The 57,671-nt window shown below is 47.1% G+C and carries 57 protein-coding genes and 1 riboswitch (1 of these 58 running past the window's edge); of the genes, 26 read left to right on the forward strand and 31 right to left on the reverse strand.

The annotated features are described in order from the left end of the window. Positions 1–265: 265 nt before the first annotated feature. Positions 266–1,996: a helix-turn-helix domain-containing protein gene (locus H9L42_RS13240; protein ID WP_187303886.1), complete on the reverse strand. Its 1,731-nt coding sequence runs from the start codon at positions 1,994–1,996 to the stop codon at positions 266–268. Positions 1,997–2,193: 197 nt separating this feature from the next. Here H9L42_RS13240 and H9L42_RS13245 point away from each other — a divergent pair, with 197 nt between their 5' ends. After that, a complete protein-coding gene (locus H9L42_RS13245) occupies positions 2,194–3,630 on the forward strand; it encodes a DUF6273 domain-containing protein (RefSeq protein WP_187303887.1) in 1,437 nt (478 codons plus the stop codon). A 200-nt stretch (positions 3,631–3,830) separates the two neighbouring features. Here the strand turns inward: H9L42_RS13245 and H9L42_RS13250 are convergent, their stop codons facing one another. The 4 genes from H9L42_RS13250 to H9L42_RS13265 all read right to left on the reverse strand — a co-directional run bounded on the left by H9L42_RS13250 (position 3,831) and on the right by H9L42_RS13265 (position 6,648). Then, positions 3,831–3,998, reverse strand: a complete 168-nt coding sequence (locus tag H9L42_RS13250; protein WP_465270668.1) for a homoserine O-acetyltransferase/O-succinyltransferase family protein — start codon at positions 3,996–3,998, stop codon at positions 3,831–3,833. A 1-nt stretch (position 3,999) separates the two neighbouring features. Further along, a complete protein-coding gene (locus tag H9L42_RS13255) occupies positions 4,000–4,362 on the reverse strand; it encodes an MFS transporter (protein ID WP_187303888.1) in 363 nt (120 codons plus the stop codon). A 772-nt stretch (positions 4,363–5,134) separates the two neighbouring features. Next, positions 5,135–5,752 carry a class I SAM-dependent methyltransferase gene (locus H9L42_RS13260; protein WP_187303889.1) on the reverse strand — a complete coding sequence of 206 codons (618 nt, stop codon included), beginning with the start codon at positions 5,750–5,752 and terminating at the stop codon, positions 5,135–5,137. Between the two features lie 95 nt (positions 5,753–5,847). Next, complete coding sequence (locus H9L42_RS13265; RefSeq protein WP_187303890.1) at positions 5,848–6,648, reverse strand: helix-turn-helix domain-containing protein; 801 nt, start codon at positions 6,646–6,648, stop codon at positions 5,848–5,850. Between the two features lie 338 nt (positions 6,649–6,986). Here H9L42_RS13265 and H9L42_RS13270 point away from each other — a divergent pair, with 338 nt between their 5' ends. The 6 genes from H9L42_RS13270 to H9L42_RS13295 all read left to right on the forward strand — a co-directional run bounded on the left by H9L42_RS13270 (position 6,987) and on the right by H9L42_RS13295 (position 11,570). Beyond that, positions 6,987–7,400: a cysteine-rich VLP domain-containing protein gene (locus H9L42_RS13270; protein WP_187303891.1), complete on the forward strand. Its 414-nt coding sequence runs from the start codon at positions 6,987–6,989 to the stop codon at positions 7,398–7,400. Between the two features lie 111 nt (positions 7,401–7,511). Beyond that, positions 7,512–7,907 (forward strand): replication initiator protein A, encoded by a 396-nt coding sequence (locus tag H9L42_RS13275; RefSeq protein WP_187303892.1) that lies wholly within the window; start codon positions 7,512–7,514, stop codon positions 7,905–7,907. A 178-nt stretch (positions 7,908–8,085) separates the two neighbouring features. Then, positions 8,086–9,030 (forward strand): MobV family relaxase, encoded by a 945-nt coding sequence (gene mobV / locus H9L42_RS13280; protein WP_187303893.1) that lies wholly within the window; start codon positions 8,086–8,088, stop codon positions 9,028–9,030. A gap of 72 nt (positions 9,031–9,102) precedes the next feature. After that, a complete protein-coding gene (locus H9L42_RS13285; RefSeq protein ID WP_187303894.1) occupies positions 9,103–9,297 on the forward strand; it encodes a hypothetical protein in 195 nt (64 codons plus the stop codon). A gap of 145 nt (positions 9,298–9,442) precedes the next feature. After that, complete coding sequence (locus H9L42_RS13290) at positions 9,443–11,020, forward strand: recombinase family protein (RefSeq protein ID WP_207734985.1); 1,578 nt, start codon at positions 9,443–9,445, stop codon at positions 11,018–11,020. Positions 11,021–11,156: 136 nt separating this feature from the next. Then, complete coding sequence (locus tag H9L42_RS13295) at positions 11,157–11,570, forward strand: hypothetical protein (RefSeq protein ID WP_187303896.1); 414 nt, start codon at positions 11,157–11,159, stop codon at positions 11,568–11,570. Between the two features lie 68 nt (positions 11,571–11,638). Here H9L42_RS13295 and H9L42_RS13300 read toward each other — a convergent pair whose 3' ends face one another. Then, positions 11,639–13,555 (reverse strand): heavy metal translocating P-type ATPase, encoded by a 1,917-nt coding sequence (locus H9L42_RS13300; protein ID WP_207734982.1) that lies wholly within the window; start codon positions 13,553–13,555, stop codon positions 11,639–11,641. A gap of 175 nt (positions 13,556–13,730) precedes the next feature. Between H9L42_RS13300 and H9L42_RS13305 the strand changes: the two genes are divergently transcribed. Continuing rightward, complete coding sequence (locus H9L42_RS13305) at positions 13,731–14,297, forward strand: TetR/AcrR family transcriptional regulator (RefSeq protein WP_187303897.1); 567 nt, start codon at positions 13,731–13,733, stop codon at positions 14,295–14,297. 70 nt (positions 14,298–14,367) lie between these two features. Continuing rightward, positions 14,368–15,159 carry a zinc transporter ZupT gene (gene zupT, locus H9L42_RS13310; RefSeq protein WP_187303898.1) on the forward strand — a complete coding sequence of 264 codons (792 nt, stop codon included), beginning with the start codon at positions 14,368–14,370 and terminating at the stop codon, positions 15,157–15,159. A gap of 11 nt (positions 15,160–15,170) precedes the next feature. Here zupT and H9L42_RS13315 read toward each other — a convergent pair whose 3' ends face one another. Both H9L42_RS13315 and H9L42_RS13320 read right to left on the reverse strand, forming a co-directional pair. Next, positions 15,171–15,758: an ANTAR domain-containing response regulator gene (locus H9L42_RS13315; RefSeq protein ID WP_187303899.1), complete on the reverse strand. Its 588-nt coding sequence runs from the start codon at positions 15,756–15,758 to the stop codon at positions 15,171–15,173. A gap of 33 nt (positions 15,759–15,791) precedes the next feature. After that, positions 15,792–16,985 carry a glutamine synthetase family protein gene (locus tag H9L42_RS13320; RefSeq protein ID WP_187303900.1) on the reverse strand — a complete coding sequence of 398 codons (1,194 nt, stop codon included), beginning with the start codon at positions 16,983–16,985 and terminating at the stop codon, positions 15,792–15,794. A 259-nt stretch (positions 16,986–17,244) separates the two neighbouring features. Between H9L42_RS13320 and H9L42_RS13325 the strand changes: the two genes are divergently transcribed. The 3 genes from H9L42_RS13325 (at position 17,245) to H9L42_RS13335 (ending at position 21,437) form a co-directional block, all read left to right on the forward strand. After that, entirely contained in the window at positions 17,245–19,341 is a 2,097-nt protein-coding gene (locus tag H9L42_RS13325) for a glutamine synthetase III family protein (RefSeq protein ID WP_187303901.1), read from the forward strand. A 36-nt stretch (positions 19,342–19,377) separates the two neighbouring features. After that, positions 19,378–20,958 (forward strand): asparagine synthase B, encoded by a 1,581-nt coding sequence (asnB, locus tag H9L42_RS13330; RefSeq protein ID WP_187303902.1) that lies wholly within the window; start codon positions 19,378–19,380, stop codon positions 20,956–20,958. 131 nt (positions 20,959–21,089) lie between these two features. Then, positions 21,090–21,437 (forward strand): hypothetical protein, encoded by a 348-nt coding sequence (locus H9L42_RS13335; RefSeq protein WP_187303903.1) that lies wholly within the window; start codon positions 21,090–21,092, stop codon positions 21,435–21,437. A 46-nt stretch (positions 21,438–21,483) separates the two neighbouring features. Here the strand turns inward: H9L42_RS13335 and H9L42_RS13340 are convergent, their stop codons facing one another. Then, positions 21,484–21,666, reverse strand: a complete 183-nt coding sequence (locus H9L42_RS13340; RefSeq protein ID WP_187303904.1) for a hypothetical protein — start codon at positions 21,664–21,666, stop codon at positions 21,484–21,486. A gap of 407 nt (positions 21,667–22,073) precedes the next feature. On the opposite strand from H9L42_RS13340, the gene H9L42_RS13345 reads away from it, so the two are divergent. Then, entirely contained in the window at positions 22,074–22,364 is a 291-nt protein-coding gene (locus H9L42_RS13345; protein WP_187303905.1) for a DUF4491 family protein, read from the forward strand. 134 nt (positions 22,365–22,498) lie between these two features. Beyond that, entirely contained in the window at positions 22,499–23,128 is a 630-nt protein-coding gene (locus H9L42_RS13350; RefSeq protein WP_187303906.1) for a CatB-related O-acetyltransferase, read from the forward strand. A 263-nt stretch (positions 23,129–23,391) separates the two neighbouring features. Here the strand turns inward: H9L42_RS13350 and H9L42_RS13355 are convergent, their stop codons facing one another. Both H9L42_RS13355 and H9L42_RS13360 read right to left on the reverse strand, forming a co-directional pair. After that, the gene (locus H9L42_RS13355) at positions 23,392–25,749 is read right to left on the reverse strand and encodes a sensor histidine kinase (RefSeq protein WP_187303907.1); all 2,358 of its coding nucleotides are present in this window, start codon (positions 25,747–25,749) and stop codon (positions 23,392–23,394) included. Continuing rightward, entirely contained in the window at positions 25,742–26,419 is a 678-nt protein-coding gene (locus tag H9L42_RS13360; RefSeq protein ID WP_207734983.1) for a response regulator, read from the reverse strand. The genes H9L42_RS13355 and H9L42_RS13360 overlap by 8 nt, the downstream gene beginning before the upstream one ends. A gap of 406 nt (positions 26,420–26,825) precedes the next feature. Between H9L42_RS13360 and H9L42_RS13365 the strand changes: the two genes are divergently transcribed. Together H9L42_RS13365 and H9L42_RS13370 are read left to right on the forward strand one after the other, a co-directional pair. Further along, a complete protein-coding gene (locus H9L42_RS13365) occupies positions 26,826–27,215 on the forward strand; it encodes an Abi family protein (protein ID WP_187303908.1) in 390 nt (129 codons plus the stop codon). Between the two features lie 95 nt (positions 27,216–27,310). Then, a complete protein-coding gene (locus tag H9L42_RS13370) occupies positions 27,311–27,760 on the forward strand; it encodes a hypothetical protein (protein ID WP_187303909.1) in 450 nt (149 codons plus the stop codon). A gap of 61 nt (positions 27,761–27,821) precedes the next feature. Here H9L42_RS13370 and H9L42_RS13375 read toward each other — a convergent pair whose 3' ends face one another. Both H9L42_RS13375 and metK read right to left on the reverse strand, forming a co-directional pair. Next, complete coding sequence (locus H9L42_RS13375) at positions 27,822–29,141, reverse strand: aspartate kinase (protein WP_187303910.1); 1,320 nt, start codon at positions 29,139–29,141, stop codon at positions 27,822–27,824. An 86-nt stretch (positions 29,142–29,227) separates the two neighbouring features. After that, a complete protein-coding gene (metK, locus tag H9L42_RS13380; protein ID WP_187303911.1) occupies positions 29,228–30,412 on the reverse strand; it encodes a methionine adenosyltransferase in 1,185 nt (394 codons plus the stop codon). Positions 30,413–30,492: 80 nt separating this feature from the next. After that, a riboswitch (SAM riboswitch) is annotated at positions 30,493–30,607 on the reverse strand. 158 nt (positions 30,608–30,765) lie between these two features. Between metK and H9L42_RS13385 the strand changes: the two genes are divergently transcribed. After that, the gene (locus H9L42_RS13385; protein WP_187303912.1) at positions 30,766–31,941 is read left to right on the forward strand and encodes a hypothetical protein; all 1,176 of its coding nucleotides are present in this window, start codon (positions 30,766–30,768) and stop codon (positions 31,939–31,941) included. Here H9L42_RS13385 and H9L42_RS13390 read toward each other — a convergent pair. Beyond that, the gene (locus H9L42_RS13390) at positions 31,925–33,007 is read right to left on the reverse strand and encodes a serine hydrolase domain-containing protein (protein ID WP_187303913.1); all 1,083 of its coding nucleotides are present in this window, start codon (positions 33,005–33,007) and stop codon (positions 31,925–31,927) included. The two genes, H9L42_RS13385 and H9L42_RS13390, sit on opposite strands and share 17 nt — an antisense overlap. A gap of 72 nt (positions 33,008–33,079) precedes the next feature. Between H9L42_RS13390 and H9L42_RS13395 the strand changes: the two genes are divergently transcribed. Next, positions 33,080–34,207: an aldo/keto reductase gene (locus tag H9L42_RS13395; RefSeq protein WP_187303914.1), complete on the forward strand. Its 1,128-nt coding sequence runs from the start codon at positions 33,080–33,082 to the stop codon at positions 34,205–34,207. A gap of 4 nt (positions 34,208–34,211) precedes the next feature. Here the strand turns inward: H9L42_RS13395 and H9L42_RS13400 are convergent, their stop codons facing one another. From H9L42_RS13400 to H9L42_RS13415, 4 genes are all read right to left on the reverse strand, one after another. Next, complete coding sequence (locus tag H9L42_RS13400; protein ID WP_187303915.1) at positions 34,212–34,733, reverse strand: CHAP domain-containing protein; 522 nt, start codon at positions 34,731–34,733, stop codon at positions 34,212–34,214. A 135-nt stretch (positions 34,734–34,868) separates the two neighbouring features. Continuing rightward, complete coding sequence (locus H9L42_RS13405) at positions 34,869–36,155, reverse strand: saccharopine dehydrogenase family protein (RefSeq protein WP_187303916.1); 1,287 nt, start codon at positions 36,153–36,155, stop codon at positions 34,869–34,871. Between the two features lie 119 nt (positions 36,156–36,274). Next, the gene (locus H9L42_RS13410) at positions 36,275–37,810 is read right to left on the reverse strand and encodes a helix-turn-helix domain-containing protein (protein WP_187303917.1); all 1,536 of its coding nucleotides are present in this window, start codon (positions 37,808–37,810) and stop codon (positions 36,275–36,277) included. 29 nt (positions 37,811–37,839) lie between these two features. Continuing rightward, positions 37,840–38,598 (reverse strand): N-acetylmuramoyl-L-alanine amidase, encoded by a 759-nt coding sequence (locus H9L42_RS13415; protein ID WP_187303918.1) that lies wholly within the window; start codon positions 38,596–38,598, stop codon positions 37,840–37,842. A 78-nt stretch (positions 38,599–38,676) separates the two neighbouring features. On the opposite strand from H9L42_RS13415, the gene H9L42_RS13420 reads away from it, so the two are divergent. Then, positions 38,677–40,005: an alanyl-tRNA editing protein gene (locus H9L42_RS13420; protein WP_346726323.1), complete on the forward strand. Its 1,329-nt coding sequence runs from the start codon at positions 38,677–38,679 to the stop codon at positions 40,003–40,005. 62 nt (positions 40,006–40,067) lie between these two features. Here H9L42_RS13420 and H9L42_RS17195 read toward each other — a convergent pair whose 3' ends face one another. The 7 genes from H9L42_RS17195 to H9L42_RS13450 form a co-directional block, all read right to left on the reverse strand. After that, entirely contained in the window at positions 40,068–41,348 is a 1,281-nt protein-coding gene (locus H9L42_RS17195; RefSeq protein ID WP_187303920.1) for a 3D domain-containing protein, read from the reverse strand. Positions 41,349–41,370: 22 nt separating this feature from the next. Then, entirely contained in the window at positions 41,371–42,333 is a 963-nt protein-coding gene (locus H9L42_RS17200) for a 3D domain-containing protein (RefSeq protein WP_187303921.1), read from the reverse strand. A 243-nt stretch (positions 42,334–42,576) separates the two neighbouring features. Continuing rightward, positions 42,577–44,022 carry a lipopolysaccharide biosynthesis protein gene (locus H9L42_RS13435; RefSeq protein WP_187303922.1) on the reverse strand — a complete coding sequence of 482 codons (1,446 nt, stop codon included), beginning with the start codon at positions 44,020–44,022 and terminating at the stop codon, positions 42,577–42,579. A 12-nt stretch (positions 44,023–44,034) separates the two neighbouring features. Continuing rightward, positions 44,035–44,451, reverse strand: coding sequence for a hypothetical protein (locus H9L42_RS13440; protein ID WP_187303923.1), 417 nt, complete (start codon positions 44,449–44,451; stop codon positions 44,035–44,037). Positions 44,452–44,491: 40 nt separating this feature from the next. Then, entirely contained in the window at positions 44,492–44,716 is a 225-nt protein-coding gene (locus H9L42_RS17080; protein WP_346726325.1) for a 4Fe-4S dicluster domain-containing protein, read from the reverse strand. Then, complete coding sequence (locus tag H9L42_RS13445; protein ID WP_243235789.1) at positions 44,665–45,042, reverse strand: EFR1 family ferrodoxin; 378 nt, start codon at positions 45,040–45,042, stop codon at positions 44,665–44,667. The genes H9L42_RS17080 and H9L42_RS13445 overlap by 52 nt, the downstream gene beginning before the upstream one ends. A 27-nt stretch (positions 45,043–45,069) precedes the next feature. Further along, on the reverse strand, positions 45,070–45,303 hold the full coding sequence (locus H9L42_RS13450; protein ID WP_187303924.1) for a flavodoxin: 234 nt from the start codon (positions 45,301–45,303) through the stop codon (positions 45,070–45,072). A 149-nt stretch (positions 45,304–45,452) separates the two neighbouring features. Here H9L42_RS13450 and H9L42_RS13455 point away from each other — a divergent pair, with 149 nt between their 5' ends. The 4 genes from H9L42_RS13455 to H9L42_RS13470 all read left to right on the forward strand — a co-directional run bounded on the left by H9L42_RS13455 (position 45,453) and on the right by H9L42_RS13470 (position 47,646). Next, the gene (locus H9L42_RS13455) at positions 45,453–46,031 is read left to right on the forward strand and encodes a TetR/AcrR family transcriptional regulator (RefSeq protein WP_187303925.1); all 579 of its coding nucleotides are present in this window, start codon (positions 45,453–45,455) and stop codon (positions 46,029–46,031) included. A gap of 1 nt (position 46,032) precedes the next feature. After that, entirely contained in the window at positions 46,033–46,704 is a 672-nt protein-coding gene (locus H9L42_RS13460) for a MerR family DNA-binding transcriptional regulator (protein WP_187303926.1), read from the forward strand. A 265-nt stretch (positions 46,705–46,969) separates the two neighbouring features. Further along, the gene (locus tag H9L42_RS13465) at positions 46,970–47,323 is read left to right on the forward strand and encodes a DMT family transporter (protein WP_187303927.1); all 354 of its coding nucleotides are present in this window, start codon (positions 46,970–46,972) and stop codon (positions 47,321–47,323) included. A 2-nt stretch (positions 47,324–47,325) separates the two neighbouring features. Further along, positions 47,326–47,646: a DMT family transporter gene (locus H9L42_RS13470; RefSeq protein WP_187303928.1), complete on the forward strand. Its 321-nt coding sequence runs from the start codon at positions 47,326–47,328 to the stop codon at positions 47,644–47,646. Between the two features lie 59 nt (positions 47,647–47,705). On the opposite strand, the gene H9L42_RS13475 is transcribed toward H9L42_RS13470, so the two are convergent. The 4 genes from H9L42_RS13475 to H9L42_RS13490 all read right to left on the reverse strand — a co-directional run bounded on the left by H9L42_RS13475 (position 47,706) and on the right by H9L42_RS13490 (position 51,042). Continuing rightward, positions 47,706–48,245 carry a methylated-DNA--[protein]-cysteine S-methyltransferase gene (locus H9L42_RS13475; RefSeq protein ID WP_187303929.1) on the reverse strand — a complete coding sequence of 180 codons (540 nt, stop codon included), beginning with the start codon at positions 48,243–48,245 and terminating at the stop codon, positions 47,706–47,708. Between the two features lie 441 nt (positions 48,246–48,686). After that, positions 48,687–49,385 (reverse strand): carboxymuconolactone decarboxylase family protein, encoded by a 699-nt coding sequence (locus H9L42_RS13480; RefSeq protein ID WP_187303930.1) that lies wholly within the window; start codon positions 49,383–49,385, stop codon positions 48,687–48,689. A 59-nt stretch (positions 49,386–49,444) separates the two neighbouring features. Continuing rightward, positions 49,445–49,810 carry a hypothetical protein gene (locus H9L42_RS13485; protein ID WP_187303931.1) on the reverse strand — a complete coding sequence of 122 codons (366 nt, stop codon included), beginning with the start codon at positions 49,808–49,810 and terminating at the stop codon, positions 49,445–49,447. 290 nt (positions 49,811–50,100) lie between these two features. Further along, positions 50,101–51,042, reverse strand: a complete 942-nt coding sequence (locus H9L42_RS13490) for an MBL fold metallo-hydrolase (RefSeq protein ID WP_346726324.1) — start codon at positions 51,040–51,042, stop codon at positions 50,101–50,103. A 647-nt stretch (positions 51,043–51,689) separates the two neighbouring features. Here H9L42_RS13490 and H9L42_RS13495 point away from each other — a divergent pair. Beyond that, positions 51,690–52,346 carry an ATP-binding protein gene (locus tag H9L42_RS13495; RefSeq protein ID WP_187303932.1) on the forward strand — a complete coding sequence of 219 codons (657 nt, stop codon included), beginning with the start codon at positions 51,690–51,692 and terminating at the stop codon, positions 52,344–52,346. 696 nt (positions 52,347–53,042) lie between these two features. On the opposite strand, the gene H9L42_RS13500 is transcribed toward H9L42_RS13495, so the two are convergent. Together H9L42_RS13500 and H9L42_RS13505 are read right to left on the reverse strand one after the other, a co-directional pair. Next, the gene (locus H9L42_RS13500; RefSeq protein WP_187303933.1) at positions 53,043–53,198 is read right to left on the reverse strand and encodes a hypothetical protein; all 156 of its coding nucleotides are present in this window, start codon (positions 53,196–53,198) and stop codon (positions 53,043–53,045) included. 200 nt (positions 53,199–53,398) lie between these two features. Continuing rightward, complete coding sequence (locus H9L42_RS13505; RefSeq protein WP_187303934.1) at positions 53,399–56,800, reverse strand: autotransporter outer membrane beta-barrel domain-containing protein; 3,402 nt, start codon at positions 56,798–56,800, stop codon at positions 53,399–53,401. Between the two features lie 227 nt (positions 56,801–57,027). Between H9L42_RS13505 and H9L42_RS13510 the strand changes: the two genes are divergently transcribed. Continuing rightward, positions 57,028–57,318 (forward strand): transposase, encoded by a 291-nt coding sequence (locus H9L42_RS13510; protein ID WP_187303935.1) that lies wholly within the window; start codon positions 57,028–57,030, stop codon positions 57,316–57,318. After that, on the forward strand, positions 57,315–57,671 hold the 5' portion of the coding sequence (locus tag H9L42_RS13515; protein WP_187303936.1) for an IS3 family transposase. It continues 540 nt past the right edge of the window; only the first 357 of its 897 coding nucleotides appear in the window; it begins with the start codon at positions 57,315–57,317; its stop codon lies off the right edge, out of view. The genes H9L42_RS13510 and H9L42_RS13515 overlap by 4 nt, the downstream gene beginning before the upstream one ends.

The following is a 57,671-nucleotide window of genomic DNA, read 5'->3' on the forward strand; positions in this document are numbered from 1 at the left end:
GGACAGACTTCGAATTCATATCAAAATCAACGATGCGAAGCATTATCAGATCGACCAAACAGTTAGACAGCACAATTAAGAAAAAATAGCACATATCGATGCAAAACACAAAAGCTTGCTAACCCAGTATTTCCAAGGGATAACAAGCTTTTTTATCTAATTAACTGTCAAAGATGGGGATATATACCACAGCGCGCGACAGCCTGTCAACAAATCCAGACATCCACCACAATCTTTTCACTCTTTGTCATCTCTTTGAAAGCAGTTATTTTTCTATTACTGGAACAATCATATTTTCAATAGCATTTCTGAGCTTTGGGTGACGGATGATAAAATGAATCGCAGGCGATTTTCCTTTGGATACCATTACCCATTCCCCCTCGTGAATGACAATTTGTATATTCCTGAAGGCATTTGTATTTGTCAACTTTACAGAATAATTCTCATGAGTATCAGCAAATTTCTTTGTCTGTGATAAATGTTCGGTATAATCCTCATAGGTATATGCGAGGTCTTTTTCGTAAAACAAACCGGACAGGCTCAAAACAGGCGGGAACTGTGAAAACTCCTCTTTCGTAAGCGACGGTATTTCATCCTCAACTGCACTGTGGGAAAGGATCGTTTCAAAATAATTTCTCTGAACCGACGCATATTCAAGAATCTGCTGTTTTTCTGTCTCTGGGATAAAATGAGCCTGCAAAAAGGATATCAGATATTCCTCACTCATAGTATAAAGAGGCGGCGCAGCCAGAATGGAACGGCGATTGCCCTGCGACTTGATATCGGCAAGCAAGAACGCCTTTAACTCATTGTGTGTATCCTCACGATAAATATCCATTAAAGGCAACGCTTTTTTCAGCAAATTATTTGCCAGCTTTTTATAAAAAGCAACCTCGTCCTTTTGCTTGGTCAAATAATATTTCCCGTTTGCGTGACAGCCGGAAATCGCTTCGCCCGTCAGTGCGGCGCTGCCCGAAACCTTTAGCAAGTGCATAAACACATTATTCTGCGCGCCCTTAAGATAATACGGTGAAATCTGTCCCGTCATATACATCGGAATCCAGCTTTCAAGCCCTAACATTATATCATTAAAAGAACGGTCGATATGATGTATCTGATTAAGGTGCAGTCCCTTTTTCAACATCATTGCCATTCCGAACATCCACCGTTTCGGAAAGTCCGGGTCTTTTGCCATTTCCTCCATCGGCATATCGCTATACATAATGACGGATTCAGAGGATTTGGACAATACGGTGGCTTTCAGAAAATCAAGCTCGCTATCCATCATTTGCTTTAAACCGAAATAGCTTTTGGATGTCGGAAGCTGAAATGGAACGCTCGGCACTTTTAATTCGTCAAAATGAATTGCTCTTATGTATTCATTCAAATCAAAGGAATCAAGCTTTTGTAAAAAATCAAAAGTATAATCCTTGGATACATGAACTCCGCTTGTCAGCCATTCGGAAAGTTTTTTATGATATATGGATTCATCGGCAATATCTTTCGGAGAACAGCCAATCAGTTCTGCAACAACAGACAATTCGTTTTCGTTCGTATAACGACGCACAATAAATCGTAAAATATCCGCAGCAAACTTCTGCGGGTCAGCCGGCTGACGCTGACCGTTTCGGATACGGGAAATATGAGACGCGTCATAATTTATACTTTTGGAAAGCTCCGAAACACTAACCGACAATACGGAGATCAGTGTGTTAAAATTGTTTCTCAACTTTTCATAATCAAAATTTTGTCTATTGGTACAAAACGGTAATAATTCATTTTCAAGTAAATCCGTGGAAAATCCGTCAATATTCCTTTTCTCCGCAAGTTTGATCATCCCATTTATCAAGTTTGCAAGCTGTTCGCTGTCCGGAATTCTTTCGCCGCTGCGGTAACGGGAAAGTGTTGCGGCGGAAAGTCCGGAGCTTTCCGCCAAATCCTTTGCGGTACAATCCAAACGGATGATACATTCGTTTAATTTATCCTTAAAATCCATCTTTGTCACCTCATTTGTATTCAACTATATAAACAGTCTAACGAAAAATGGTAATAAATCAATAAAAAACCAACGGGATTTCCGCGTTGACAATGGCAAATGCAGAAACAATCTTTCGTTCATTGTTTGAGTTGATTATACTAAAGTCAAAGTAAATTTTAAAGAACATTGAAAATCTTACAGAGGAGGAAACGAAAATGGAAAGACAAAAGAAAGGGAAGCGTTTGATTTCATTAACCGTGTGTCTTCTGATGGTGGCAACATTGATGCTTCCGATGAACGTATCAAGAGCCAGTGCAACAACATTACAGAATCCAAGAACCGCATCGGACGGAGTGGTTACCTGGGACTGCGTATACTTCGGACATTATCCGCAAAGTTCCGATGGAAAGGGCGGATTCAAAAACGACCCGATCAGATGGCGGGTTTTGTGGGTACAGGGAAATGAAGCCTTCTTGTTCGCAGATAAAATTCTGGATATAGGTATTCCATACAATCAGGATAAAACCTTTCCGGATCTGACTTGGAAAACCTGCACCATACGAAGCTGGCTGAATGGATATGGAGGTAACTCCAATCTGAATGAAGCCGACTATACTTCAGACAACTTTATCAACCGCGCCTTTACAGCCAATGAACAGATTGCAATTCTGCAAAAGACAATTGAAAACGCAGATAATCCAGGATATCACAGCGTAGGCGGGAATCCAACTTCAGACAAGTTATTTCTCCCATCCATTGGAGAAATGAAAACCACGTATTATGGATTTTCGGCGGACTATTATAGCAGTGATAGTAGAGAAACGGTGATGACAGCATACACAGCGCATAAAAGCGAAGCGCTATTCGGCCCAAGCGAAAGTAACAGTAACGGATACTGGCTGCGTTCGCCGGGTTCCGTCAGTGATAAGGCCGCAAGCATCAACCTCGCGGGTTTAATCAACCTGAATGGCAGTTGGGCCACCCATAATTATGACGGCTTGCGACCGGCTTTGTATTTAAATCTGAACTCGGATCTCTGGTCCTATGCCGGAGTAGCAACTTCGAGGGATCATTGGGATCAGCCGACCCCAACACCCTCAGAACCGACAGCGCCTATCACAAAAGTTTCACAGACCATTACAGCAAAATCCTTCACGAAAACTTACGGCAATAAGGCATTTAGCCTGGGAGCGAAAGCCAAAACAAAACTGTCCTATCAATCCAGCAACACGAAAGTGGCAACAGTCAGCAGCACCGGAAATGTTACCCTGAAAGGACCGGGAAAGGCAACTATTACCATCACCGCTGCGGCCACCAGCCAGTATAACAGTGCGACCAAGAAGATCACCATCACGGTAAAGCCAAAGAAAGCAGTGCTGAAAAAAGCAAAATCCACGAAAAAACGCACGCTCAAAGTGATGTGGAAGCGGGATACAAAAGCGACAGGCTATCAGGTTGTGATTGCTCAGAATAAAAATTTCAAAAAAGGCAAGAAGACTGCTCTGATTAAGAAGAACAAGACCACTTCCAAGACCTTCAAGAAGCTGAAGAGCAGGAAGAACTATTACTATAAAGTACGGGCATACAAGCAGGTTGGCAACACTAAGATTTATGGAGCCTACAGCAAGGCGAAACAGATTAAAGTAAGATAAGTATCGTTAAGGTTATTCAATTTTTCAAGAAAATACAATGTAAAAAATGAGGCTGTTGTATTGACGAATTTTGATCGTTAATGCGACAGCCTTTTACTTTTTTTACGTTGACTTGGTACGCCATTTCAGGTGGATTTTACATCAACCCACGATAATTTGTGATATTTTATAAAGCCAGTATATATTGAAAATCAGCATTTTTACCGTATCTGGCGAATATCATAAGGCGTGTTCTGATAAACATAGTAATTGAGCCAGTTTGAAAACAGCAGGTTGGCGTGAGCACGCCACCGGAAAAGGATCTCCTGTTCCGGATCATCATCTTTGAAATAATTGGCCGGCACCTGAATGTCCATTCCCTTTTTCACATCACGGAAATATTCTCCAGCCGGAAGACTGAATCACCGCATTCAGCACAGGAAGCAGGATTAGTCCTCCCAGACCGCTTCCGATAAAGGTAAACCCCCTGACCGTACCTCTGATTTTCCCTCCGAACCAGTTGTTGATAATGATCGACACCGGAAGAACCGTACAATTTGAGAATCCCACCCCCAGCAATACGGCACCGACATAAAACCAGGAAATACTTCCCGCATTGGCAAGGATAACATATCCTGCCACTGAGCAAAGGGCAGAGATCACCATAATCAGCTTGATATTTCCCTGCGCCATGCGCTTTCCAAAATACGCGGTTACGATTACGCTGCAGACCGTGAGAATTGTCTGATACATGACAAACTGCGCCCGATCCACCATTTCAAACTGGGAGATTGGACTTTCCCAAAGTTAAAGATACCACATCAATCCCACGCTGACTTTTGCTCAACTGATACAGCCGGAGGGCTGGATAACAAGAAAAGGCGGTATGCGCCCCGTGGAGGGGGTAGCGTACCGCCTTTTCTTGTGGGGGTTTCCAAAGGGGGCAACGCCCCCATTTGGCACACGACTTTGCAAAGCAAAGTGTAGTGTGTTATACGCTCTGTCGGCGTTGCCGTGAAAATGCCGTTGCCGCCGGGGAGGGCAAGGGCATTTGAAGCGGCAGGAAAACAGGGCTGTGCTTGCGTGGCGTGGAGCCGCAAGCGCAGGTCTGGTTTCATCGGCAGACAGGGCGTATATGAAAGCCCCGTCCCTCGTCCTACGCTCCAACTTGTGGACAAAGTGTCCCGAAGTTGTGACCACACTCCCGGAAAAGTAGCAGGACAGCGGGCAACTGTCAAGGCTGAAATGAACGGATTTACACCCGGCCTTGACCGCCGCCCGCCGTCCCGCTAAATGGGTGGACAAGGCGGCCAATCCCCCAAAGTGCTTGGCCGCCTCTTTCTGATTTTGGAGCGTTTCTTTTCTAAAAATTGAAATGGGCGGGAAGCCATTTTAGGGCTTTCCCGCCTTGATTGCCCATCAGCAAAGACAGGCGGGACTGTCAACGGCGGCGCATGAAATGCGCCGTTCATCTTGACCGTTGACTGCCTCGGCAGGCTTTGCTATTGAGAAAACAATAGTTATCTTACATCTTATCTTTTTTACAAACTACGCAGAGCCAGCCTTTTTTATTTTTGTGTATTTTTATGTCTGTAAAACCAGCACCCTCTAAAGATTTTTTTACTTGTTCAGAATTGTATATTTTCATTCCTTGTATAATCTTAGTCCACTTTTCTTCTTTGGAATTTTCACCATTTGATTCGTTGCAAATCATAAAAGTTCCGCTGCCTTTCAAAACTCGATATACTTGCTTAAATGCCTCATTAATATCAGACCAAAAATATATTGTTTCAAACGCAGTAATTATATCAAAAGTTTCATTTCCGAAAGGAAGTTTCATTACATTACCTTGCAAGATTTCGCAACGCTTATTTTCTATTTCTTCCTTATTGATTTTTTGGGATTTTATTACACTAATTTCTGAATAATCAATACCAGTCACTTTGCCGTATGGAGTTTTTGCCAATAGCCTTTTTACATTTGCTCCACCGCCACACCCAATATCCAGACATATGTAATTATTTCTAATTTCTATATGCGTAAATCCCCATTCAGCCATAGATGAATGTCCCGTATTCATCATATTAACCATAATTTTGCCGCCAATCCCTTTGGGCTTACAAGTATTTTGAAAAAAAGACATGCATAATGCTCCTTTCGTGGTTAGCTTTAACTAACTGCATTATATCACATTTTCTTTTTGCGGACAACGAGAATTTTATTTTCTTTTTTTTATGATTACTTTCCCACCTGCTCAATCATCTTCTTCGCTAACTGCTGGAACAGGTCGGCAGTTTCGTTGTCCATCGGCGCAAGCTGTCCGATCTGTCCGGCAACCATCGCCGCTACATCGTCAATGGAAAGCGGGTTTTGTTTCTGCTCCGCCAGTGCGTCCTGCATGGCTTGGAACATAGCGGCGGTCACAGCTTCTCCCGGCTGTTCCCCGTTGTCAATGTCTTTCTTAATATCCCGCAGGATAGTGAGGAACACATTTTTGATTTTCTCAATCTCCGCTTCATGTTCCCCCATCTTTTGGGCGTTCAAAAGCTGTAAATCCTGCTTTGCTTCCGCCCGGTGTTCCGGGTGTTCTTTCATCAGGTCGGACAGGGAAGCCGTTGCTATCTCGATAAGCTGGTTTCGTGCCATTATCCCCTTTGCCGCCGTGTCCTGAAAATAAATCCGTATCAAATCTATCAGCTTGGGAAAATTCCTGTGTTCCAACAGGCGGTTGAGAATTTGCACATCAACAGCACCCGTCACAAGCCCCCTCACGGCTCCCTCGGACAAGCCTAATTCAGAAATATCGTAGCTTTTACGGACGCTCACGGTGGACAAGCCCAGTATGTAGTCTGTCGATACCTTAAATTCCTTTGCCACACCCATGAGAATATCACTGCTGACCGTTCTCGTTTCGCCGTTGACAATGCGGCTCAACTGGGAAGCGGAAACGCCTATCTTCTCCGCAAGCTCCTTTTGTGTGATGTGGTTCCCGTTGCATAAATCGGAAATCCGCTGTCCGGGTGTTCCGGGTAAAGCCATAGATACGCACCTCCTCCGCATACTTCCATTATACAGAATGATTGCAAAAATGCAATTTCCAAAGTGTAAACTTCATCAAAATGCAATTCTCGCAAAATTCCGGGGATTGCATTTTTTTCGTGTAGACTTAGGGTAGTTCATCGATGGACAGCACCTTGAAAACAGAATGACCGTCCGAAAAGGAATACCCCGGCTGGGGAAGCACCGCAAGGAGCCGGACTTCGGGACAAAATGTCCCGAAGTTGCGGGGAGCGTGCCAACGCCGGAACACGCCGCAGAAATGGGGCAGGAAACCTTTTCGGGGAGAACGGCAACGGAAAGCAAAATGGAGGGAACGCATGAGAGATAACCCCTATAAAGACTTGCCGCCACTGGAACGCAGGCCGGACGGTTCCCTTTACCGCATGACACCGGCGCAGAGAAAACAGGCGGCCAGCCTGATACGCCGGGAGTGCAGTTGCTGTGAGGACGGCAACTGCATTGTCCTTGATGATGGGGACACCTGCACCTGCCCGCAGACGATTTCTTTCTCGGTCTGCTGTAAGTGGTTCCGCTGGGCGGTCTTGCCGCTGGACGGGACGCTGGAAGCGGAAATTTTCCGGGATAAGGACTTGAAACGCTGTGCGGTCTGCGGCGGTGTGTTCGTCCCCAAATCCAACCGGGCAAAATACTGCCCCGGCTGTGCCGCCAGAGTTCACAGGCGGCAGAAAACCGAAAGTGAACGGAAAAGGAGGTCTGCTGTGGACAGTTAGGAGCGAAAAAAGCCTTGATTTATCAGGCTTTGCAAGCCCCAAACCGGGGCAGGTGGTATAAAGTATCGCCCGCCCCGGAAAACGGGCTTCTAACCGTCCACAAAACGAACTATGACAAATACCATCTATATCCACCAGCCGGAAAAGGCGTTCAGCTTCACCCGGCTCCCGAATTTTCTCTTTGAAGCCCCCACATTCAAGCCCCTGTCCAACGAGGCAAAGGTTCTGTACGCCTTTATCCTGCACCGGACAGAGTTATCCCGCAAGAATGAGTGGGCGGATGACTGCGGACGGATTTTCCTGTATTACCCTATCTGTGAAGTGGTTGACCTGCTCCACTGTGGGCGGCAGAAAGCGGTGAACACCCTGCGGGAACTGCAATACGCCGGACTGGTGGAGATCCAGAAGCAGGGCTGTGGAAAACCCAACCGCATTTTCCCAAAATCCTATGAAGCGGTTCCAAACACCGACTTCAAGAAATCCCGTTCTGGTACGCCGGAGGACTGAAAACCGTACTCATGAAGTACGGAAACCGCCCCCTTGAAGTACGAAAACCGGACGGTATATAGAAATACAAAGATTAAAATGATCTATTTATATCCATTCCTATCGTATCAGAGATAATTCCGGCGGGATTTTCCCTGTGGAAAACCCCGGATAGGAAAGGAATGGGGAAAGGAGCAGAATGGCACAACACGCAATTTTACGGTTTGAGAAGCACAAGGGCAACCCGGCAAGGCCGCTGGAAGCCCATCACGAAAGACAGAAAGAACAATACGCCAGCAACCCCGACATTGACACAAGCCGGAGCAAATACAACTTCCATATCGTCAAGCCGGAGGGACGCTATTACCACTTCATTCAGAGCCGGATTGAGCAGGCCGGGTGCCGAACCCGCAAGGACAGCACCCGGTTTGTCGATACGCTGATAACCGCCAGTCCGGAGTTTTTCAAGGGGAAATCCCCAAAGGAGATACAGGCGTTCTTCCAAAGGGCGGCGGACTTCCTTATTGGACGGGTAGGACGGGAAAATATCGTGTCGGCGGTGGTACACATGGACGAGAAAACGCCCCACCTGCATTTGACCTTTGTTCCGCTGACAAGGGACAACCGCCTGTGTGCAAAGGAGATTATCGGCAACCGGGCAAACCTGACGAAGTGGCAGGACGATTTTCACGCCTATATGGTAGAGAAATATCCCGACTTGGAGCGTGGGGAAAGTGCCAGCAAGACAGGCCGGAAGCATATCCCCACCCGGCTTTTCAAACAGGCGGTTTCCCTCTCCAAACAGGCCAGAGCCATTGAAGCCGCCCTTGACGGCATTAACCCGCTGAACGCCGGAAAGAAAAAAGAGGAAGCCCTCTCCATACTGAAAAAGTGGTTCCCGCAGATGGAGAATTTCTCCGGGCAACTGAAAAAGTACAAGGTCACAATCAATGACCTGTTAGCGGAAAATGAAAAGCTGGAAGCAAGGGCAAAGGCCAGTGAAAAAGGCAAGATGAAAGATACGATGGAACGGGCAAAGCTGAAAAGCGAATTGGACAATTTACAGCGGCTGGTTGACCGTATCCCGCCGGATATACTGGCGGAGCTGAAACGGCAGCAGCGGCACACGGTAAAGGAAAGGTGATAGATATAAGCAGAAATTTTCGCCGCCTCTGTGCGGCATTGTACCTTGAAAACTGAATATGGAGGACACTGGATGGCAAAAAGCGAAAGCGATATTTTTACACCCCGGACAGGGCAGGTCATACAAGCAGAGAACGGCACGCAGTATTTTGTATGTGGGAACAACCGTATAAAAATCTCCGAACACTTCGCCGCAGGCGGGAAGCCCCTCGGTGATCTGATTGTAGATGTGGTGCGGTATACCGCAGAAAAAGCCGCTTCAACCTGATAGCCCATCATTGATAACACGCCCACGCTTATGATATAATTGCCATAGAGCAAAAGTATTGTAAGCGTGGGTTGTTTCTTTAGAAGGAGGATTTTTAACGGTGAAACAACCTTACAATACTACGATTTACAACACGGCGCTTTATATGAGATTGAGCCGGGACGATGAACTGCAAGGAGAAAGCGGGAGTATTCAGACACAACGCATGATGCTCCGGCAATATGCCGCCGAGCATGGCCTGAATGTCATAGATGAATATATCGACGATGGATGGTCTGGAACGAACTTTGACAGGCCGGATTTTCAGAGAATGATTGATGACATTGAGGACGGGAAAATCAACTGCGTTGTTACGAAGGATTTATCCCGCTTAGGCAGAAACTACATTCTGACCGGCCAGTACACGGAAATCTACTTTCCCAGCAAAGGCGTTCGCTATATCGCTGTCAATGACAATGTGGACACCATCAACGGAGAAAATGAGCTTGCCCCATTCCTCAACATTTTGAATGAAATGCACGCCCGCCAGACCAGCAAAAAGGTAAAAGCGGCCATGCGGACACGGTTTGCAAATGGCGCACACTATGGAGCCTATGCCCCGCTGGGCTATGTAAAAGACCCAGATAAAAAAGGCCATCTTTTGATTGACCCGGAAACAAGGTGGATTATCGAAAAGATTTTTGACCTTGCCGTTCATGGCCGGGGAGCCGCCAGCATTACACGGATTTTGGTCGAAGAAAAAGTACCTACTCTCGGCTGGCTGAATTTCCAGAGATACGGCACTTTCGCAAATATCTATGCCGGAGCGCCGGAGGAAAAAGCCTATGCGTGGACGATAGCGCAGGTAAAAAGTATTCTGAAAGAGGAAACCTATATCGGACACAGCGTCCACAATAAGCAGACCAACATTTCATTCAAAAACAAGAAGAAAGTACGCAAGCCAAAAGAGGAATGGTATCGTGTGGAGAACACCCACGAAGCGATTATTTCCGAAGATGTGTTCCGTCAAGTACAGGAGCAGATTTGCAACAGGCGCAGACGGCAGAAGAATGGCACAACACAGGTATTTTCCGGGCTGGTAAAATGTGCGGACTGCGGCTGGTCGCTGGCCTATGGTGTGAACAGTCAAAACAAAAATCCCTATGCCCACTACCATTGTAGCAAGTACGGGCAAGGATTGCACCAGTGCTCCATGCACTATATCCGCTATGATGTGCTTTACGCCTATGTCCTTTCCCGTCTGCAATACTGGTCTGTGCTGGCACAGCAGGACGGAGACAAACTTCTGAAACGGCTACTTAACGCCAGCGACAAGGAACGCAATACTGCAAGGAAGCGGCAGACAGCCGAACTGAAAAAGGCGGAAAAGCGCAAAGCAGAAGTAGACACCCTGTTTGCAAAAATGTATGAGGACTGGTCTGCCGGACGCATCACAGAATACAATTTCAATATGCTGTCCGAAAAGTATCAGGGCGAACAGCGAGAATTGGACGCAAAAATTGAACGGCTTCACGAAGCGATGGAGGCCGCCGCCCAGACAGCGGTTGACGCTGAAAAGTGGATAGGTCTGATGAAACAGTATGTCAATCCCACAGAATTGACGGCTGAACTTCTGAATACGCTGATTGAAAAAATCCTTGTCCATGAAGCGGTCAAAAGTGAGGACGGAAGCCGGGAACAGGAGGTAGAAATCTTCTACCGCTTTATCGGCAAAATCGAATGACACATCTTGAGATACCCAACAATATCTTTAACTAAGGGAAACGGGCAGGAATTATCCAGACATTCAACTGATCGTTTCCATATCTGACGTATTGGATCTTTCGCTGGATACTTTACTGAGAGAGGAGAGTGATATTGTGCAGGAAATCGCAAACGATACGCGAATACGAAAATCCCAAACCAGAAAAATACGTGTGCTGAAAGTTCTGATCCTGCTCTGCTGGCTGGTATGTATATTGGGAGTTTCTAAAGGTCTTGAATATCAGGACCTATCTTCTCCGGAGCAGATTGTTTCGATAAAAGCTTCTGAAGGAAAACTGGAGATCGTAACGGATCTTCCTTTTTATCGGAGTCTATCCGGCGACTATATGTCCGGAAATGCTGCAGAAGTCAACGATACCATGGAACTATCTCTGGTCACTAGGATAGATCTGTCTATGAAAAATGAGGAAACCATTCAGATCGATATTCGCGATCTGGGAAATGGGGCAGAATTGAAAAAAGTAAACATCGTCGATGAAAAAGGAATTGTAAAAACGGTTTACCTGTAGCGGGTATACGCAATTCAAGTAAATTCAGCAACGGTGTGCACCTGCCGCTATTAGCAGCCGGCAGCGCCTCATTCCTCAAAGTTCCGATCGTACAAAAGCGCTCCGTTCAGCACCACCAGCACGGAACCGGCGTTATGAACCAGGGCTCCGGTCACCGGATTCAGCAGCCCCAGCACCGACAATCCGACCGCGATGGCGTTAATGCACATGGAAGCCGCGATGTTCCCTCTTATCGTATTCAGGGCAGATCGGGAAAGACGGGTGAGATACGGAATTCTCGACAGTTCTTCGCTCACAAGCGCGATGTCCGCCGCCTCCACCGCGATGTCACTTCCCATGCTTCCCATTGCGGCCCCTACATAAGCGGTTTTCAGAGCCGGCGCATCGTTCACTCCGTCTCCGATCATGCAGACCATCTTTCCTTCCGCCTGCAGCCGCGTAATTTCCGCTACCTTGTCTCCCGGAAGCAGCTGCGCGCGAATATTGGAGATCCCCGCCTGCTCCGCCAGGTAACAGGCGGTCCGCTGGCTGTCTCCTGTCAGCAGACAGGTTCCGGCTCCCAGCTCTGAAAGCTTCTGTATCATAGCCTTCGCGTCCGGCCGAAGGGTATCTGACAGTCCGATCAGTCCTATACAGACGCCCTCTTCCCCAATGAGGATGCAGGCCTTCCCCTGCCGCTGAAGCTTTGCCAGTTGTTTTTCCGCCAATTCATTCAGCGCGATTCCGTTTTCCTTCAGATACCGGCTGCTACCGCAGAACACATTTTTTCCGGCCACTTCCGCCCGGACGCCCTTTCCCGGAACCATATGAAACGTCTCTGCCCGCGGCAGATTCTGACAGGCCACCCCCGATTCGGCAGCAAAGGCGACAATCGCTTTTCCGAGGGGATGTTCACTCCTGGATTCCACCGCGGCCGCCAGTTCCAGCAGACGCTCCCGATTCCTATCATCCCCATGCGGCTCCAGAACAATAACATCACTGACTTTTGGCGCGCCAAAGGTCAGCGTTCCCGTCTTGTCAAAGGCAATGGTGTCCACCTTGCCCATCTTCTCCAGCGCCTCACCGGATTTGATAATCACACCGTGTTTTGCCGCCTGACCGATGGCCGCCATGACCGAAACCGGCGTTGCCAGAGCCAGGGCACAGGGGCAGAACACCACCAGTACCGTCACGCCCCGGGTCAGAGCAGCCGTCAAATCGACTCCCAGCAGCCAGTTGATAACAGCCGCCGCCACTGCGATAAACAAAGCGATGGGCACCAGCCACACAGACCATTTGTCCGCGGTTCGCTGAACCGGAGCCTTCTTTTCCTCCGCTTCCTCTACCAGCCGTATCAGCTTTTGCAGGGACGAGTCTGCCCCCACTTTGGTCGCCCGGATGTCGACAGCGCCAAAACAGTTGAGGGTTCCGCAGTAGACCTCATCTCCCGCTTCTTTATCTGCCGGCAGGGATTCACCCGTCATGACTGACTGATCAACAGAGGTCTGCCCTTCCACAATTACACCGTCAACCGGGATTTTTTCGCCGGGAAGAATTCGCAATAGATCCCCTTCCTGAATCTGCTCCGCGGGGATCTTCTCTTCCCGAACCACTCCGTTCTCCGCTGTCAGACGGCGTCCTTCCTGAGGCGCCAGGGCAATCAGCTGTGACAGCCCCTTTTTCGCCCGTGCTACAGTCCTATCCTCCAAAATCGCGCCGATTGCCATAATAAACGCGACTTCCCCCGCCGCAAAAAGTTCTCCAATGCTCAGGGACGCTACCATGGCCATAGAGATCAACAGCGCTGACGAAATCCATTTTTCGAAAAACAAACGGGTCAGAGCCAGATACAGCAGAGGGTATCCGGACAACACCACCGTAATCCAGGCGGGATCCAAAATCGGATTAACGTCCGCCAGCAGCATCACAAGACTTGCCGCCAGGCAGACTCCCGACACTGCCGTCATTTTCACTCCCGCAAAAAAATCACTGATTCTTTTCAGCATATACCGGTCCTCCCTCTTGCGATTTTTTCTAAAATAGAATACAATTTGTATATTATCAAACATTTTGTTCGATAATATTATAAAGGATCTGTAGAAAACCGGGCAAGAAACAATCCCTCCGGAATGTTCAATACGAAACAATTCGGCGGATTTGTCCGAAAAAAGGAGGACCCTCATGGACAGACGGCAACAGAAAACACGGGACGCGATATTCCGCGCGTTTACCGAATTGTTATCAAAGAAAAGCTATACGAAAATTACGGTACAGGAAATCATTAACGAAGCTAATATCGGAAGAAGCACCTTTTACGCCCATTTCGAAACCAGGGACGAACTGCTGAAAGAGCTTTGCACGGATCTGTTTACCCACGTTTTTTCACAGACACTTTCCAGCGAACATACCCATGACTTTTCCGCTTCCGCGGGCGATCCCGGAGCTATGATCGTGCATATCCTCTATCACCTGCGAGATAACCGTAAAAACATCGTCAGCCTGCTCTCCTGTGAAAGCAGCGAGCTGTTTTTATCTTATTTCAAGCAGTACCTGCGCGAATTCGTCACCGCTCACCTGCTTGCGGAACTGGGCCAAAGCAGCGGGACCATTCCGGAAGAATTTCTGATCAATCATATTACCTGCAGCTTTATCGGAATGGTCGAATGGTGGGTGCGGCAGGATTTAAAACAATCGCCGGAGGAGCTGGCCGGATATTTCGAGCAGGTGATCCTGCCCGTCATACATTGACAGCAGTTCCGGACAATGATATGGTATACATAGAGTTAGTTATATCTAACTCCCTAAAAGGAGGATTACTATGAACTCAATTTTACTCGCGTTTCTTCTGACCCTGCTGGCTGGCCTCAGCACAGGAATCGGAAGCGGTATCGCGTTTTTAACCAAACATACAAACCGAAAATTTCTTTCCGTCAGTCTGGGATTTTCCGCAGGTGTCATGGTATACGTTTCCATGATCGAAATTTTTGTAAAAGCCCAGGATTCTCTGACTTCCGATCTGGGAGAAAAAATGGGGAACTGGATTACCGTCCTGTCTTTTTTTGGCGGAATGCTGCTCATCGCCCTCATTGACAAGCTGATCCCTTCCGAACAAAATCCCCATGAAGTAAAGTCGGTGGAAGAAGAAAGCAGAAAGCCGAAAAACCTTATGCGCATGGGAGTATTCACCGCCTTTGCCATTGCCCTTCACAATTTTCCGGAAGGGCTCGCTACCTTTGTCTCGGCCCTGCAGGATCCCGGCGTGGCAATTCCCATTGTCTGCGCCATCGCCATCCACAATATCCCGGAGGGGATCGCGGTTTCCGTACCCATCTATCACGCTACCGGTTCGAGAATCAAAGCCTTCCGCTACTCGTTCCTTTCCGGACTGGCAGAGCCGATAGGCGCTCTGGTGGGCTGGCTGGTACTGATGCCCTTTATGAACGACGTTATCTTCGGCGTAATTTTCGCGGGGGTCGCCGGAATCATGGTTTTCATTTCCTTTGATGAGCTGCTGCCTGCTGCCCGGGAATACGGCGAGCACCATCTTTCTATCTACGGTCTGATCTCCGGCATGGCGGTCATGGCCGTCAGTCTGCTGCTTTTCTTGTAAAAACAAGGGATTTAATTTTCATAAGTCCGGATAATCGTTTCCGCCACTTCGCTTCGCTTTGTGCAGCTGTCCATAGCGGACTTCTCAATATACCGGTGCGCCTGCGCCTCGCTCATATTCAGATGCTCCATCAGAACCAGCTTGGCCCGGTTTACAAGACGGATTTCTTCCATTTTCCGCTGGAGAGAGGAAGCCTCTTTTTCCAGCGCTCCCACTTTCCTGCGCATAGCGGCCAGCAGTCCGACAGCCTGGGAAGCCAGCACCCGGTTTACCGGTTTGGACAGCACTAAAACGCCGAATTTTCCCGCCTTTTCCGAAACCGGCCCGAAGAACTCCGATCGCACCAGCATCAGAACTCCCATATTGTGAGTATCTGCCGCCTGGATCGCGAACTGCGTTCCAAATTCATCTTTCAGCGGGGCGTTGATAATAAGGACGTCAACCGGCGATCGGAGAATGGTCCGTTTCGCCTCGCCGATTGAGGACACCGAGCCGATGGGTGAAAAAGAGGCGGACGGAAGAAGATCCCGCAGCAGATGCTCCGCCTTTTCACTTGAAGAGACGATCAGCACCCGGAGCCGCTTTTGTTCACGGTTCATCTTCCATCACCTCCTTTCCTGCTCCTTCCACGCCTATCCAATGAGAATTTCCGGCATATACCGCTTTATCAGTTCGCTCTGAGCCGCGCACAGTCTGGCTTCTTCCAATGTGGCCGGCAGTACGTCCAGCTGTGATGTCACTGCCGGAGCCGCCTTAAACAGATTTTCATCCAACGGCTTACGGAGCCGATAATTGTTTTGAACCCCTTCCATGCCCGCGTACAAAATCAGGGCGTAAGCAAGGTACGGGTTCGTCATCGGATCCGGAGATCGCAGTTCAAATCGTCTGTACTCGCCTTTTGCCGCCGGAATCCGGATCAGCTGCGAACGGTTTTCTGACGACCAGGTAATATACCGGGGAGCCTTTTTTTCACCAAGCCGCAGATAAGACTGGGGCATTGTGTTGAGATAGGCTGTAATCTCCCGCATCGACCGCAGAACTCCCTCAATGAAAGGATCCTGCACGTTTTTTTCTTGCGAGCTTTTTACGGAAACATTAATATGCAGGCCGTTTCCGCTTTCTCTGGCAAGAGGCTTTGGCGAAAAATCCGCGTAGAGACCGTCCTGCATGGCGATATTCTGGGCTACCGATTTAAAAATGACCGCGTTGTCCGCCGCTGTCAGAGTATCCCCGTAGCGAAAGTCAATTTCATTCTGCCCCGGCCCTTCTTCATGGTGAGAGCTCTCCGGCTGAATGCCCATTTCACTTAGGGTCAGGCAGATATTGCGCCGGACATTTTCTCCCCTGTCTTCGGGAGTAGAGTCCATATACCCGGCCCGATCCAAAGGAGTTCTGGTGGGATAGCCGTTCTCATCGGTTTCAAACAGATAAAATTCAAATTCCGAACCAAAGGAGCAGGAAACTCCCCGCTCTTTCGCGAATTCCACCGCTTTCTTCAGCAGCATCCGGCTGTCCCTGCAAAAAGGGGTTCCATCCGGATGATAAATATTACAGAACATCATGATAACCCGATCCTGTACCGATCTCCAGGGCACAACCGACAAAGTCGACGGATCCGGAATCAGGAACAGATCCGATTTCACTTCATCTGTAAAACCGTCAATGGCTGACGCGTCAAAAGAGATCCCGTATTCAAAGGCTCTTTCCAGTTCCGACGGCAAAATCGAAATATTTTTCTGTCTCCCCGCAAGATCACAGAAAACCAACCGGATAAAACTGACATCCTCTTCCTGGCAGTAAGACAACACTTCTTCTCGACGATACATAACGCTCCCCCGCTTCAAACGCTTTCATAAAATTCAAAAATATCAAAACTGTGTGCAGTGTACCACTTGAATCCATAGTTGTCAAGGCTGCCCATATGAGAAATCCCCTGAAAATTCCCTCTTGACAAACAAAATAAAAGGCCGTATACTTGACAACATAAAAAATACGGCAACAAGCGGCAAAGACGTCGCAGAGCAATCTGCGGGGTCTTTGTCTTTTTTTTGCGGCAAAGTACAAAACAGAAAGGAAGATGCAGCCATGAACACCATGACAAGTATGTTTGGCACCCATGTATTTAACGACACCGTAATGAGAGAGCGCCTGACAAAAGAAACTTATCAGCAGCTCCGAAAAACCATAAAAGAAAATCAACGCCTGAATCCTACCGTCGCCGACGCGGTGGCGGCCGCCATGAAGGACTGGGCGCTGGAAAAGGGCGCGACCCATTTTACCCACTGGTTCCAGCCCATGACCGGAATTACCGCGGAAAAGCACGACAGCTTTATTTCTCCTCTTGACGACAGTCGTGTAATTCCGGAGTTTTCCGGCAGCGAGCTGGTACAGGGCGAGCCGGACGCCTCCTCCTTTCCTTCCGGCGGGCTTCGCACTACCTTTGAAGCCAGAGGCTATACGGCCTGGGATCCGACTTCCTACGCGTTTATTAAGGGAAAAACGCTCTGCATTCCGACGGCTTTCTGCTCTTACAGCGGAGAAGCCTTGGATAAAAAGACGCCCCTTCTTCGCTCCATGGAAGCGATTAACCGACAGGCTCTTCGCATTTTAAAATTATTCGGAGATGAGGAAGCCATCTCTGTAAAGACAACCGTTGGGCCGGAACAGGAATATTTTCTGGTTGACAAAGACATGTTCCTCAAACGTCCGGATTTGATTTACACCGGCCGTACCCTGTTCGGCGCCAAACCGCCTAAAGGCCAGGAGCTGGATGATCATTATTTTGGAACCATTAAAACCAGGGTCGCCCGCTTTATGGACGAACTGAATCAGGAATTATGGAAGCTGGGCGTACTGGCGAAAACCCAGCACAACGAGGTGGCGCCCGCTCAGCACGAACAGGCTCCGATTTTCACAACCGCCAACATTGCCACGGATCACAATCAGCTGACCATGGAACTGATGCAGCGGATCGCCAAAAAACACGGTCTGGTCTGTCTGCTCCATGAAAAGCCCTTCGCCGGCGTAAACGGCTCCGGCAAGCACAACAACTGGTCTATTTCCACAGATACGGGAAAAAACCTTCTGGAGCCCGGCGACACGCCTCATGAAAACGCCCAGTTCCTGCTCTTCCTGTGCGCGGTCATCAAGGCGGTTGACGATTATCAGGATCTGATCCGCATTGCCGCCGCTTCCGCGGGCAACGACCATCGTCTGGGCGCCAACGAAGCCCCTCCGGCAATCGTTTCGATCTACCTTGGAGAACAGCTTTCCGAAATCCTTCAGGCCATTGAAAAAGGAGAGGAATACGGATGCAGGGAACAGGAAATCTGGAAGGTGGGCGTTCATACGCTTCCCCGCTTTCCAAAGGATGCGACAGACCGCAACCGGACGTCCCCCTTTGCCTTTACCGGAAACCGCTTTGAATTCCGGATGCTGGGTTCCTCCGACTCCATCGCCTGCATCAATATGATGTTGAACACCGCGGTCGCGGAAAGTCTGTGCCAATATGCCGACGCCCTTGAAGACAGCGATGATTTTTCCGAAACCCTCAATCAGTTAATCCGCGCTACGATTAAGGAGCACAAACGGATCCTGTTTAACGGCAACGGGTATGGCGAGGAATGGATTCGAGAAGCCGGAAAACGCGGCCTGCTCAACCTGAAAACCACACCGGACTGTCTTCCTTACTATACAAAAGAAAAAAACATCCAACTTTTTGAAAAGCATAAGGTTCTGACGGAAAAAGAAATTTACGCCCGTTATGAAATTCTGCTGGATACGTATAGCAAAACCCTCAATATCGAGGCAGTTACCATGACGGATATGGCAAAAAAAGATCTGCTGCCTGCCTATACCGCTTATGTGCGGGAACTGAGCGATACGGTCATAGCCAAAAAAGCCGCGGTGCCGGAGGCGGACTGCCGTTATGAAGAGGAACTGATCCGCACCATCTCCGGTCTGTGCGGCTGTATGTACCAGAACATACGCCAGCTGGAAGACGCGCTGATGAACGCGGAGCAGGGAAAAGACGATGAACTGCGGACCGCGATTTACTACCGGAATATCGTGCTGCCGGCGATGAACGAGCTGCGGATTACCGCGGATGAAATTGAAAATATGATGGATCGGAAGCATTACCCGTATCCTGGCTACGGGAAACTGTTATTCGGCATTCTATAAAAAGAAACAGATAAAAATCAAAGGAGATGAGAAACGATGTGTTCAATTATGGGATACTGCGGCGGGGAGCTTTCCATCGACGCATTTAAAGAAGGATTTGACCGGACCATTTCCAGAGGTCCGGATGAAACGCGAATGATCCGCCTGGAACATGTAGTTCTGGGATTTCACCGACTGGCGATTATGGGGCTGCAGCCGGAGGCCATGCAACCCTTTTCCCTTGACGGGGATTATCTGATCTGTAACGGAGAGATCTACGGCTTTCGCCCGATAAAAGAATCCCTGGAGGAAAAGGGTTATGTGTTCCGGAGCGAATCAGACTGTGAGGTACTGCTGCCCCTTTACCGCGAGCAGGGGCTTTCCATGTTCCGGCAGCTGGACGCGGAATTCGCCCTGATCCTCTATGACGCAAAACAGGATAAGCTGATTGCCGCAAGAGACCCGCTGGGAATCCGCCCTCTGTTTTACGGGAAAGACAAAAGCGGCGGTATGTTGTTCGCCAGCGAAGCCAAAAACCTGGTTGGGCTGTGTGACGAGATCCTTCCGTTTCCACCGGGCCATTGCTATGACGGAGAGCATTTTATCTGTTACCGTGATATCGCGGCAACCGAACCGGACTGTGCGGATGATGTAGAAACCATCTGTCTGAAAATCCATCACAAACTGATCGCCGCCATCGAAAAACGGCTTGATTCAGACACTCCGGTAGGCTTTCTCCTGAGCGGAGGACTGGACTCTTCCCTGGTATGCGCCATTTCCGCGCGGATTCTGAAAAAGCCGATCCGCACCTTTTCCATCGGTATGGATACGGACGCCATTGATTTGAAATATGCCCGTGAAGTGGCGGAATACATCGGATCGGAACATCAGGAGGTCATCATTACAAAGGAAGATGTGCTCGAAGCCCTGCCCCGGGTCGTTTCCATCCTGGGGACCTACGATATCACAACGATCCGCGCCAGCATCGGCATGTATCTTGTCTGCAAATACATTCACGAAAACACCGATATTCGCGTCCTTTTGACGGGTGAAATTTCAGACGAGCTGTTCGGCTATAAATATACGGATTTCGCGCCGGACCCCCGGGCCTTTCAGGAAGAATCCAAAAAACGGATCCGGGAAATCCATATGTACGACGTCCTGCGGGCAGATCGGTGCATCTCCGTAAACTCCATGGAAGCCAGAGTTCCTTTTGGGGACCTGGATTTTGTGGAATATGTCATGAGTATCGATCCGGAGAAGAAAAGGAACACCTACGGCATCGGAAAATATCTGCTCCGCCATGCTTTTGAAGGTTCCTATCTTCCTCATTCGATTCTGACGCGTGAAAAGGCGGCCTTTTCCGACGCGGTGGGTCATTCTATGGTAGATGACCTGAAAGCGTACGCCGAAAGCAGGTACAGCGATTCGGAATTCGAAGAAAAGCGGCAGAAATACACGTTTGTCCCGCCTTTTACCAAGGAATCCCTGCTGTACCGGGAGCTGTTTGAAACTTATTACCCGGGTCAGGCCCGGATGGTCAAAGATTTCTGGATGCCCAACAGAGACTGGGCGGGATGCGATGTCTCCGATCCGTCCGCCCGTGTGCTTTCCAACTACGGATCCAGCGGTAAATAGCTGCGGAATGCCGACATTTTCGTCTTTTCCCGGCAAACAGAAACAAAACTTTAACATTTCCATGCTATAATCAATTTAAACTGCGGGAAATACCGGCTGACGCCGGATCTGGCGCAAAGGAGGGAATGGACATGTTTCAAATTTTAGTCGTGGAAGACGAGACAGCATGGACGGATTTAACACAATTATCGATTATTTCAGTTTTCGTAATCCAGAAATACAGCGGCCAGGCGCCGGCAATTCCGGAAATACTGCAGATTCCGATCAGGAGCCCCTTCAGGAAAAACCTTCCCTGCAAGATCAGCACGCAGCACATGCCTGTACCAAAGACAAGGCAGCCGGCGTTCCCGGCTGCCAGGGATAAAATCATGTCCTTTCGGTTCCACTTTCTGATACCCATTGACAACACCATCCTCGATCTTCTTGTACCCGGATACAACGTGCTCCGCGATTTTGTCATTTGCTTTTACGAGCTTTGATTTTGCCACTTTTACTACCTCCTGTCTCTTTTCAAAATTACGTTGATTATTCGGTCAGTCCTCTGCAAAGCGGGATCAGTCCCAACAGCAGCAGAATCCCTACAATACCGATCAGAATTCCCGGGAGCATCATACCCCAGACCGTCACCAGGCACATGCACATGCCGATTGCAAACAGCAGTCCGCCGATGGTTCCCAGAATAAGTGACACAAAATTCTTCTTTTTCATCTTCTTTTCCTCCAGCAATCTTTATCTTATGGCTGTATTTTAAGTCCGGCATGTTAGCGAATTGCTTTGGAATTGTTTTGGAATTATTAAAATATAGGAACGGATAAGCTCCGTTAGTCCAAAAATCGGTTTTTGTATCCCGGATGGCCGAAAAGAGCCTGGTGGATACAAAAGTTATGGGTCTGAAGAGATGTGTTTATCAGAAATACAGAAAAACCGGCGATTTGCCAAAAGACGCCTTCCTCTAACGGGGAACTTTTGTATCCACCAAGCCAGGTTTAAAGGCTTTGGCTACAATTCGGCGCTCGGCTTCCTCCTTTCCGATCGAAACTTCGCGGTCCCGTTAACTTTCCCTACCTTCCAGCCTGCCTATATGATAAAATGAAAAGAAAAAAGAGGTTGTTTTTATGGAACTGAATTTTGAGGGTATTCTAATCGGAATCGCTTCTCTTCTGATTATCGGACTGTTTCATCCGATTGTAATTAAATGTGAATACTATTTTTCCCAGCGCGTCTGGCCGCTTTTCCTCATCGCGGGACTATTACTGCTTGCCGCCGCTCTTTTTGTGCAGGGGCTTTTTTCCATTCTCCTTGCTTTGGTTGGCGTTGCCTGCCTGTGGAGTATCCGGGAAATCAAAGAACAGGCCCAGCGGGTAGCGAAAGGGTGGTTTCCGAAAAACCCCAATCGGAAAAGATAGAAGATTTGGGGTAGAAAAGTCTTCCAGTGGCGCACCGGAGAAACAACGAAAAAAGGAGTGAGGCAGATGAAACGCTGCATTGTAGCGTCCGATATAGCCGTATAACTTAGAGCTAATTCATTGGGAGGATAAATATGACTATATCGGAGAAAAAAATATACCCCCGCGCAAACGACCGGGAAACCGTATATCTGAAACACGTTATCACAAACCCGAATATCATAGTCGGTGATTTCACGATGTACAACGACTTTGTCCGAGATCCGCGGGATTTTGAAAAAAACAACGTATTATATCACTTTCCGATCAATCGTGACCGACTGATTATGGGAAAATTCTGTTCCATTGCCTGCGGCGCGAAATTTCTTTTTACCAGCGCCAATCATACACAGAAATCCTTATCCACTTATCCCTTTCCCATTTTCTTTGAGGAGTGGGATCTGGACGTAGAGGATATCACAAGCGCATGGGACAGGAAAGGCGACATTATCATCGGCAATGACGTCTGGATCGGCTATGAAGCGGTCATCATGTCCGGCGTAACCATCGGAGACGGTGCCATTATTGGCGCCCGATCGGTTGTGACAAAAGACATACCGCCCTACACAATCGTAGGCGGCGTTCCCGCCAGACAAATCCGCCGCCGCTTTTCAGAAGAAACCATCGCTGCCCTTCTGGAACTGAAATGGTGGAACTGGCCAAGGGAAAAGATCGCCCGGAAAATAGAGGCTATAAAGAATGGTGATATGAAAGCATTGGTATAAACAGCGTTTTTTCACATTCTGAAAAAAAGTGCGCGGATTCCGTCTCTTTGTCAGACTTTACGGAAATCCGCGCACTTTTGTATTTCTTATTTGCGTTTGTACCCGGTAATAAACGCCAGGAAAAAACAAATCGCGCCCGCCCAGGCCCAGAATTTATGCTGCTTCATCGTTTCTCACTCCTTTGATTTCTGTTCACTATCAATAGTAACAGCCTGCGAGCGCTTTCGTCAATTTTCGCCGCTTTAGCTGATAAATTTTATCAGTTATTCCTCCCGCGGCTCCTTTCCGTTAAATCGCCGGTAAACCTGAATCCATGTCCAGGCGGCGAAAACGCAGATTCCCGGCCAGAAGATCCAGGAGTAAAGCAGCATGATTCCCCAGAGGCTTCCGGCGAACAGAAAGAGGAAATACGAAATCACCAATAGCAGATAAAACCCGCACTTCCAGAGCATTTTCCAGTAAAATCGCTTGTCCCCATATTGTTTCGCAAGCAGCATACAGGCTCGGAACACGAGCAGGACGGTAACGATCGATACCAGCCATACCGTCAGTTCCAGAACAATCAGCGGCCAACCTCCATCGTCTACGTCCGCCAGCAGGCACTGAATCAGCTTCACCTCCAATGCCAGGATCACAATCCAAGAAATTGCGGCAGCTTTAAACGGAGTTTTGAAAACAGCCACTCTGTCTTTGAGCCGCATCAGTCCCAGACAACTGAAACCGCCTCCAATCCACAGAAAGCCGCCGAACCCCGCGGACATAGGCCAGATATGAATATACCCCGCGTCCGGCACAAACAGTTCGGTTACAGCCGCTTCATAAAAAATCCAGCCGAACAGCCCCTGCACAATCAGACCTGCCGCTGCCATCACCAGACCTTTCAGCCGCAAGCCGTCTCCGGTCACATTCAGAACCGGTCCTGTCCGCGCCTCCGTTTTTCGCAGCCCTTTTTCCAGAGACGGAATTTCCGCCCAGAAACGCACGCCGTCTTCTTCATTCTCGCAGCCATAACTGCCACCGTGCATCAGACAGGCATTCCGGACAATCGCAAGTCCCAGTCCGCTGCCGCCCTCATCGCTTTTTCTCGCCTCGTCGCTGCGGTAAAAGGAATTCCAGATTTTTTTCATTTCACTGGAGGAAACAGGCTGCCCCTGATTTTTCACGGAAATCCGGACGCCTTTTTGTCCCTGCGTTACGTTCAGTTCAATGAAGCCTCCGGCTTTCGTATGGCGCAGAGCGTTCGAAAGAAAGTTGGAGAGAATTTTAGAGATCAGCCGTTTATCCGCTACAATCCTATCCGTCGGCGGAAGGTCCCGATTGAGCCGGACGCCTTTCCGTTCAGCCGGAGTTTCCATCCGATCCGCCAGATGTTCTGCCAGTTCACTGACAGACAAACTGCTGAGCTCCATGGGGTAAGTTCCCGCTTCCATTTTGGAAAGATCCAGCATACTGACCACTGCCTCATTCATGGAATCCGCTTCCTCAAGAATAGTAACGGTATACTGTTCCCGCTTTTCCGGCGAAGGCTCTTCTAACAGCACTTCCCCGTAATTTTTAATAATTCCCAATGGGGTTTTCAGATCGTGAGCCATGGAATCCATCATGCGGCGGCGTTTTTTCTCTGTTTCCCACTGCCGTTCCAGCACTTTGTTATGCCCGCCGAGCAGAATGCCTCCAATGATGACACAAATCGCGGCGCCGAACAGATAAAACGTCTTCATTTGAGAAAGCGCATAGCTGAGCGGCCTCGCTTCCGCCCCGTACAGCAGTACCGCATTTCCGGGGAGAGCATCCTCCAATCCTTTCACCTCAAGACTCGTCCATTGATAATTGGAACTGTTCCCGCCCGGGATTTCTTCACTGCTCGCTCCCTGCTTTACCCTCTCCTGAAGCTCCGCTATGTACTCCCGCAATACCTTCGGCGGTTTTTCATCTCCGCGATCCCGGTCGCCCGCCAGAATTCCTTCCGAACCGAGGATCTGAATATCCTGAATACTCGTTGCCCGTAGCGTTTTTCCATTGCCCTGATAGGCGGTTTGCATCTCTGCTTTTTCGGAACGTTCATTTTCGAGTTCGAGTTTCGTCGGGAAGAAAAACCACCCTTCCCTGTACCCCTTTGCCGTTTCAACCCAGATGGACTCATTCTTTTTCAGCACAGATTCCAGTTCTTTCATCTGACCATCATCAAAGACATCCGCAAAAACAATCGTGGTTCCCAGACGGGAAAAGGGAGCGGACAGCAGAACCGGCGTCTGCGGTCGCAGTTCTTCCAGCGACTGAATCACGCCGTTCTTCTCTTTTCCAACATACAGCTGGACATCAAAGTCTACTCCCATCCGCTTAAACTCCGGCCGTTTCATAAACCGGTAATACCGCATCACCGCCGCGGCCTGCGCCCAGTTAAACCCGTTCCGGTACTCCGTGCTTTCCGGATTCACATCAATACAGCCGCGCACTTCGGCCGCGATATCCTCCACCTGCTTTCTCGACTTGTCGAGTACCTGATCCGCGTAATGATCCGCATACGTAACTGTCGCAATCGCCATCAGAACGATACCGAGCAGAGCCAGCGCCGCGATCGTCCGCGCCGCAAAGGAAAACCGTCCCTTCTCTTTATTCATATTTCTCCTCCTGAAACTTGTACCCCACCTTTACAATCGTGCGGATGCACCCGGCCCTGTCACCGAGAGCATGCCGCAGTTTTTTAATGGTGGTGTCCACAACCCTGTCATAGCAGAAGATGTCTTCTCCCCAGACCTGATCCAGGATCTGCTGCCTTGTAAGAATCCGGTTCTGATTTCGCATCAGATACACCAGGAGGTTATATACTCTGGGAGGCATGGAAACAGGCTCCCCGTCAACCTGCACTTCCCGGGTCTCCAGATTCACTAGGATCCCTTCCGCTCTCAGTTCTCTGCCCGCATCCGCTCCTTTCCTGCGTTTGAGCAACGCGCAGACCCGGGCGTGGAGCACGGGAAGAGAAAAGGGCTTTATAACATAATCATCCGCCTCCAGCTGAAATCCCCGCAGCTGATCTTCTTCCGATGTCCGCGCGGTCAGAAAGAGAATTGGAACGTCCTTCTTCCCGCGGATTTTCCTGCATGCCTCAAACCCATCCATATTGGGCATCATAACATCCAGCAGGATCAGATCAAAGTCCCGTTTTTCCGCCAGATGTACAGCTTCCTCACCGTCCGCGGCTTCCCACACCTCAAATCCTCGTTTCACAAAAAATTCCTTCACAATAAAACGCAGCTTTTCCTCATCTTCCGCTATTAACAGGCTATACACAATACACTTACCTCCTGTATCTTTATTCTACAAATCCTTGTGTCCTTTTTATGTCTTTTTCCCTGCAGGCATGATTTTCCTTTCAGCATACAGTCAGTATAGCATACTTTCACCCAAATAGAACTCAGCTTGGAGTAGCTTCCCTCTGTCTATCTGTAATTTTATAAACTGGTATTTCTTCCATCAAAATATACATTTTTTTACAAAAATGTATAGATTTATAATTCCACTCATGCTATAATATACAGACCCAAAGGACTTAATAAAATTCAGTCTAAATTCATATTGACTTTTTTGGAAGCATCCGGCTATAATAAATTATAGAATTTAGTTACGTTGCATATTATATTACGGATCATACTCCGGTGTCCTACGGGCCCGGGGTTTTTTATTACGAAAGAAAAGTATGGATAAAATTTTTTGTACAGTAGATTCCCAACTGCATAAGTTAAAATCCAGAGGGATGATTATCTCCGACAGCCGCCGTGCGAAACGTATTATTGAGAAGTCCTTTCGGTATAATCTGAAACCCAACAGTATTCCAACCATGCCTTTACATAAAATGACGAATATCCCTATAAACGCTGGAAACAACCCAGTTTGTGGAAAAAATGACTTATTTGCGATCGTCATCATTTTCAGAATTATACTTTCGAAAAGCTCTTTTAACAAATTCTTTCCCGCACTCCAAGAGCAAATTCAAATTCTATCACACAATTTATCAACCATTTCTGTTGATATGGTATTATCTCAAATGGGATTTCCTTTAAACTGGCAGGAAATTCAATCTTTATAGCCCTCTATCTCATTTGTGGATAGCGTTGTTCAGGGCAGGCATGAATTTCCGTTCTCCCGTCCATAATAAATACCAGGAAAGAGAGGAACACCGATTTGTCTGTCTACGAAATGCTGCTCTCCGCCGCCATCGGCATGGGAACCGGGATTCTTTCCGGATGGCTGTCCGGAGTCATTGTTACGCGTTATTACCGCAGTCTGGATCAAAAACAGGAACAGCGCGTCCTGCACATTAAATATCTGGAAGATACTGCCGCCCATCTGCTGCGGGTACTCAATGAACTGGATTTGCTGACTCATAAGGACGGGCCTGCTGATTATGAAAATCTGCTGCGGGAAATCGGGATCATTCAGATTTCCCGCGGAAAACTGGATGATTCCGATCCGACCGCGGCCCTGATTTTAGAAAAAAACGATATGCTCTCCGAAATCGAGCACGATCTCAAGGAAAATCATCTTGACCTGCAGCAGGCATCCCTGCGCCTCATCAAACTGTCTGTCCGGCTGATGGACGCGACCGACGCCTACCGGAAACAGAATTTGTGAACGCTCCCAAAAAACAAAAGACCGCCGCTCAAAAAGGCGGCAGTCCTGATAAAAGTATGCTCTATTCGTTTACAAACGCCTTATAAATCGCCCGAATGGAAGTTTCCAGAGCATCGTTTTCCACGCCAACGATAATATTCATTTCGCTGGAACCCTGGTCGATCATGCGGATATTGACGCCTGCCTCCGCCAGTGCGGAAAACAGTTTTGCCGAAACTCCCGGACGGGAGGACATTCCGTATCCGACTGTGGCGATCAGAGCAATATGCTCGATGACATCGATATTATCCGGCTTAAGCTGCTGTTTGAATTCTTCAACAATCTCATCCAGCCTGCCGTCAACGCTTTCGCTGGAAATTACGACGGATACCGTATCAATTCCCGTTGGAAGATGCTCCAGAGAAATATCGAAATCCTCTAAAATTCCCGCGATTCTTCTGACAAATCCCCGTTCATCGCTGAGCATGTTTTTATACAGGGCGATAACGATGAAGTCTTTGCTTCCGGCGATTCCCGTGATAATCTGTCCGTCTTCCAACGGTCCCGCTTCCGCGGTAATAAGGGTTCCCTCGTCCTGCGGCCGGTTGGTGTTGCGGATATTGATCGGAATGTCGGCGATACGGGCCGGGTAGATCGCGTCTTCGTGAAGAACCGTAGCTCCCATATAGGAAAGTTCTCTCAGCTCTTTATAGGAAATCGTACTGATGGGTTTGGCGTCTTCCACAATCCGCGGATCCGCCATCAAAAATCCGGAAACATCGGTCCAGTTTTCATAAACATCGGCCTCTACCGCTCTTGCTACCAGCGCGCCGGTAATATCCGATCCGCCCCGGCTGAAGGTTTTAATGTTGCCATCCGGCGTGCTCCCGTAAAAGCCGGGAAGCACGGCTCTTTCGTGTTTCGCCAGTTCCGCTTTCAAAGCCTGATCCGTCTCTTCCGCAAGCAGTTTTCCCTTTTCATTAAAGTGAATCAGCGGCGCGGAGTCCACAAAATCGTAACCCAGATAAGCGGCGATGAGAATCGCGTTCAGATATTCGCCTCTGCTGGCTACATAATCCGCGGTCGTTCCCTTTTCCAGATTTTCTTTGATCTCATCCAGGTATTTCTGAATATTCACCTGCACCTCCAGGTTTACTTCCGTCACTTTGTAGCGGTCACACACCACCTGGTACAGCTGCTCGTACGGCAGATTGTGCTCAATATGCGTTTTGCAAAGATACAGCAGATCTGTAACCTTCGTGTCTCCGTCAAACCGTTTTCCCGGAGCGGATACAACAATATATTTCCGATCCGGATCCGCCTCGATAATCTTTTTTGTCTTACCGATCTGAATGGCGTCCGCTACGGAAGAACCGCCGAATTTTGCTACTTTTATTCCCACTTCAATCATTCCTCCTCGATGTAGTGCTTACATTCCTGTTTTCAGACTATGCGTCTGCCGCGTATTTTGCTCTTTTCCGCCCCTCTTTAAATTCCCGCGCTCTGTTTCAGCGCCTGTGCCTTGTCCGTCTTTTCCCACGGCACGTCGATATCCGTTCTCCCAAAATGACCGTAAGCGGCAAGCTGCCGGTAAATCGGTCTTCTCAGATCCAGATCCCGAATAATCGCCGCCGGTCTCAGATCAAAGTGCTCTTCCACAAGCTGAGCCAGCTTTTCATCCGACACTTTTCCGGTTCCAAAAGAATCGACCAGGATTGACACCGGTTTTGCCACGCCGATGGCGTATGCCAGCTGAATCTCGCATTTGTCCGCAAGTCCTGCCGCCACAAGGTTCTTCGCCGCGTATCTCGCCGCGTAAGCCGCGGAACGGTCTACCTTTGTCGGATCTTTTCCGCTGAAGGCTCCGCCGCCGTGACGGGCATAGCCTCCATATGTATCGACAATAATCTTTCTTCCGGTCAGGCCGGAATCGCCGTGAGGACCTCCGATTACAAACTTTCCGGTCGGATTCACATAATACTTTGTATTCTCATCAAGGAGCTGCGCCGGTACAATCGGTTTAATAACCTGTTCGATAATATCCCTGCGGATCTGCTCCTGAGTCACGTCCGGATCATGCTGGGAAGAAACCAGTACCGTATCAATGCGCGCCACCTTGTCATCATCGTATTCGACGGTCACCTGCGTTTTTCCGTCCGGTCTCAGATAAGGCAGCAGTCCCGCTTTTCTCACTTCCGTCAGACGTCTCGCCAGCTTGTGAGCCATGGCGATAGGCATCGGCATCAGCTCCGGCGTCTCATTGCAGGCAAATCCGAACATGATTCCCTGGTCGCCGGCTCCCGTTTCCTCCGCTTCATCTGCCAGAGAGCCTTCCTTATATTCCAGCGCTTTGTCAACTCCCATAGCGATGTCGGGGGACTGCTCATCGATGGCGGTCAGCACCGCGCAGGTATTGCCGTCAAACCCGTAGTCGCTCTTTGTATATCCGATATCGCAGATTACGTTTCTGGCGATTTTCTGAATGTCAATATAACAGTCTGTCGTGATCTCTCCCATCACCATGGCGTATCCGGTATTGACCGTAGTTTCCGCGGCTACCCGCCCATAAGGGTCCTGTTCGAAAATCGCGTCCAGAATCGCGTCCGAAATCTGGTCGCAGATTTTATCCGGATGACCTTCTGTTACCGATTCCGATGTAAAAAACTTTTTCATATTCTCCTCCTGTTCCTATAGAATCCTTATGTTATGAAAAAACCTCTTCCGAAAAGAAGAGGTCTGATTTTCATCATGTTTCCTCATCTTTCAGAATAAACTATTCTGTAGGATTTAGCACCTTTTCTGTTTTCGAGAAACATCTAGGTTGCCGGGCTTCACTGGGCCTATTCCCTCTGCCGCTCTTAATAAGGATTTCTATTATTTCATTTTCTACCTCTTTTATTATAGCGGATTTCAGTCGCTTGTCAATAGCGGATTCTGAAAGCGATTGCCCTTGGCTTTTGTCCTACTTGTAATTTTCTAAAAATAGGTTATACTTGTATGTATGAAATTTATTAAGAGGTGTCCAATTGACCAGACCAACATTTACTGTAATTGAAGGCGGCCTTTCCGTCCCGAAAAATGCTGAAGAAAAAAAATTTGTGGGAGCTTATATCACCGACACCCGTCTTATGGGAGTAACCGGTCTTTATATCCATTGGAAGCTTTCTGAGCGTTCTTCTGATTTCCATCAGTTCTTTTATTTTGATGCGGAGGAATATGGTTTTGAAACTTATAAGAGCATTCTGGGAAACGATGTCGAAGAAATCGCGTCTATTGAGCAAGCTCTCATTGGTGGCCTTGGAGGACGCAAGGTAGAACTTACACAGCGGGAAGCCCGTTATCTGATCAGTCAGTACGCGCGCTTTAATAACCGCCATGGACTTCCCCTTCCGGAGGGCAGGGAGGAATACGGATTTCTCCTTGAAAATGAAACAGTCCTGAATCCCAATGAACAGAAAATACTAAACAGAAAGCAGTGTGACGAAATTGTTTCCGATTATCAGGCAATCAATTATTTTTTGATGCGCTGCTTTGGCCACGACTACGAAGCCGCTTCCTGGCTGTGCGATGGAAAATTCCCCCTGGATATTTACGCGGAGCACAAGCCCGCCACCCTGTGTAAAAATACAATTGATGAAGATGAATATGAACCGGGCAGCTATCTGTGTGAATCCCTCATTGAATATGACGATCATTACATGCTCCTGATTTCGGAAGTCACTGTAAAAAACAACCGCATCACCTCCTTTGAGAAGTGTTCCGGTTTTCCGGTAAGTTCGGCGGAAGCCGCGATGATGCTGTCACGGGCGGAATTCGTAACGGTCTACGAAGTTCTGATGCCGCCTGAAGAATTCGGCGCCGCCTTAGGGCAAATGACTCTTGGAAGCATGACAACCTCACATGAAAACGGAAAGCTGTTCCTTGCGTTCAACAAGAACAATAACCATGTGAACAAGCGGGTATTCCGTCTCAGTGAGGATGTTTTCGGCTTGTATTATATTACGGATTTCGGACAGCTGATCGTTTCTTCCTACAGCCTTCCCGGAATCCACGCTCTGGAACGGGATCTGCGAAAAAGTGTGCTGGCCCCTTATCTAATGGCAACCGCCAAGTATGAATTCAAAGAACCTGTGCTCTATGAGTTCATCCAGAGCGACTTTGAGGATTTTAACGAATTTCTCGATTTTATACGGAATGAATAAGCATTTCAAATATCTTTTTGCTGATCTTTTTGACTGCTCCGCGGCTGATATTGGAAACAACGGTCACATGCGCGTCAAGCTGCGGACAGATCCAAAAGCTGGCACGGAATCCATCGTCGGTTCCCTCATGTCCATAAATTTCATAGCTTTCCTGCCTGCGCAGAAACCACCCCAGTCCCATTCCTTCTCCATTATTGGGAACCGTCGCGTAACTGGTCCAGATCTCGTTATACCGCTCTTTCGGAAAGAGGGCCCTGTCAAGATGGACCTTCGCCCACCTGGCCAGATCGGAAAGATTGCTGGTAAGCGTTGAACTTGGTCCATGCTCCCGGTTATACGGATAGTGAACCTCCTTTACAATCCGCTTCTCCGAATCCTTGGTATGAGGCATAGCAAGACCCGCCTGGCTCAGATCATCCAGCGCAAGACTTCCCCCAGTCCGCTCAAAAGTCAAAAACGTGGAAGCTTCCATACCCAAAGGCTCTAAGAATTTTTTCTTCATATAGGCCTCATAGCTCATACCGGACCGCTCGGCAATCATCAGTCCCAAAAGCTCATAGGCCATATTGCTGTAGCGGAAACGTCCTTCTGACGGGGACCAGAGCATTCGGGATTCCCGGACCTCCCGGCTCGTGGCGTAGTCTTTCAAAGCCGCCTCATCTGTTCTCGGTGTGTCCCAGTGATAATCCTCTACATCCGCCATTCCCGAAGTATGGGTCAGCATATGGCGTACCTGGATTTCCGCCACCCGGTCATCCGCAATATCCACATAAGGCAGCACGTCCCGCAGCCGATCCTCCAGGCTCAGTTTCCCCTCTTCACAGAGAGCCAAAATCCCCGCTGACGTGAAAAGCTTGGAAACCGAAGCCATATGAAAGACATGCTCTGGCTTTAACGGTTCCTTTGTTGTAATATCCTTTACTCCTGCCGCGCCTTTGTAATTCAGTCCCGCAAGGGCGCGGGGCCCATTTTCTCCCACTTCCGCCGATACGGCGAGCCCCGGCAGATCAAAGAGGCACAAAGCCTCCCGCATATAAGAATCCAGCTGATTTATTATATTTTTCATTGCGTGGAATATCCTCCCTGGTTTATAATCTTAAAGTGAAATTCATTATATCATAAGGTGAGGAGATAAGATATGCAATATCGTACATTTGATAAAACCGGACAGAAAATTTCTCTTTTAGGCATGGGGACCATGCGCCTTCCAGTAACGGAAGACGGCCAAGTGGATCGTGAGGCCGCCATTTCCATGATCCGTCATTCCATCGATGAGGGGATTAATTATGTGGATACCGCCTACATGTACCACGATGGAGAAAGTGAAAAAATAGTCGGCCAGGCTCTAAAGGACGGATATCGCGAAAAAGTTCTTCTCGCGGATAAAATGCCCGTATGGCTGGCAAAAGATGAGGAGGCCATGCGCAGTATATTTGACGAACAGTTCGCGCGGCTGGAGGTGGATGTCATTGATATGTACCTGGTCCATAATGTAACCGTACCAGTATGGAAACGGGCGCAGAAGTTTCATCTGATGGACTTTCTGGAAGAAAAGCGGGCAGAAGGAAAAATCCGTCATATCGGCTTTTCTTTCCACGATCAGCTTTCCCTTTTTAAAGAGGTCATTGATTCCTATCCTTGGGATTTCTGCCAGATTCAGCTAAACTATATGGATAAAGAATTCCAGGCGGGCGAAGAAGGCCTTCATTACGCGGCGGAAAAAGGGATCCCGGTCATCATTATGGAACCGCTGAAAGGCGGAAAGCTCACAGACACTCTGCCTCCCAGTGTAAAAGCCCTCTGGAAACAGGCAGAGATTCAGCGCACTCCGGCAGAATGGGCGCTTCGCTGGGTTGCGAATCATTCCGAAATTTTGACCATCCTCAGCGGGATGAGCGCTCCTGAGCAACTGGAAGAGAATCTGCGAATTCTTTCCCAGGCAAAGCCGAACAGCCTTACAGAAAAGGAACTTTCCATCATTGATCAGGTGTCCTCCGAATACAACCGGCTGATTCAATATTCCTGCACATCCTGCAAATACTGCATGCCGTGCCCGAAAAAAATCGATATTCCTACAGCCATCCGCTTTTACAACGAATGGTTCCTCTATGAGGGAAATCCGAAAATCAAGGCGGACTATCCCAACTGGCTGGTCAAAGACAGGCAGCCTGGAGACTGCATAGCCTGCAAAGCCTGTGAAGACCACTGTCCGCAGCATCTTCCCATCAGTGAAATCATGAAAAAAACCGCGGAAATCTTTGAATAGCCAGTTATTCCTCCGGATAAATATATCCTTTTGGTTTGCTGTGCCAGGGCTTTCCACAGTGAAAAACAACAGGCGCTCTCTGCTTTTCAACGCCCCATCCGGATTCCGAGATAAGAAGAGGCTCCACCTGCTCCACAATACCCACATGTGTTTCATAACAGGCGATTGCGCCTCTTTTCGGGCTGGTTCCATAAGGATACCAGCCTTCTTTCTGGTTCGTTTCCCACCAGGTACCCGCATCTCCCAAAAATACATGAGGAAGCTTTCGCCCCGCGATCTCGCAGGCCCTTCCCCATGCGTACCAGGTACAGTTCCCTGTAATATATCCGCCCTTTACTTCGTAATAGGGAGCCAACTCAGGATAGAAGGGGTTAACGGTTGATTCATAGTAATACTGGGCTCCGCTGTCTTCCGCTTCCGGCGCCTTTACCCGGATTCCGGCCGTCTGCTTTGAAGACGCGGCCATACCGCAAAATAAAAAGACTGCGGCCAGAAGCAAAACGCCTGCCGCAATTCTCTGTTTCATAAAATCCGCCATACCGATTCCTTTCCGTGCTGGTCCATTCTATGCGGATTACCTCCGAATTATCCCTACAATCGAAAAAAGGAACTGCCAGGTTGATGTGGTAGTTCCTTTCTCTATTAGCAAATATCAAATTGTTTATTTTTCAATCAGATCCATCAGCTTTTGCTCATTGACCATATCTGCGTATTCCGAATCCATTTCACGGATTCCGGCAGGAAATTCATATTTTGCCAGCCGTTCTACAAACGGATCCGGATCAAAGTGCTCAGGTCCCCATGCTCCCGGATCCTTCCAGATACCTTTTGCTACCAGTTCCATCATAATAACCGGACCTACCGCCGTTTGGGCTACAACAGAGTTAGTCGTGTATTTTTCGATGCAGTCCTGATTATCTGCTACCTGATACAGATACACGGATCTATATTTTCCGTCTTTCCATCCTGTTACCCAAGTTCCGGCGCATCCCTTTCCGGTCATGGTCATAGTCGCGTCTACCGGGCTGGGAATAACTTTGCAGACAAAGTCTCTCGGAGTAATTTCGCTGTCTCCCACCTTGATCTTCGTCCTCTTATCAGACAGACCGTATTCCTTCAGAACCAACAGCTTCTTTCTGAAATCAGCGGGAACGCCGTATTTAAAGGTACAGCGGTTGCAGTCGATTTCTCTTGGAACCAGGACAACCTCTTCGTGTTCAACGTTAATTACCTCCACATCGCCGATTCCGCCTGGGAAGTTGAAAATTTCCGGCTCCGAGAAGTTTTCCGTACAGAACCAGTGTCCCTGCGGATATTCTTCGTTCTTTTCCCAGATAACCGGCGGCTGCAGACATTCTTCAATTGTCGTCCATACGGAGAATCCAAAGTCAGAATCCGTATTTCCATAATTGTCGCCGTCTCTTACGTTTACCTCGTCAATCTTGTCAAAGAGGTGTTTTTCCGCGTATTTCGCGAAAACATCCGCCATGCCGGGCTCTACTCCGGAGCCGCACAAAGCAATCTGACCAGAAGCTTCCCATTCTTTCTGCTTCGCGAACTGATAATCTCCCAATTTGATGTTCGACAGTTCATAGGGTTTCTCCGGATGCTCCGTACCCAGTGTCAAAGCGCAGTCCAGATACCCGATTCCAATCTCGAGGCATGTGTCGAAAATCGTCGCGTTCATCCGCGGGTCACATGCGTTCATGGCAAACGTAATGCCATGTTTTTTTACGACTTCTTTAATGCTTTCGGCATCCATCGCGTTGATCTGTTCTGGGATAAATTTTCCTCCGCCGCAGATTTCATTAGCGACTTTCTTTGCCCGTTCAAAGTCATAATCGGAAACAACTACTTTTTCCGCCCAGTCTGCTTCCGCGCCTCTTCTTTCTATAATTTTTGCCGCAGAGGTGCCAACTCCGCCTGCTCCGATAATCAATAGTTTCATCTTCTCAACCTCCAAACATTTCTTCTTCAACACCACATTCTTTTTTGACAATTCAATGTTATCAAAGTAGTCTGAAAGTTTCAACAATTGGTTTGCGTTAAAACCATACTAATTTGCTGTTATTTTTTGTCAACCAGCAACAATTCGGCGCTGAACCCTTTTAGCGTGGACCGCAAGCTGAGGGTATCCGAGCTGGTAAGCTGCCCGAACTCAATAACCGGAAGAGAGGTCCATTGGCGGATCAGCTCTTCTCGCCTGCTGTAGATAGCGCGCGGTCGTACTACATCTTCCAGATCTGAAATCACTTTATTCTGAAACATCTTATATCTGGAAACCTTAAACTCACCCGACAGGCCGGAGCAGCGGATCAGAAATTCCATCTCTTCATCATATTTTTTGATGATATCATAGGTGACTTCTTTGCTGTTTGTACTCTTCAGAGCCGCCTCTACCACTTCGCTGAAATTGTAGACCAAAATACTGAGATTCTGCAAATTCCCCGGATACTTGGACGCGGTTGTCACAATATAGTTTCGCCCCGAGGCGATAATCGTTTCCCCCAGACTCCGAAGAAGCTCGTAAGGACCGGTCATCGGCTTCATGTTCTCCCTCTCCATCAGTTCCTTCAGTTCCCAGGTCATCTCCCTCGCGGCCGTGTATTCTTCCTGCATATTCACATTGACAATCACAGGATTGGCTTTCTGCTTGTTGATATAATCGGTATACACACCTTTTACCTGTTTCCGGATCGCTTCTTCTATTTCGGAAGGCGTGCTCCTGGTATATTTAGCGGCAGTTTCTCTGCTGATCACTTTTCCGGTAAACTGCTTCCGATATTCCAGAGGATGCATACCGTACCAGGTTTCAAAATGCTTAATATAATAACGAACCGCGGAAAATCCCGTTTCTTCCGCGATAGCTCCGATTTTCTTGTTTGTCCCAAGCAACAGTTTTTCAGATTCCTCCACGCGAATAAAGCTCAGGAGATCCTGAAAGCTTAAGCCGGTAGCTTCTTTGATTACATGGGACAGGTAATAGATGCTCAGATGCTCTCTGCTGGCGATCTCGTTCAGAGTCAGCTTGCGCGAATAGTTGTCATACATGTAATCTGTAATTCGGTTCAGTCTTCCCGCCAGAATCTTATTCCCCTTGTTCTTCGCTTCATTGACAAATTTCCCATCTTCCATGACAAAGTACTGAAAATCGGACATCAGACAGGCGATGAGATTATGGGTACTTTCTATGACTTTGTGTTCGTATCCATATCCCTTCTGAAGGATCTCCATCATGATCCGTGCCAGAATGTTTCTCAGAATTTCCAGGCTTTCGTCACTGTCATCATCCATATCTGTAACAAAAAAATTATTCTTCAGGTTATCGTAGTACTTGGAAAAGTAACTTAAATCCAGCTGGAGCATCATCACCATATTCTTCTCGCCGGTATTTGTAAAGCTATGCATTTCCCGATCATTGAGAATAAAAATATCTCCCTGCTTCAGAGTATAGGTATAATACCCGTTCCGCAGGATTACGGTTCCCTCCAGAACATAAACCACCTCCATATCGTCGTGAAAGTGGATTGGATATTCTTCGATATTGGCGACCACTACATTGACCGGCAGTTCATCCTTATAAATACTCTTTTCCTTAAGCAACTTATTATTCCTCCTTAGTTACGCACGTCTCAATCCTGACCGCTGTCAATCAATTTTATATTTTTCCGTGGTTCTTTCCCTGAAAACTCCATGATCCCTTCAAAGATAGCTTCCGCGATCTTGCGCTGGTATTCACTGCTCCGCAGCAGCTCTGCCTCTTCCGGATTGGACAAGAATCCACATTCAATAATGGAAATCGGGCAAGTCACCTCCCGAAACAAAAAAACATCGGATTTCCCAAGAGCCGTCCGGTGGCCATCATCTGCCGCGGCGGAAGACACCTTTTTCTGAAGACATTCCGCCAACCGCCTGCTTTCGGACAGCACCTCCTCTTCACCTCCCGAATCGGGGTAAAATGCCTGCGCTCCCTTTACAGAAGGGTCCTCACGAAAGCTGTTCAGATGGATGCTTACCGCGGCTTCCGGCCGCATGTTCTGAATCATATCTCTTCTCGCTTTTAAGTCCTGCGTTTTTTTGCTCCGTATGGTTCCCCCGTTTTCCTTATAAAGTCCCTCGTCGGTTTCTCTGGTCATAACCACCTGCCAGCCTGCCTGCTGCGCCAGCGTCTTTACTTCCTGCGCAATCGCCAGATTGATACTCTTTTCGCACACACCTCTGCCGCTTTCCGCGCCGCCGTCAATGCCTCCATGTCCCGCGTCGATCAGAAGAACTTCACCGGACAAAACGCCCTGCACGCCTGCCGCGAGCCCTCCCCGCTGCAAGAAAAAAAATCCCGCAGCCACCAGAATCGCCAGGCAGATGCCTGTTCCGATCAGTTGTTTTTTCATATTTCCACCTCAAATTCGTTCAATCTCTCTTGAATTGTATGAATAAAAGATGGCAGTTATTCTACAGCAAACTAGTACGTGGTTACCCTATTATATAACAAACGGGTTTGTTTGGACAGTCTTACATTGACTTTTTTCTATAAATTATATTACAATCTTTTCATAAGTCAAAACTCAAAGAAATTTCTTTTCTATCAAGGAGATCATATGTCTACAATAAAGCTATATCAGCAGGATGTTTACTTAAAAGAATGCGAGGCAGTCATTCTGGAACTTCAGGAAGATCGAGTCGTTTTAGACCGGACAATCTTTTTCCCTACAGGTGGCGGACAAAGCTGTGATCTCGGATTTCTGGGAGGGCAGGAGGTTCTCGATGTGTCGGAAAAAGATGGCCTCATCTACCACCAGGTCCGCAGCGCCGCTTCTTTAAAAGAAGGAAGTAGAATTTTATGCCGCATTGACTGGGACAGGCGCTTCGATAATATGCAGCGTCACTGCGGGGAACACATTCTTTCGGGAATCTGTTACCGGGAGTTTGGCGGTATCAACCGCGGCTTTCACATGGGAGAAGATTACATGACCATAGATATTTCTCTGGAAGAAGATCCTTCCATTACAGAAATCACCTGGGAAATGGCGAAGCGCGCAGAGCTGTTCGCGAACCAGGTGATCTGGTCTGACGCTCCAGTTACAGTACGGCGTTTTCAAACCCGCCAGGAAGCGGAACAGCTGCCTCTCCGTAAAGCGCTTGCCATTGATGAAGAAATTTCCATCGTATGTGTAGGCGATATCCGAAACGCAGCCGATTGTGTAGCCTGCTGCGGCACTCACCCTTCTTCCGCCGGCCAAGTCGGTCTTGTGAAGATTTACAAAATCGAGCATTATAAAGGAATGTTCCGCATTTATTTTGAGGCCGGAAAACGCGCTCTGCTGGATTATGATAAGAAGCACGACCGGATCACGGAACTGGGAATCCACTTTTCTGCAGGAACCGATGATCTGTTAGACAAAGTCCTCGCCCAGGAGCAGCGCGCGAAAGCGGTAAAAGATGAACTGAACACGCTCCGTCAATCGGCAGTCGCCTCCAGAGCGGAAGAAATACGCGCCGTTCTCCGCAATGGGGACGAATCGGTGGTCTTCCGCCAGTACGACGACATGAAGACTGGAGATCTGTTCAACATTGGCAAGGCTCTTATTCAAGAATTGAACGCCCTACTTTTGATTTTGGCGCCCGCGGAGAAAACCCTTCTGCTCTTTTCCGGAGGGGATCCCGACTGCGGCAGTCTGGTAAAGGCAAACGTCTCTTCTTACGGCGGAAAGGGCGGCGGAAACCCGACCTCCGCAAGAGCTGTTTTTTCGAAGCAAGCGGCTCTGGATGAATTTATCCGTTTTCTCCGTTCCCGGTAATCGAAATGGAAAAGGAGCTACCGTGCTGTTTCCACGGCCGCTCCTTTTGTTTCTCTTTTATTCTATTTTCTTACATCTACATAGATCGTTTTATACTGCACGCCCCACTTCATGCAAGCGCCGGTAGAATTCATATACACATCGATGGTCTTTCCGTTGATATTTCCACCTGTATCTTCCGCTCTCGCGTAACCGTAGCCTTCCACATAGACTTTTGTTCCCAGAGGAATTACGCTGGGATCTACAGCGATGGCCCCAACTCTTGCCTTTGTTCCCATCGCGGTTCTTCCGCCCCCTGTGTAGGCATATGCCTTGACAGTAAACTTTTTCTTATACTGAAAGCCCTTGCCGCTTTCTTTTAACTTTATTTTTTTCGCTTTTGCGGATACTGCTTCCGAACTTGCGGAAAGTACTTTTTTTCCGTTCACCATTCGGTATGCCTTTACCTTATACTGCTGCTGTGTTCCGCCGGTAAGTCCGGAATGAGTAAAGCTAGTTGAGGACGCTTTCTTTACGACTTTAATCCTCTTGAACTTCTTCTGTCCTTTCCCCTCAGCATGATAGATATGGTAACCGTGGGCACCGTTCACTTTTTTCCAGGAAAGGCGGACGCGTTCTTCTCCCGCTTTCGCGGTCACATCCGTTTTTTCAGGTCTGGCCTTGCCTTTTACCTTGGAAGAAAATGAGCTCTTATATGAGCCGGAACGCGCCTTAATCTTGTAATAATACGCTTTTCCGGCGGTTACCTTCCGATCCCTGTAGGTCTTTTTTGTTCCCTTTACAGTAGCGATCTTTTTATAAGCGCCGTTTTTCTTCTTAGAACGATAAATTTCATATTTATCTGCGCCTGCTGATTTTTTCCAGCTAATCTGGATGCTGCCGACGCTCTTGGATCTGGCTTTCACTTTTGTTGGCGCGGTCAGGGTTACTCTCACACTGCAGGAGGCGGATTTTCCTTCTGACAAGGCTGTGATTACCGTTTTGCCCGCACCCCTTGCCGTCACTACACCGGATGAACTTACAACAGCTGCTTTGGGATTGGAAGATTTCCAGGTAACGGTTGTTCCAGTCGCTTTTGACGGCGCAATCGTAGCTCTCAGCTTTACCGTGTTTCCCACCTTCATGGAAACCGAACTCCGATTTAAACTTACGGATGAAACCGCGGTTGTCTGCGCTTTGTTTTCCTGGACTGTTTTTGTTTCCGTTCCCGCGGATTCCACCGCGTCCTGCTCTGCTGAGTCTCCAAAGACGGAAACCGGGGAAAAGACGGTAACTGCCATCATAGCCGCTACTGCCAGGGCCCCTGTTCTCTTTTTGATACGTATACTTGCTTCTTCTTTCATGCTCCCTCCTTTACGCTCTCTGCTAATCGCTGAGAATATAAATCGTTACATTTCGCACGCCCCAATTCAGGCATTCACTCTCTGTATTTTTGTACACATCAATGGTGTTCCCCTTGATATTTCCTCCGGTATCCTCAGCGGTAGCAAACCCATAGCCTTCCACATATACCTTTGTCCCCAGGGGGATCACACTGGGATCAACGGCAATGACTCCTTCTCTCGCGGTCGTCCCTGATGCGGTTGTGCCTTTTACGCAGTAAGAATAAGCTTTCACTGTAAATTTCTTTGTATATTCCGCGCCGGCAATCATTCCTCGTGTACTTTTCGCAACCACTTTTGTCTTTGGCTTGGTTACAGTCTCACGCTTTATCTCCTTCCGGCTGATCTCTTCGCCATCGGAATAGGTAATCTCATAGGTGACTCTGTCCTGTCCCTTTCTTCCCTTCTGCACAACTTTACTCGTTCCCGCCGGAAGACTACCATCGCCTGTTGTTTTTGTTTTAAAATCCGTGTCTACAAGAACCTCTTCCGTCCCGGTGGTAATCCGATTTATAACGATTTCCGTTCCGGCTGTCAGAGGTTCACTGAGAGAAGGCGTTACTTTATCAGCCTCCCCTACCTCCACATCATATTGCTCAAGCGCCTCTCCTATCGTCTGAGGCAGGGCGCGGAGTTCACGTTCTTTGCCGTCTGCCTGCAGGGTAAAGGGCAGTGATTTTATGATTTTCACTTCCGTCCCATCTGTAATCGTTGTATCCGCTTTCGGCGAAAGAGAGTCTTCCTTTACCAGATGAATTTCTTTTTCCTCCAGAAATTCATCTACCGTATAACTCTGAGTCTCACATTTGGATACCTGCCCATCTACAATCAAACGCACTTCCTTTGTTGTAAGCTGAGTCACCATAATCCATCCCAGCGTTACAACCAGCAGCAGAAGTCCAAGTGTCGCTATTAACATTTTATATTTTGCTAATATCTTTACCATTTCTATTTCCTGAATTCCTGCGACAAACAAAACACAGTGTACTCTACTACAATACACTGTGCACAAATTATTATAGCAAACTGAGTGAACATGTCAAGTTTTTGCCCCAACATCCATGTGGTTCCATTCCCATTTTTCATTGAAAATTCAACAAATATGCCCTCAAAAAACTTATTTTCCCTCTCCCTCCTCCCATACTATTTTCCCGCAAGATTGTATATTTTAGGTACTTTCCTCAACTATTTACTCTCTTTTTCTCCTTTTTAAGTTCCCGGACAGAAGTCCCGCGGTCCGGAGCGCGGAAGAACCGAAGGCTTTTCCGTTTACGGCAAGAATCAGCAGCAGAGCGCCTCCTTGCATGACCTGCCAGCCAGTCGGCATATCAATCGCTGCCCAAATCTGCGCGCAAAGTATGGTAAAACTTCCCAGAAGTCTTTTTTTATACAATCGAAAGGGAATCAGCGCCCTGGCGTTTTTGGCGCGCAATAAAAATACCACCAGATAACTTAGCATGGTCGCGATTGCCGCTCCCTGGACACCCATATCCGCCATGTCCGAAGGAATCAGCAGCGCGTTCAACAGCAGGTTAAGCCCCGCCCCCGCCATTGCTGTCCAGAAAGACAATAGACTCCTTTTTTCCACCACATAGACGCTTCCCATAAAGGTCACAAAAGCGGAAAAAATCATAGCCGCGGATAGCATGGGAATATACCGCCACGCTTCATGGTAACTCGGATCCGACAGCAGCCGGATCTCCCACTGAGAAAAAGCGATAATCACGCTGCCCGCCAGGAACATCACCGCGAGGAACGCGCTCCAGATCTGAGAAAAGAAACGCGCCTGCTCTCCTCGCTCCTTTCCCGCTTCCGATATGGCGGAAAAATGCCATGCTTCCAGGAAGATTCCGGAGACCAGACTAATCAGGGTAGGAATCTTGCAGGCCACCGCGTAAAGACCGTTGGCATCGCTTCCCAGAAAGGCTGTAATCATATATCGATCCGATACACTGGCAATCCACCAGAATACCGTAGTGGGAATGAGGGGAACGCTGTACCTAAGCATAAGCCGGAACGCCTGTCTCTCCGGATGAAAGGTTATATATCGCCACAGCTTCTCTTTCCATACCAGGTAGAGACTGCATAACAAATCCGCAAATACAATTGAGCAGATATAGCCGGTAATCCCCCATTGAAAGACTGCCAGAAAAAGAATATTCATCCCGATAACCAAAGCGGTATTCAGAACCCCCTGCCCCGCGAACAAAGCCGTTTTTCCCTGGGCACGGATAAATTGCGCGCATAAAGAATGATAGCACGAGGCGATGGTATACAGCGTCACCAGCCACATAGTTTCTCCGAAAGAAGGAATCCCGGACAGAAAGGGAGATACCGCTGTCAGAACCAGAGCGCCGGCGGAAATCGCCGCCGTCCCTACCGAAAATACGTTTTTGCGCCCGATCGGATCGTTTAAGGCAAACCGGAATACACTCTCTGTAATTCCCATGGAAATCAGTGGAAACAGCAGATTCGCCGTTTGTACGATCAAATCCGCTGTTCCGTAATCCGTAGGTGTAAGAACACCCGTATAAAACCGAACCATAAAGAAGCTTAAAAGCTTTGATCCAAATGTGCCGATGCTGATCAGAAACGTATTGTTCAGTAATGTTTTGTATTTGTCTGTTCTGTCCATGTACGCTTATCCCTATCCTGTCTGCCCGATTATTTGTCTCCCTCCAGAGGTTTCCCGCATCTGGAGCAATACTGATCTTCTTTCCCGCAGGTCTGTCCGCATTCCGCAGACAACCGCCCTCTGGTACAGCCACGCCGCTACAATCAGCCAGTAAGCCAGAAACAACAGCAAGCAGACCGCTCCATATATGAAAAACGCGACCTGCGCGCCGACAGACGGTTCTGTAATTGAGAGACCTTCCGGAAATTCCCCTTCCAGTTCCATCCCGCCCCGCAGATGTCCTCCCAACTCAACGATCTGCTTTTGAAGGCTAAGCCCTACCGCGGCGCCTCCCAGAATCACGACCGCGACCGCTGCCAGGAAAAATCGTTTAAAAAGCGCGGGGAAATCTTGCCACTTATAAAAAACCCCTTTTCTTCTTATTTCCATCGTTTTATTCTACAGACATTCACAAAGGATCTCGTAAATTTCATCCCTGATGGTTTGCCTGAATAATATCCTGCAGGGACACATGTTCGTTGCGGTAGCGCGCCTGCGGATTTTTTTCCGGAATTGTCAGCCCTATGGCTTTCTGCGGACAGGCATGGGCGCAGGCCAGACATGTCTGGCAGTTTCCCGGAGTAAATACCGCCCGGTTCTCTTTCAGTCGAATCGACGCGGACGGGCATACCTTTTCACAAACCCCGGCAGCCAGTTGTCCACCATCTGAATGACATTAATATAACGGACCGCAATCCCGCATTCATCGCACAGCTGCTTTGCCAGCTCCGCCGCTCCTCCATGCCGGTTTCCGTAAGTCAGCACCATGTAAAAATAGTCGGTGTGAAACGTTCCCCGCTTTAAAAACTCTTTTACCATCGGCGGCACTTCATGTCCGTAGATCGGCGCCGCGACTCCGATCCTTTCCGCGCTGAACTCCAGATTTTCCTGGTGAATCACCTGCGGAATACTGATCGGATGTTCTTCGATTTGTCTGGCAACAAACAGGCTGTTGCCGGTTCCTGTAAAATAAAACAGCATGGGTAACCTCCTTTAAATGGTTTTCTTTCAGGATCCGGATGTCAGCTGAAACGCGTCTACCCAGTCCCGAATTTCCTCTCCCGAGTCCGCCACACTTTCTCTTGAAATGGACAGACCCTCTGTAATAACCTCCGCGTCCGGCTGCAGCTGCGCAATGGTTTCTATATTAGAAGAGAATCCGCTGCCTCCGTGGGTAGTAAAGGGAATAATTGTTTTTCCATCACAGAACTCCTTTCTCTTGATGTACGTTCCATTTTGCACATTATGAGGTTTATTTCTTTTATGTTGTTTTTTCCTCATATCTGCATTATAATAGATACAACGATTCCATTCAATGGACATAAAAATTAATTTGCGTATTATGCCCCATATTATCCCTTTATGCGGCATAATCAGGAGGTGTATAAGCTATGGAGCAAAGAAAGAAAGAAGATCTGCGGGTAAAGAAGACGAAAGACGCGATTCACCGCACATTTAAAACCATGATCTGCGAGATGGATTATGACCAGATTACCATAAAAGAACTGACTGCCCGAGCGCAGATCAACCGCAAGACGTTTTATCTGCATTATAACAGCCTGGAAGATCTGCTCGCGGAGCTGCAGGACGAAATCGCCGATCATTTTATCAGCAGAAAGGTTTCTTACAGCAACATGAAGGATATCCGGGAGCTGATCCGTGTGTTCTTTGAGCAGGCCGCGAACATGCCGCTGCTCCACGAGAAACTGATGTGCAACGGCAGCTACCAGATGGTGTGGGAACGAATCAACAAAAAGATCATGGATCACAGAAAAGAAACGAATCGCGGAGCTTTCGGCCTTGATGAATACTCCGAAAATATGGTATTTGCCTTTTATGGAGCAAATTCCACCCTGCTGTACCGGCAATGGGTAGCGGACGGGAAAAAACTGCCCCTTGAGGATCTGATCGATATCGCGACAAAATTGATCTGCAGCGGCATGTCCAGTGTCGTAAAACAGGAAGGCTGAGGTGAGCGAAACCATGAAGACAAACCGGTATTATTCCATCGGACAGGCCAGCAAAATCTGTGATGTTTCCCCCCGGATGCTCCGTTATTACGAAGAAATCGGTCTGATTCACCCGGACAAAATTTCCGAGGAAACCCAACACAAAATCGAATACTACCATCAGCGTCTGGACAGTCTGAAAGGATGGTGCGGTCTGATTATTGAAGGAAAGGAAGCGCTGCGCCACAGGGCCTTTTCCCCGCACATTACCTATCTTCCCAAGCGACTGTATTTTTACTATGAAAGAGAACGCTCTCCGGAAGAAAAAAATTCTGAGATTTATATTGAAACCGAATATTTCACAAAATCCAAAAAGGATGGCCATTCTATGGTCGATGTAGGCGGAGCTTTCACCCTTTACTATCCTTCCTGGCGGGAGCGGATGGAGAATACATATACCCGGCAGACCCTGCTGCAGATTAGTACGAAAACAGCAGCAGTCTGGAAAATACCATTGAATTCGGCGGTTTTAACGCGGTATGCGCTTATCATATTGGAGATACCGACCAGATCCGCGATACCTATGAGAAACTGGTCGAGTGGTGTGAACGCCACATTTTCGCTCTCTGCGGAGACTGCCTCGAGCGGCAGGTTCTGGATATTTATTCCACGCGGGATCGGAGCCTGTTTGTGACAGAACTCCTGCTTCCTCTTGAAGAGGAGACCGATAACATGAAAATCATGAGCCGCTGGCAGCAAAAACTTTAACGTTATGTAAAAGTTTTATCCCTATTTTCGCCTTTTTATCCATTTTTTGTGTAAATTCAGCCAAAAATCCGAAAAAAAAAAGCGGGATAAGGATCTTCAGAAAACGATAAAACCACATCGGACTCTCTTGACTTTTACTTTGCGTCAACCCCTATAAATATGGTTGAAACACATATTTGAAAGGAGTTTTTATGTTAAACGTATCAAAGCCTGTTGCTTATGTGATTCTTGCCTTTTCAATCGTTTGCGAGATTATCGGAACCATCTGCCTGGAGGCCTGCAATGGTTTTGAAAACAAAACACTGACCGTTATTTTAATTCTGTGCTATCTGGTAGCATTCACGCTGTTTTCCAAGATCCTGCATATTATCGATCTTGCTGTCGGCTACGCTACCTGGACTGCCGCCGGCGCCATCGGCTGTTCGGTACTTGGACTGGTACTCTTTGATCAGGAGCTGAGTATCGCGGGATGGATCTCTATTTTCACGCTGGCGATCGGAGTCTTTCTCCTGAATCTTTTCGGAACACCAAAGGAGGATAAATAGCCATGGTATTTTCTTATTTTCTTTTGGCGATTTCCATTGCCTGTGAATTGGTCGCCGCGTCTGTAACGACTTCCAGCAAGGGATTTACGATATTAAAACCGACCATTATCTGTATCCTGGGATATGGCTTCAGCTACTATTTCTTCGGATTGTGCCTGTCGGATATTAATCTGGGCATCGGTTACGCCACCTGGGGCGCCACCGGCACCATTGTAACACCGATTGTCGGCTACTTTGTCTATAAGCAGAAAATAACGAAAACCGGAATCTTTGCCTTAATGCTGATTATTCTCAGCATTATCACTCTAAATCTTTTCGGTTAATTTGGAAAGATCCCCTGAAATGCCGAAATTCAGGGGATCTTTATTTTGTGAGTCCGGGCCTACAGCGCGGTCCCTTTTTTGGGGACGAAAAATTTGGATAGATCGACGCCTTCATGTTCCAGCAGCTTAATTTTCAAATCAATGCCTCCGGCGTAACCGGTCAGGCTTCCGTTGCTTCCCACCACCCGGTGGCATGGGATGATAATGGAAATCGGATTATGGCCGACCGCTCCGCCAACCGCCTGGGCGGACATAGTTTTCCGATTTCTCTGAGCCGCAATTTTTTTCGCGATTTCGCCGTAGGTCGTAACCTGTCCGTAAGGAATTTCGCACAAAATCTTCCAGACTGCCTGCCGGAACTCGCCTCCGATAGGAGCCAGCGGAAGCTCTGAAATTTCCGGCTTTTCGCCCGCGAAATATCGATCCAGCCATGCTCTCGCCGCGTCAAACACCGGCATATCGTCTTTGTGAATCATTTCTTCTTCGACCGTATCTTCATAGTACTTTTGATTTTCAATCCAAAGCCCCACCAGATGGTCTTCTTTGCATCCCAGTGTAATGAGTCCGATGGGTGAAGGGTAAAAGGTTTTATAAAACATGTTCTTCTCCTTTTCCAGGTTCATATTGGAATCAGCTCCAGCTCTCTTTCATAACCGACGCCCTGCCCTTTTCCTTATTATATCATAGGATCTGTAAAAAGCGTCCGTAACCGAAGATTTTATCGATTCCGAACGCTTTCCGCAGCAGGGCCATTTTCCATTTTTGCGAATCCATCAACGCGGGTCTCTCCGCCAAAAACCTTAAAAATGTCCAATCTGCAAAAAAATCCGATTTTGGACACGTTTTTCTGTTTCCGTATATTTATTACCCGTTTTTTCTCATAGGTTTTCAACGATTGCGGGCTGTTTGGTGAAAAATCCGCCCGGCGACAGCCGGTTCTTCAAAAAAAACGTGTCCAAATGGATGAAATTTTAAAAATTGGACAATTTTCAAGTATCCTGGCAAAGTTTTATTGAATTTTTATTCTTTCATTCAACTATCTATGCGTTCTCCAATGATTCTGCCGCTTTGTTAATACAGCTGATCGCGTTCAGGCTGCGCGGATATCCGATATACGGAAGACACTGCGAAACCACCCGAAGGAGAAACGCTTTATCATTTCCCATATTCATATTTCCCTGTGCGTGGCCGATCAGCTGCGGTTCACAGCCACACTGCGCCATCAGGAAGCAGAATGTAATCATTTCTCTCTGAGCCAGATCCAGCCCCGTCCTTGTATAATAATCGCCAAAGCAGTTTGCCGCCAGCCAGCGGTTGATATGGCCTTGTTTCCACGCGTCCTTCATGGGATCGCCGAAAATGTCCACCTGCGCCTGGGCGCCCTTTTCCAGCCGATCCTCCATCGTAGTAACAGCTTTTCCACTCGCCGGAAGGGCGATTCCCCTGTCGGAAAAGATTTCATTGGTGGCCTGCAGGAACGGCCACATTCTGCCCATCCCCAGATAGTCCACCGACTGATACACCGTCTCCTTGATCGCTTCCGGTTCCAGCCCGTCTTCCAGCGCTTTCGGCAACATCTCTTTATACAGGTCAATCCCCTGGCATCCGATTAAAGCGGCCAGTATGGCAAGCCACCTGGTTTTCGGCGGGAGCTGCTGTCCCTCTTCTTTCACGACCTCTTCAAATGCGAAATGATCCACCCGTTCCATAAATTCCGGGTCTGTCTCGTAATAATTCATCGTTACACCTCCTGAACAGTAAATTCTTAATTGGTATCTCTACCGTCAGTATAGGTTTCTCACCGCGGGATGTCAAGATATGCCCTGATACCTGTTTTGTATCCTGATTCATGTCCTAAAAGCATATCTGTTCCCACAGGCATCTGTCCGGTTTTCCACACAGTCAGACAGTGCAGAATTTCATTGGTTGTACGAAGAATATAGTATATATCATCCCCTTCCGACTTTCTCCGTTCCAGATACTGCTCATGCCTTTTCCGGAACAGCTCCCATGGACGCACTCCAGACAATATTCTGTCGCCAGCTTCTGGAATTTCTTCCGGTAAGACCGCAAAGCTCCGATGCAGCCGATGCTCGGCTATTTCCGTTCCATTCGTGAAAATGCGTTCCGGCGCACCTAAAAAAAACGCTCCCCGTTCCCGCAAAACGAACCGCGCCCCATTTACGTTTTGAAGAAAACGAAATTTTGGATTCTGGAACAAGTTCCCGCTGAACCGAAAATTTTTGTTTCAGCGCCTGTATCATCGGGGGGGCATCCGAAGCCGCGAGATAAGAGGAAAGCAGTCACCGGCTTCTTCCCGTGAAACCGCCCCGTCTTCTGTGGCTCCCACATATTAAATAGCAATCTGTAAACGGTGAATTACGGAGTTCACTTTACACAACGAAAAAGCCCCTGAACTCTGGCTGTAATAACCATTTTTCAAGGGCTTTGTTTTTAGTATTTCATTGAACATTTCGAATCAGTTTTCTTTGTTTTCCATACCAGTACATTTTCCTCAAAAGAAGCGCTGATCTTTTCGGTATCTTTCAGCCATGCAAGGTATGAACGTACAGTACTGCCGATAAGCGCATACTGGTCATAAGTCATGGCTATATTAAAACCCGTAAACAGATGCTTCAGTAAGGTTTCAAAGCTCATTGGCGTTCGTAGCAGGGACAGTATCCTAGATGACACAGTGTATACCTTTTCACGATTTATACTTACCAATCCACGTATATCTTCAACAGCTTCGGTATGTGACGGTACAAATACAGCCGCTTCCATAGTCTCCACTTTATCGAGAGTATCCAGATACTCTGCAATGTCATAAATAAAGCATATCTGATATCTTTCCAGAACTGCGCGGCTGCTAACGCAATCACCTAAAAAAACAACATCATCGGGAGTCCGGATACCGATCATATCAAAAAAGTGTCCGGGAAGCGGGATGCTCTCCAGCTCATTCGGAAAATCCGGGTCCCCAATATCGACTGCATTGCTTGGCTGTGCCAGCAGGAATTTGTCCCGAAACTCTTTGAATGGATATCCGCCATACAAAAATGATGGCTCTAAAACAGGATAATTTGTAAAGGCGGCCTCCAGACCTGATGTAAATATTTTACACCCTGTCTGCTGCTGCAAATAGGCGTTGCCTCCAATATGATCCGCATTAGAATGGGTATTGATGATGCCTTTAAGCTTCCATTTATTTTCATCCAGCACCTTTTTCATTATACGGCGTCCGGCATTTTTATCGTTCCCGCTGTCTATCAGATATACCTCATTCTCATTCGCTCTGTAAACACCTACTTTAACCGGATAATTGATATAATAGGTATTTTCCCCGACTTGGCATAGCTCAAACATAATAACCTCCTTCGTCCTTTGCTCTTCCATTTTAAGCCCGTTTTCTGATATGCTTGCCGAAGCTCCGTCACTCGGTTCATCCGTATTACGGTCTGATTCGAAACGTCCCGGGGAAACTCGCAGACACTGCAGCCTCCGCACATAGGGCTTTGGAATGGAAACGAATCGGGTGGATGAAAAACTGCAACTTCTCAAGTTATTGACAGTTAAAATATGATTGTCCGCGAATTTTCCCAAACGCAAAAAACCCTTGAAAAATCAGGATCACAAACCGTTTTTCAAGGGTTCTCGTCTTTTGTCTGATTCGGATATTATCATCCGAACCAAAGTTGTGCCAACAGTTTGAGATGGAGATTCGCGAAGCAAATACTCCCTACGACAGATTGCGCCGTAGATCGCCGGGATAGCTCTCCCTACTTTTTTGCCGCTGCCTGCTGTTTTGCTATTTTTTCACCACAGCTGCTTGCTGAAGTGCGAACACAGATAGTACCCATAACTTATCATATATCCCTTCAAACATCCATTTTCTAATAGATTATCTTTCTTTCCATATGTAACATCATTTCATCGCTTTATGCTCAATTCCCAATCACAGTAGTTGGGGCAGATGATTATGTATATCTTTGGTTGAAATTCTTTGTGTAATCATGATTTGAGAAGAGCATACAAACGCCGCCATGCTGCTGTTCTGTAACAATCCGGACAAGTGGCAGTTAGGTGCTTATACAAAAATCGGGTTCTTTGAAACCGACGCCGATCTGCTTTATCAGGATGAAATACATGGTTCTCTGATTGAACAGATCGATCAGATCATGGAAGTTCTCCATCTCAAATACATGAAGGCTAAAATCACTTATGAGGGCATGCAGAGGATTGAACGCTATTTTGTTCCTGATGAGGCATTAAGAGAAGCTTTACTGAATGCTCTATGTCATAAACAATATGAAAGCGGTATTCCGATTCAGATTAGTGTGTATGAAGACAGGCTCTATATTGCCAACTGCGGCAGACTGCCTGAAAACTGGACAATCGAAAATTTGATGACCAAACATGCTTCAAAGCCATATAATCCCGGAATTGCTAATGTATATTATCTCGCCGGCTTTATTGAAAACTGGGGTCGCGGTGTTGAAAAAATATGCAGTGCCTGCAAATCTTATGGCGCACCGCTTCCGGAATATACGGTAAATCCCGGCGATATTATGATCAAATTCACTGCTTCTGAAGACATGCTGATATCGAATACTTTAAAAGGGGTGACTGAAAGGGTGACTGTAAGGGTGACTGTAAAGGTGACTGAAAAAGAGCAGGAGGTTTTAAGTCTCCTTTGTTAAGATTTTTTATTTTCTTTACCAGGTTCGTATTTTCAATTTCCTCGATCCATCCATATCTGCTGTCCTGAAAATATCGTTCTTCATATGAAAACTCCTCTATAAACTTTAGCATCAAAGAATTTTGCTCTGGGCTTTTCCCTTCATTATATGGATAACTGACTTCCAGATACTGATTATGTCTGCAGAAAACCCGTTCTTTCTTAAAAAGCTCCCAATCAAAGCGTTTCATTTCTTCAATTGAGCTCTTATCCATTCCGGCTATTTCATATTCCTTCTCCAGCACTTCCCATTTCCTGATATATTTTTTCTTCTCTGTATTATAATTAAATTTCATTTCCTGACCTCCGAATTCCAAACTGTTCCAACTTGTTTGAAATCGGAGATCACGGATATTTCGCCATGTCAGGCTGCCATTTCCTTCTCACAGGGTGCTCCGTTCCGAGCCTCCCAACATAAGCGATCTGAAAAGGCAACAAAAAAACCTGACAAAACATATCCTGAAGCAGGATCACTTATGTTTTGCCAGGCTCTTAATGATTCTTTGTCAAGTACAGACCATTCACAAACTCTCGGATAGCAGCGCCGGCCTTAAGGGTTCCTGCCCAGTTCACCGGTTCTTCTGCTATTCTCATTATTCAGTTTTACTTTTCTTTTCCCTTATATTCAGCGACCGTTTCACACACACTCAGTGTACAGTCAACATGTTTGATATTTAAATAGCTCCCACATTTCCGTATACCCGCCTATCCTGTGGATCACATCCGTATATACGTCGATTGTGATTCCTTTTTCTTTTGCCGCTTGCATCATACTACGGTCAACAACTCTGGCCAGAGCTTCGATAAACTCCACAGAGCATCTTTCTGTTTCTTCACATTTTACAGCTTCGTTTTCTTTTCTTTTTCCTTCAAATGTAAACAGTAAATAGGTCGTGCATAGATAATAAGGATAAAAAGCATTAAAATGCCATACGTTATCACCAAAAAAGAAGGCGAGAATCCACTCCCAAATCGGATGGATCCTCACCCATAAAAATGAAGACTCGCTAATTCTTAATTACTTCTCCTACGACTATATACCATAAACACGCTTACAGCTGCTGCCATACCCATAATAGCAAGCATCGCTATTATATTGAAATCATCTCCCGTTTTAGCGTTGCTATCTTTAGGCTCATCTATAACAGGAATCGCTACAGCTGCCTTTTCATATCCACAAACTGTACACTCCTCATGTTTTGAACCCTCGACTGTTGTTGTTGCGTTCTTGTCTATCACCCACTTGAAAGTATGCGCCGCTATGCCCGTCTTGTCTCCACAAACTGTACACTCATGCCAGTGTCCATTCGCATCACTGCTCCACTTATCTGAGTATGAGTGACCTACAGGATCTTTATAATCATCCACATACGATGCCTTACATATTTCACAAGTGTATGTCGTATATCCTTTATCAGTGCAAGTAGGCTTTGTCACTACTGGAACATATACATGCCCCTCAACAGTAATTCTGACTGCAGCACTTTCTACGGTGGCTGTCTTGCTATTTGTATCTTTAGCCGTTACCTTTACGGTATAATTACCCGTGTCAGAAACATTCAGAGTATTCGTTGTAGCACCTTCTATTTCATTTCCATCCTTTATCCACTGATATGTATAATCAAGGTCATCAAGTTTATGAGTGACCTTTACTGTTAGTATTGCATCAGTATCTTCATGAGTGGTCGTCTTATCGGCTTCAACTGATACATTTGGATCATTTAACGACCATACAGCATATAACTTTGTCCTATTCTCAATCGTGTCGTTGTCAAAATCCCAAAGTTCCGTTTCGCCCTCTAAATGCCATCCGTCAAGTGTATATCCTATCTTTTCAGGAGCGGGAACATTGTTAGGATTAATAGTCTCTCCAATTATGACACCATGGCGATAATCAAGGTACTCTGTTCCATCTTCGTCATAGAAATATACAGGTTTTGCTTTCGCCCAAATAAGGCTCTGTCCCTCTATTTCTAAACCATCATAAATGTTTCCTGAATTAAAATGTTCAAGGTTCGGTGAGATTCCTACCGCATACTCTACAGCAGCGAGTCCCTCTATATTATTGCTCCTATTTATTTCGATTGAATTTATCGGTGTAAACGTATCTGTAACATGAATAACATATCCATCTTCGTAATCATTTTGGTAGAATACATCTCCGACGATTTCAGGGCTACCGCTTAACTCAAGTCTTGGATAAGCACTGCTTCCATTATATCCGTATATTCCTATAGCATGTCCTATATTTTCGTCAGTAGATACATTTTCCTTAATTGTTCCTCCTGAGATTTTGATATCTACAGGTCCAATATAAACGTATCCGAAAATTCCTGCGCCTGTCATTTTTGCTTCATTTCCTATAACAGAGCCTTTTTTCATTTCAAATTTAACGCCACCTTCAGCGACACTCTGCAAATATACACCTCCGCCATAGTATGTCGCTTTATTGCCGGAAATAGTTGTTCCGTCTAAAATAGCGGATACTACATCCTTTCCTCCAACAACAGCTATGCCTGCACCTTGTTCAGCAGTGTTTTCTCTTATCTCGCCGCCATTAAGGGTAACTGTACCTCTTTCACAGTATATTCCGCCTCCTAATGTCGATGCTATGTTTTCGGAAATGACACCTCCGTTTACTGTCGTTGTACCACAATTAAGTATGCCGCCGCCACCCCATCCGTTAGCACTACTATTATTTTTTATTTCACCACCATTCATTGTTAAGGTGGCATTATTATTTACATACACTGCAGAGGTTTTGTTATTTATAATTTTAGTACCATCTTCAATAACTGAGGATCCGCCATTAGTAATGAATACAAGATAACTGCCATAGCTAATCGATTCATTATTACCGTCTATCGTTGAGTCTAATATAGTAAGTTTGCCTCCATCAACAACGGAAAGCAGTATTCCATCAAATCCTTCTGCACGCTTTATGTTTGCGTTCTCCAATGTATACTCGGAATCGATCGTTACAGTACCACAAATATATATAGTTCCATTTTCGGAAACCAATTCAAGAGCTTTATCTAACGACTTCACGGCATTATCTTTATTCGCCCCATTATTATCATCATTACCGCTAGTGCCATTTAAAAATACTGTATTATTTTCGACAACAACATATTTACCATCTACTATCTCTACTTTTAATCCTTTGTCCAAATACTTCTCAATATTCTCAGTGTGAGTGCCTCCTTTAACTAAGAGAGGTGCTTCTGTCGGATCATTAGTTTGCCATTTACCTACCGTGTTTCCTCCCTCTACAGTGATTGATGACTTCACACCATTCGGTTGAACATTTTTATCTGCCTTAATTGCCGCTTTACCGCCACTGATCGTTCCATCCTTTACAACAATCGTTCCTCCACTGTTATAAACATATAATCCATATCCTGTGGATGTATAATTTCCAGAATCTATAGTCGCAATTCCATCCCAACTAACGCCTATGGCAGACGCAGAAAAATGACTTGGATTGCTACTATTTGTTACTTCAAATTCACAATTAGTAAATGTTGCATCCGATCCACAAACTTCAATACAAGGGCCTCCGCCAGCTGTTACCTGTACACCTTCAAAATTAAGCTTTGTGAGATACATAGTATCTGCAGCAAATGCCTGTCCTTCAGTGTTATAACTGCCGCCTTCGACATTCAATGTCATCACATCCGCTTCTGTCAAGAGAGTATTGGTGTCAAAAAATCTATTATTCGATGTCATATCAACATTGTTAAAAACTACTGAAGACCCTGAACCATCAACAGTTCCATTTCTAACTATCTTGACAAATGAGCCATTGTAAGTGTCACCACTATATGTACCGCCATTCAATGTCACATTGCTTACACCCATTATTTTTATAAACCCATAGGAGTTATTATTACTGTCAGGTATTAGCATGCCGCTTCCTTCGACAGTCCCGTTCACAATAAGTTCAGAGCCGATAACGTGTATAGCTCTTTCAGTCTGAATGTTATTCGTGACTGTATAACCAGCCAAATCAAGGGTTATCTTCTTTCCATTCTTTATTTCAACTATATTGTTAAGCGATATGTTGGCTCCTAATGTTATAGTTGTACTATCATTATCTGAAATTGATTCGATTGCGTCACGAAGCTCTTGTTCACTAGATACAACGCTATTAGTAGTTGTTACGTCAGCATCATAGTTCGCATTATTTTCTGTTTCTGTTTTATTTTCTACAGAGTCTTTTGCATTCTCCTTCTCTATTTCATCTTCTTTACTCGGCAAAGTTTTGTCATTCGGAGTTTCGTTATCCTCTTCTGACACTAGATTATTCTGCTGATTCTCTATCGTGCTGATTTCATCACCAAAGGAGATACTTGGTATCATAGTAAATACAAGCATCATAGATAGAATTATCGCTATGCTTTTATGTCTAAACATAACACTCCCCCATTTTATAATTATTATAAAAACGATAACTATAATTATAATACAACTATATCACGTTATCCCCCCCCCGTCAATGAGGAGTGTTATCCGTTCCTATTTTATGAGTAAACGGTAAATAGGTGTGGGCAGGCGACATGGCAGAACTGGAGTAGTATCATTTAAATGCAGTCGTTAAATCCACCAAAAGATGATAATATATCATTAAGGAAGGTGGAGACATGCAATACGATAAGGAATTCAAACTACAGGCTCTTGAACTGTCCGATGAAATTGGCGTCAAGGTAGCTGCAGATCAACTCGGCATCAAGTATTACACACTTGCCGACTGGCGTCGTCAGCGCAAGGCTCGCGGCGAAGAAGCTTTCGTTGGCAGTGGTAACAAAATGATGCCGCTCAGCGAGAAGGATCGTCGCATTAAGGAACTGGAAGCGGAACTTCGGGAAACCAAGCGAGCGAACGATATACTCAAGGAGGCTCTCGGTTTTTTCGCACAAAGCCGACAGAAGTGAGAGCTCGGAAACGTTTTGAGTTCATTAGCGAATACAGCAGCAGATGGCCTGTAAGCGTTATGTGCGATGTCCTGCACGTGAGCGAGACCGGTTATTACAGATTCAAAAGAAATCTCGGCAATCCCAGCAAGGACGCTGTTCTTTCGGCAGTTATGCAGGAAATACTCGATGAGTATATATACAACGATAACTACGGTGTAGATCGAATGCAGATAGCACTTCGAAATCTCGGGTACAAGGTTGGCAAGCGCAGGATAGCCAGAATCATGAAGGAAAATGGTTGGCTTCATGAACGTAAGCGCCGTCCGAAAGGCTTAACCAAGGCAACTACTGAAATACAGGAGAAGGAAAAC

This window comes from Zhenpiania hominis (genome assembly GCF_014333425.1).
In the GTDB taxonomy this organism is placed as follows: domain Bacteria; phylum Bacillota; class Clostridia; order Peptostreptococcales; family Anaerovoracaceae; genus Hominibacterium; species Hominibacterium hominis.

Bases quoted from the DNA above. Each gene is read 5' to 3' on its own strand.
- H9L42_RS13240 (WP_187303886.1), bottom strand. From the start codon at position 1,996: ATGGATTTTAAGGATAAATTAAACGAATGTATCATCCGTTTGGATTGT.
- H9L42_RS13245 (WP_187303887.1), top strand. From the start codon at position 2,194: ATGGAAAGACAAAAGAAAGGGAAGCGTTTGATTTCATTAACCGTGTGT.
- H9L42_RS13255 (WP_187303888.1), bottom strand. From the start codon at position 4,362: ATGTATCAGACAATTCTCACGGTCTGCAGCGTAATCGTAACCGCGTAT.
- H9L42_RS13260 (WP_187303889.1), bottom strand. From the start codon at position 5,752: ATGTCTTTTTTTCAAAATACTTGTAAGCCCAAAGGGATTGGCGGCAAA.
- H9L42_RS13265 (WP_187303890.1), bottom strand. From the start codon at position 6,648: ATGGCTTTACCCGGAACACCCGGACAGCGGATTTCCGATTTATGCAAC.
- H9L42_RS13270 (WP_187303891.1), top strand. From the start codon at position 6,987: ATGAGAGATAACCCCTATAAAGACTTGCCGCCACTGGAACGCAGGCCG.
- H9L42_RS13275 (WP_187303892.1), top strand. From the start codon at position 7,512: ATGACAAATACCATCTATATCCACCAGCCGGAAAAGGCGTTCAGCTTC.
- mobV (WP_187303893.1), top strand. From the start codon at position 8,086: ATGGCACAACACGCAATTTTACGGTTTGAGAAGCACAAGGGCAACCCG.
- H9L42_RS13285 (WP_187303894.1), top strand. From the start codon at position 9,103: ATGGCAAAAAGCGAAAGCGATATTTTTACACCCCGGACAGGGCAGGTC.
- H9L42_RS13290 (WP_207734985.1), top strand. From the start codon at position 9,443: ATGAGATTGAGCCGGGACGATGAACTGCAAGGAGAAAGCGGGAGTATT.
- H9L42_RS13300 (WP_207734982.1), bottom strand. From the start codon at position 13,555: ATGCTGAAAAGAATCAGTGATTTTTTTGCGGGAGTGAAAATGACGGCA.
- H9L42_RS13305 (WP_187303897.1), top strand. From the start codon at position 13,731: ATGGACAGACGGCAACAGAAAACACGGGACGCGATATTCCGCGCGTTT.
- zupT (WP_187303898.1), top strand. From the start codon at position 14,368: ATGAACTCAATTTTACTCGCGTTTCTTCTGACCCTGCTGGCTGGCCTC.
- H9L42_RS13315 (WP_187303899.1), bottom strand. From the start codon at position 15,758: ATGAACCGTGAACAAAAGCGGCTCCGGGTGCTGATCGTCTCTTCAAGT.
- H9L42_RS13320 (WP_187303900.1), bottom strand. From the start codon at position 16,985: ATGTATCGTCGAGAAGAAGTGTTGTCTTACTGCCAGGAAGAGGATGTC.
- H9L42_RS13325 (WP_187303901.1), top strand. From the start codon at position 17,245: ATGAACACCATGACAAGTATGTTTGGCACCCATGTATTTAACGACACC.
- asnB (WP_187303902.1), top strand. From the start codon at position 19,378: ATGTGTTCAATTATGGGATACTGCGGCGGGGAGCTTTCCATCGACGCA.
- H9L42_RS13335 (WP_187303903.1), top strand. From the start codon at position 21,090: ATGTTTCAAATTTTAGTCGTGGAAGACGAGACAGCATGGACGGATTTA.
- H9L42_RS13340 (WP_187303904.1), bottom strand. From the start codon at position 21,666: ATGAAAAAGAAGAATTTTGTGTCACTTATTCTGGGAACCATCGGCGGA.
- H9L42_RS13345 (WP_187303905.1), top strand. From the start codon at position 22,074: ATGGAACTGAATTTTGAGGGTATTCTAATCGGAATCGCTTCTCTTCTG.
- H9L42_RS13350 (WP_187303906.1), top strand. From the start codon at position 22,499: ATGACTATATCGGAGAAAAAAATATACCCCCGCGCAAACGACCGGGAA.
- H9L42_RS13355 (WP_187303907.1), bottom strand. From the start codon at position 25,749: ATGAATAAAGAGAAGGGACGGTTTTCCTTTGCGGCGCGGACGATCGCG.
- H9L42_RS13365 (WP_187303908.1), top strand. From the start codon at position 26,826: ATGGATAAAATTTTTTGTACAGTAGATTCCCAACTGCATAAGTTAAAA.
- metK (WP_187303911.1), bottom strand. From the start codon at position 30,412: ATGAAAAAGTTTTTTACATCGGAATCGGTAACAGAAGGTCATCCGGAT.
- H9L42_RS13390 (WP_187303913.1), bottom strand. From the start codon at position 33,007: ATGAAAAATATAATAAATCAGCTGGATTCTTATATGCGGGAGGCTTTG.
- H9L42_RS13395 (WP_187303914.1), top strand. From the start codon at position 33,080: ATGCAATATCGTACATTTGATAAAACCGGACAGAAAATTTCTCTTTTA.
- H9L42_RS13400 (WP_187303915.1), bottom strand. From the start codon at position 34,733: ATGAAACAGAGAATTGCGGCAGGCGTTTTGCTTCTGGCCGCAGTCTTT.
- H9L42_RS13405 (WP_187303916.1), bottom strand. From the start codon at position 36,155: ATGAAACTATTGATTATCGGAGCAGGCGGAGTTGGCACCTCTGCGGCA.
- H9L42_RS13415 (WP_187303918.1), bottom strand. From the start codon at position 38,598: ATGAAAAAACAACTGATCGGAACAGGCATCTGCCTGGCGATTCTGGTG.
- H9L42_RS17195 (WP_187303920.1), bottom strand. From the start codon at position 41,348: ATGAAAGAAGAAGCAAGTATACGTATCAAAAAGAGAACAGGGGCCCTG.
- H9L42_RS17200 (WP_187303921.1), bottom strand. From the start codon at position 42,333: ATGGTAAAGATATTAGCAAAATATAAAATGTTAATAGCGACACTTGGA.
- H9L42_RS13435 (WP_187303922.1), bottom strand. From the start codon at position 44,022: ATGGACAGAACAGACAAATACAAAACATTACTGAACAATACGTTTCTG.
- H9L42_RS13440 (WP_187303923.1), bottom strand. From the start codon at position 44,451: ATGGAAATAAGAAGAAAAGGGGTTTTTTATAAGTGGCAAGATTTCCCC.
- H9L42_RS13445 (WP_243235789.1), bottom strand. From the start codon at position 45,042: ATGCTGTTTTATTTTACAGGAACCGGCAACAGCCTGTTTGTTGCCAGA.
- H9L42_RS13455 (WP_187303925.1), top strand. From the start codon at position 45,453: ATGGAGCAAAGAAAGAAAGAAGATCTGCGGGTAAAGAAGACGAAAGAC.
- H9L42_RS13465 (WP_187303927.1), top strand. From the start codon at position 46,970: ATGTTAAACGTATCAAAGCCTGTTGCTTATGTGATTCTTGCCTTTTCA.
- H9L42_RS13470 (WP_187303928.1), top strand. From the start codon at position 47,326: ATGGTATTTTCTTATTTTCTTTTGGCGATTTCCATTGCCTGTGAATTG.
- H9L42_RS13475 (WP_187303929.1), bottom strand. From the start codon at position 48,245: ATGTTTTATAAAACCTTTTACCCTTCACCCATCGGACTCATTACACTG.
- H9L42_RS13480 (WP_187303930.1), bottom strand. From the start codon at position 49,385: ATGAATTATTACGAGACAGACCCGGAATTTATGGAACGGGTGGATCAT.
- H9L42_RS13490 (WP_346726324.1), bottom strand. From the start codon at position 51,042: ATGGAAGAGCAAAGGACGAAGGAGGTTATTATGTTTGAGCTATGCCAA.
- H9L42_RS13495 (WP_187303932.1), top strand. From the start codon at position 51,690: ATGCTGCTGTTCTGTAACAATCCGGACAAGTGGCAGTTAGGTGCTTAT.
- H9L42_RS13505 (WP_187303934.1), bottom strand. From the start codon at position 56,800: ATGTTTAGACATAAAAGCATAGCGATAATTCTATCTATGATGCTTGTA.
- H9L42_RS13510 (WP_187303935.1), top strand. From the start codon at position 57,028: ATGCAATACGATAAGGAATTCAAACTACAGGCTCTTGAACTGTCCGAT.